This window comes from Kitasatospora phosalacinea (assembly GCF_030268885.1).
Taxonomy (GTDB): Bacteria; Actinomycetota; Actinomycetes; order Streptomycetales; family Streptomycetaceae; genus Kitasatospora; species Kitasatospora phosalacinea_C.
The window spans coordinates 1-55,981 of record NZ_BSSA01000021.1; the positions used below are offsets into that span (position 1 = coordinate 1).

53 protein-coding genes, 1 pseudogene and 3 riboswitches (1 of these 57 cut by a window edge) are annotated in these 55,981 nt (G+C 74.8%); of the genes and pseudogenes, 24 read left to right on the forward strand and 30 right to left on the reverse strand.

What is annotated here, in order from left to right:
* Together QSK52_RS26045 and rsmH are read right to left on the reverse strand one after the other, a co-directional pair.
* A pseudogene (locus QSK52_RS26045) lies at positions 1-187 on the reverse strand (cell division protein FtsL); the annotation flags it as partial.
* 125 nt (positions 188-312) lie between these two features.
* Complete coding sequence (gene rsmH, locus QSK52_RS26050) at positions 313-1,281, reverse strand: 16S rRNA (cytosine(1402)-N(4))-methyltransferase RsmH (protein WP_285738595.1); 969 nt, start codon at positions 1,279-1,281, stop codon at positions 313-315.
* Between the two features lie 726 nt (positions 1,282-2,007).
* Here rsmH and QSK52_RS26055 point away from each other — a divergent pair.
* Genes QSK52_RS26055 through QSK52_RS26065 form a run of 3 tightly spaced genes read left to right on the forward strand, consistent with a single transcriptional unit; the run spans position 2,008 to position 6,696 of the window.
* Positions 2,008-2,955, forward strand: a complete 948-nt coding sequence (locus QSK52_RS26055; RefSeq protein ID WP_285738712.1) for an AAA family ATPase — start codon at positions 2,008-2,010, stop codon at positions 2,953-2,955.
* A 1-nt stretch (position 2,956) separates the two neighbouring features.
* Complete coding sequence (locus QSK52_RS26060) at positions 2,957-4,282, forward strand: DUF58 domain-containing protein (RefSeq protein ID WP_285738596.1); 1,326 nt, start codon at positions 2,957-2,959, stop codon at positions 4,280-4,282.
* On the forward strand, positions 4,279-6,696 hold the full coding sequence (locus QSK52_RS26065) for a DUF3488 and transglutaminase-like domain-containing protein (RefSeq protein ID WP_285738597.1): 2,418 nt from the start codon (positions 4,279-4,281) through the stop codon (positions 6,694-6,696). The genes QSK52_RS26060 and QSK52_RS26065 overlap by 4 nt, the downstream gene beginning before the upstream one ends.
* A gap of 88 nt (positions 6,697-6,784) precedes the next feature.
* Here the strand turns inward: QSK52_RS26065 and QSK52_RS26070 are convergent, their stop codons facing one another.
* From QSK52_RS26070 to QSK52_RS26080, 3 genes are all read right to left on the reverse strand, one after another.
* Complete coding sequence (locus QSK52_RS26070; protein WP_033256829.1) at positions 6,785-7,162, reverse strand: DUF3040 domain-containing protein; 378 nt, start codon at positions 7,160-7,162, stop codon at positions 6,785-6,787.
* Positions 7,163-7,392: 230 nt separating this feature from the next.
* On the reverse strand, positions 7,393-8,145 hold the full coding sequence (locus QSK52_RS26075) for a methyltransferase domain-containing protein (protein ID WP_285738598.1): 753 nt from the start codon (positions 8,143-8,145) through the stop codon (positions 7,393-7,395).
* A 102-nt stretch (positions 8,146-8,247) separates the two neighbouring features.
* Complete coding sequence (locus QSK52_RS26080; protein ID WP_285738599.1) at positions 8,248-8,733, reverse strand: SAV_6107 family HEPN domain-containing protein; 486 nt, start codon at positions 8,731-8,733, stop codon at positions 8,248-8,250.
* 480 nt (positions 8,734-9,213) lie between these two features.
* Between QSK52_RS26080 and QSK52_RS26085 the strand changes: the two genes are divergently transcribed.
* The gene (locus tag QSK52_RS26085) at positions 9,214-9,822 is read left to right on the forward strand and encodes a DUF4126 domain-containing protein (RefSeq protein ID WP_285738600.1); all 609 of its coding nucleotides are present in this window, start codon (positions 9,214-9,216) and stop codon (positions 9,820-9,822) included.
* 57 nt (positions 9,823-9,879) lie between these two features.
* The gene (locus tag QSK52_RS26090) at positions 9,880-11,268 is read left to right on the forward strand and encodes a phytoene desaturase family protein (RefSeq protein WP_285738601.1); all 1,389 of its coding nucleotides are present in this window, start codon (positions 9,880-9,882) and stop codon (positions 11,266-11,268) included.
* Between the two features lie 7 nt (positions 11,269-11,275).
* On the opposite strand, the gene QSK52_RS26095 is transcribed toward QSK52_RS26090, so the two are convergent.
* Together QSK52_RS26095 and metF are read right to left on the reverse strand one after the other, a co-directional pair.
* On the reverse strand, positions 11,276-12,013 hold the full coding sequence (locus QSK52_RS26095; RefSeq protein WP_285738602.1) for a hypothetical protein: 738 nt from the start codon (positions 12,011-12,013) through the stop codon (positions 11,276-11,278).
* A gap of 128 nt (positions 12,014-12,141) precedes the next feature.
* Positions 12,142-13,056, reverse strand: coding sequence for a methylenetetrahydrofolate reductase [NAD(P)H] (gene metF / locus QSK52_RS26100; RefSeq protein WP_285738603.1), 915 nt, complete (start codon positions 13,054-13,056; stop codon positions 12,142-12,144).
* Positions 13,057-13,225: 169 nt separating this feature from the next.
* Between metF and QSK52_RS26105 the strand changes: the two genes are divergently transcribed.
* Positions 13,226-14,332, forward strand: coding sequence for a polyprenyl synthetase family protein (locus QSK52_RS26105; RefSeq protein WP_285738604.1), 1,107 nt, complete (start codon positions 13,226-13,228; stop codon positions 14,330-14,332).
* 9 nt (positions 14,333-14,341) lie between these two features.
* Here the strand turns inward: QSK52_RS26105 and QSK52_RS26110 are convergent, their stop codons facing one another.
* From QSK52_RS26110 to QSK52_RS26125, 4 genes are all read right to left on the reverse strand, one after another.
* A complete protein-coding gene (locus tag QSK52_RS26110) occupies positions 14,342-15,004 on the reverse strand; it encodes a VanZ family protein (protein WP_285738605.1) in 663 nt (220 codons plus the stop codon).
* 100 nt (positions 15,005-15,104) lie between these two features.
* Positions 15,105-15,755 (reverse strand): thiamine phosphate synthase, encoded by a 651-nt coding sequence (thiE, locus tag QSK52_RS26115; RefSeq protein ID WP_285738606.1) that lies wholly within the window; start codon positions 15,753-15,755, stop codon positions 15,105-15,107.
* Positions 15,752-16,117: an Rv2175c family DNA-binding protein gene (locus QSK52_RS26120; protein ID WP_285738607.1), complete on the reverse strand. Its 366-nt coding sequence runs from the start codon at positions 16,115-16,117 to the stop codon at positions 15,752-15,754. Before QSK52_RS26120 ends, thiE begins: the two co-directional genes overlap by 4 nt.
* A 21-nt stretch (positions 16,118-16,138) precedes the next feature.
* Entirely contained in the window at positions 16,139-17,344 is a 1,206-nt protein-coding gene (locus QSK52_RS26125) for an NAD(P)/FAD-dependent oxidoreductase (RefSeq protein WP_285738608.1), read from the reverse strand.
* A gap of 76 nt (positions 17,345-17,420) precedes the next feature.
* Positions 17,421-17,533, forward strand: a riboswitch (TPP riboswitch).
* On the opposite strand from QSK52_RS26125, the gene thiO reads away from it, so the two are divergent.
* From thiO to pknB, 5 genes are all read left to right on the forward strand, one after another.
* Positions 17,502-18,683, forward strand: coding sequence for a glycine oxidase ThiO (gene thiO / locus QSK52_RS26130; protein ID WP_435053365.1), 1,182 nt, complete (start codon positions 17,502-17,504; stop codon positions 18,681-18,683). Its footprint overlaps the riboswitch before it by 32 nt.
* A complete protein-coding gene (gene thiS, locus QSK52_RS26135; protein ID WP_285738610.1) occupies positions 18,680-18,889 on the forward strand; it encodes a sulfur carrier protein ThiS in 210 nt (69 codons plus the stop codon). Before thiO ends, thiS begins: the two co-directional genes overlap by 4 nt.
* 3 nt (positions 18,890-18,892) lie before the next feature.
* The gene (locus QSK52_RS26140; protein WP_033252346.1) at positions 18,893-19,684 is read left to right on the forward strand and encodes a thiazole synthase; all 792 of its coding nucleotides are present in this window, start codon (positions 18,893-18,895) and stop codon (positions 19,682-19,684) included.
* A gap of 89 nt (positions 19,685-19,773) precedes the next feature.
* Positions 19,774-20,094: a hypothetical protein gene (locus QSK52_RS26145; protein WP_285738611.1), complete on the forward strand. Its 321-nt coding sequence runs from the start codon at positions 19,774-19,776 to the stop codon at positions 20,092-20,094.
* Positions 20,095-20,149: 55 nt separating this feature from the next.
* Positions 20,150-21,886: a Stk1 family PASTA domain-containing Ser/Thr kinase gene (gene pknB / locus QSK52_RS26150; protein ID WP_285738713.1), complete on the forward strand. Its 1,737-nt coding sequence runs from the start codon at positions 20,150-20,152 to the stop codon at positions 21,884-21,886.
* Between the two features lie 17 nt (positions 21,887-21,903).
* Here the strand turns inward: pknB and QSK52_RS26155 are convergent, their stop codons facing one another.
* Positions 21,904-22,533 (reverse strand): sulfite oxidase-like oxidoreductase, encoded by a 630-nt coding sequence (locus QSK52_RS26155; protein ID WP_285738612.1) that lies wholly within the window; start codon positions 22,531-22,533, stop codon positions 21,904-21,906.
* Between the two features lie 299 nt (positions 22,534-22,832).
* Between QSK52_RS26155 and bfr the strand changes: the two genes are divergently transcribed.
* Complete coding sequence (gene bfr / locus QSK52_RS26160; RefSeq protein WP_030461011.1) at positions 22,833-23,315, forward strand: bacterioferritin; 483 nt, start codon at positions 22,833-22,835, stop codon at positions 23,313-23,315.
* A gap of 70 nt (positions 23,316-23,385) precedes the next feature.
* Here the strand turns inward: bfr and QSK52_RS26165 are convergent, their stop codons facing one another.
* Positions 23,386-23,640: a (2Fe-2S)-binding protein gene (locus tag QSK52_RS26165; RefSeq protein WP_285738613.1), complete on the reverse strand. Its 255-nt coding sequence runs from the start codon at positions 23,638-23,640 to the stop codon at positions 23,386-23,388.
* Between the two features lie 131 nt (positions 23,641-23,771).
* Positions 23,772-25,103 (reverse strand): class II 3-deoxy-7-phosphoheptulonate synthase, encoded by a 1,332-nt coding sequence (locus QSK52_RS26170; protein WP_285738614.1) that lies wholly within the window; start codon positions 25,101-25,103, stop codon positions 23,772-23,774.
* Between the two features lie 306 nt (positions 25,104-25,409).
* Here QSK52_RS26170 and QSK52_RS26175 point away from each other — a divergent pair, with 306 nt between their 5' ends.
* The 5 genes from QSK52_RS26175 to QSK52_RS26195 all read left to right on the forward strand — a co-directional run bounded on the left by QSK52_RS26175 (position 25,410) and on the right by QSK52_RS26195 (position 30,574).
* Positions 25,410-27,347, forward strand: coding sequence for a chorismate-binding protein (locus QSK52_RS26175; protein ID WP_285738615.1), 1,938 nt, complete (start codon positions 25,410-25,412; stop codon positions 27,345-27,347).
* A gap of 106 nt (positions 27,348-27,453) precedes the next feature.
* Complete coding sequence (locus tag QSK52_RS26180) at positions 27,454-27,804, forward strand: CU044_2847 family protein (RefSeq protein ID WP_285738616.1); 351 nt, start codon at positions 27,454-27,456, stop codon at positions 27,802-27,804.
* The gene (locus tag QSK52_RS26185) at positions 27,801-28,691 is read left to right on the forward strand and encodes a trypsin-like peptidase domain-containing protein (protein WP_285738617.1); all 891 of its coding nucleotides are present in this window, start codon (positions 27,801-27,803) and stop codon (positions 28,689-28,691) included. Before QSK52_RS26180 ends, QSK52_RS26185 begins: the two co-directional genes overlap by 4 nt.
* A 1-nt stretch (position 28,692) precedes the next feature.
* Positions 28,693-29,688 (forward strand): hypothetical protein, encoded by a 996-nt coding sequence (locus QSK52_RS26190; protein WP_285738618.1) that lies wholly within the window; start codon positions 28,693-28,695, stop codon positions 29,686-29,688.
* A gap of 10 nt (positions 29,689-29,698) precedes the next feature.
* The gene (locus QSK52_RS26195) at positions 29,699-30,574 is read left to right on the forward strand and encodes a transporter substrate-binding domain-containing protein (protein WP_285738619.1); all 876 of its coding nucleotides are present in this window, start codon (positions 29,699-29,701) and stop codon (positions 30,572-30,574) included.
* 13 nt (positions 30,575-30,587) lie between these two features.
* Here the strand turns inward: QSK52_RS26195 and QSK52_RS26200 are convergent, their stop codons facing one another.
* The 3 genes from QSK52_RS26200 to QSK52_RS26210 all read right to left on the reverse strand — a co-directional run bounded on the left by QSK52_RS26200 (position 30,588) and on the right by QSK52_RS26210 (position 33,286).
* Positions 30,588-31,259, reverse strand: a complete 672-nt coding sequence (locus QSK52_RS26200; RefSeq protein WP_285738620.1) for a response regulator — start codon at positions 31,257-31,259, stop codon at positions 30,588-30,590.
* Positions 31,249-32,361, reverse strand: coding sequence for a MacS family sensor histidine kinase (macS, locus tag QSK52_RS26205; protein WP_285738714.1), 1,113 nt, complete (start codon positions 32,359-32,361; stop codon positions 31,249-31,251). The genes QSK52_RS26200 and macS overlap by 11 nt, the downstream gene beginning before the upstream one ends.
* 124 nt (positions 32,362-32,485) lie before the next feature.
* On the reverse strand, positions 32,486-33,286 hold the full coding sequence (locus tag QSK52_RS26210) for a lysophospholipid acyltransferase family protein (protein ID WP_435053375.1): 801 nt from the start codon (positions 33,284-33,286) through the stop codon (positions 32,486-32,488).
* Positions 33,287-33,463: 177 nt separating this feature from the next.
* Here QSK52_RS26210 and QSK52_RS26215 point away from each other — a divergent pair, with 177 nt between their 5' ends.
* Together QSK52_RS26215 and QSK52_RS26220 are read left to right on the forward strand one after the other, a co-directional pair.
* On the forward strand, positions 33,464-34,243 hold the full coding sequence (locus tag QSK52_RS26215) for an alpha/beta hydrolase (RefSeq protein ID WP_285738622.1): 780 nt from the start codon (positions 33,464-33,466) through the stop codon (positions 34,241-34,243).
* Positions 34,244-34,253: 10 nt separating this feature from the next.
* Positions 34,254-34,889: a hypothetical protein gene (locus tag QSK52_RS26220; RefSeq protein ID WP_285738623.1), complete on the forward strand. Its 636-nt coding sequence runs from the start codon at positions 34,254-34,256 to the stop codon at positions 34,887-34,889.
* Positions 34,890-34,982: 93 nt separating this feature from the next.
* Here QSK52_RS26220 and QSK52_RS26225 read toward each other — a convergent pair whose 3' ends face one another.
* The 5 genes from QSK52_RS26225 to QSK52_RS26245 form a co-directional block, all read right to left on the reverse strand.
* Positions 34,983-35,744, reverse strand: coding sequence for an endonuclease/exonuclease/phosphatase family protein (locus tag QSK52_RS26225; protein WP_285738624.1), 762 nt, complete (start codon positions 35,742-35,744; stop codon positions 34,983-34,985).
* 145 nt (positions 35,745-35,889) lie between these two features.
* Positions 35,890-36,831, reverse strand: a complete 942-nt coding sequence (locus QSK52_RS26230) for an ROK family glucokinase (protein WP_285738625.1) — start codon at positions 36,829-36,831, stop codon at positions 35,890-35,892.
* 196 nt (positions 36,832-37,027) lie between these two features.
* Positions 37,028-37,345 (reverse strand): DUF5304 family protein, encoded by a 318-nt coding sequence (locus tag QSK52_RS26235; protein WP_285738626.1) that lies wholly within the window; start codon positions 37,343-37,345, stop codon positions 37,028-37,030.
* 27 nt (positions 37,346-37,372) lie between these two features.
* On the reverse strand, positions 37,373-38,539 hold the full coding sequence (locus QSK52_RS26240; protein WP_285738627.1) for an ArsA family ATPase: 1,167 nt from the start codon (positions 38,537-38,539) through the stop codon (positions 37,373-37,375).
* An 8-nt stretch (positions 38,540-38,547) separates the two neighbouring features.
* Positions 38,548-38,991 (reverse strand): SRPBCC family protein, encoded by a 444-nt coding sequence (locus QSK52_RS26245; RefSeq protein ID WP_285738628.1) that lies wholly within the window; start codon positions 38,989-38,991, stop codon positions 38,548-38,550.
* 248 nt (positions 38,992-39,239) lie between these two features.
* Between QSK52_RS26245 and QSK52_RS26250 the strand changes: the two genes are divergently transcribed.
* Positions 39,240-41,036: an AMP-dependent synthetase/ligase gene (locus QSK52_RS26250; RefSeq protein ID WP_285738629.1), complete on the forward strand. Its 1,797-nt coding sequence runs from the start codon at positions 39,240-39,242 to the stop codon at positions 41,034-41,036.
* A 107-nt stretch (positions 41,037-41,143) separates the two neighbouring features.
* Here the strand turns inward: QSK52_RS26250 and QSK52_RS26255 are convergent, their stop codons facing one another.
* Positions 41,144-42,286 carry a glycosyltransferase family 4 protein gene (locus QSK52_RS26255; RefSeq protein ID WP_285738630.1) on the reverse strand — a complete coding sequence of 381 codons (1,143 nt, stop codon included), beginning with the start codon at positions 42,284-42,286 and terminating at the stop codon, positions 41,144-41,146.
* A gap of 255 nt (positions 42,287-42,541) precedes the next feature.
* On the opposite strand from QSK52_RS26255, the gene QSK52_RS26260 reads away from it, so the two are divergent.
* Complete coding sequence (locus QSK52_RS26260) at positions 42,542-43,924, forward strand: glycosyltransferase 87 family protein (RefSeq protein ID WP_285738631.1); 1,383 nt, start codon at positions 42,542-42,544, stop codon at positions 43,922-43,924.
* Positions 43,925-43,995: 71 nt separating this feature from the next.
* A complete protein-coding gene (locus tag QSK52_RS26265) occupies positions 43,996-44,901 on the forward strand; it encodes a carbohydrate kinase family protein (RefSeq protein WP_285738632.1) in 906 nt (301 codons plus the stop codon).
* A gap of 1,304 nt (positions 44,902-46,205) precedes the next feature.
* Here the strand turns inward: QSK52_RS26265 and QSK52_RS26270 are convergent.
* The 5 genes from QSK52_RS26270 to QSK52_RS26290 form a co-directional block, all read right to left on the reverse strand.
* Positions 46,206-47,267: a C40 family peptidase gene (locus tag QSK52_RS26270; protein WP_285738633.1), complete on the reverse strand. Its 1,062-nt coding sequence runs from the start codon at positions 47,265-47,267 to the stop codon at positions 46,206-46,208.
* A gap of 208 nt (positions 47,268-47,475) precedes the next feature.
* The gene (locus QSK52_RS26275) at positions 47,476-48,546 is read right to left on the reverse strand and encodes a C40 family peptidase (RefSeq protein ID WP_285738634.1); all 1,071 of its coding nucleotides are present in this window, start codon (positions 48,544-48,546) and stop codon (positions 47,476-47,478) included.
* 10 nt (positions 48,547-48,556) lie between these two features.
* Positions 48,557-48,713, reverse strand: a riboswitch (cyclic di-AMP (ydaO/yuaA leader).
* A gap of 362 nt (positions 48,714-49,075) precedes the next feature.
* On the reverse strand, positions 49,076-50,113 hold the full coding sequence (locus QSK52_RS26280) for a C40 family peptidase (RefSeq protein ID WP_285738635.1): 1,038 nt from the start codon (positions 50,111-50,113) through the stop codon (positions 49,076-49,078).
* Positions 50,114-50,309: 196 nt separating this feature from the next.
* Positions 50,310-51,695, reverse strand: coding sequence for an NYN domain-containing protein (locus tag QSK52_RS26285; protein ID WP_435053368.1), 1,386 nt, complete (start codon positions 51,693-51,695; stop codon positions 50,310-50,312).
* 181 nt (positions 51,696-51,876) lie between these two features.
* Positions 51,877-52,143, reverse strand: a complete 267-nt coding sequence (locus QSK52_RS26290; protein WP_285738636.1) for a hypothetical protein — start codon at positions 52,141-52,143, stop codon at positions 51,877-51,879.
* A 151-nt stretch (positions 52,144-52,294) separates the two neighbouring features.
* Here QSK52_RS26290 and QSK52_RS26295 point away from each other — a divergent pair, with 151 nt between their 5' ends.
* Together QSK52_RS26295 and QSK52_RS26300 are read left to right on the forward strand one after the other, a co-directional pair.
* Positions 52,295-53,098 (forward strand): rhomboid family intramembrane serine protease, encoded by an 804-nt coding sequence (locus tag QSK52_RS26295; RefSeq protein ID WP_285738637.1) that lies wholly within the window; start codon positions 52,295-52,297, stop codon positions 53,096-53,098.
* Entirely contained in the window at positions 53,095-53,376 is a 282-nt protein-coding gene (locus QSK52_RS26300) for an Lrp/AsnC ligand binding domain-containing protein (protein ID WP_030460982.1), read from the forward strand. Before QSK52_RS26295 ends, QSK52_RS26300 begins: the two co-directional genes overlap by 4 nt.
* Before the next feature lie 3 nt (positions 53,377-53,379).
* Here QSK52_RS26300 and QSK52_RS26305 read toward each other — a convergent pair whose 3' ends face one another.
* The gene (locus tag QSK52_RS26305; RefSeq protein ID WP_285738638.1) at positions 53,380-54,741 is read right to left on the reverse strand and encodes an aminotransferase class V-fold PLP-dependent enzyme; all 1,362 of its coding nucleotides are present in this window, start codon (positions 54,739-54,741) and stop codon (positions 53,380-53,382) included.
* A 47-nt stretch (positions 54,742-54,788) separates the two neighbouring features.
* Positions 54,789-54,906: riboswitch (SAM riboswitch) on the reverse strand.
* A 323-nt stretch (positions 54,907-55,229) separates the two neighbouring features.
* Positions 55,230-55,981 carry the 3' portion of an anthranilate phosphoribosyltransferase gene (gene trpD / locus QSK52_RS26310; protein WP_285738639.1) on the reverse strand. The gene runs 322 nt beyond the window's last position, so the window shows 752 of its 1,074 coding nt (coding positions 323-1,074); the start codon falls outside the window, past its right edge — the gene reads right to left on this strand; its stop codon occupies positions 55,230-55,232.

Genomic DNA, 55,981 nt, shown 5'->3' on the forward strand with positions numbered 1-55,981 from the left:
GCGCGGACTGCTGGGCGATCTGCTGCTGCAGGGTCTGCTGCTGGTCGGTGGCCTCGGTGGTCTGCTTCTTGAGCCGGGCGAGGGTGAACGACCCTTCGTTCAGCGCGGTGTTGAGCATCAGCAGCCCGAGCAGCCCGGCCGACAGCAGGGCGACCACCAGCACCGCGAACGGGGTGCGCCCCCGCATCGAGCGCGCTCCGGGCCGGACGGTGATCCGCGCCCTGCCCCCCTGCCCGGGGACGTTCCCCCGGGTCCGCTCGCCGGCCACCGGCACCGCTCCACTCCCCTCGCTCCGCTGCTCCCGGCGGCTGGCTACCTCCGGGTCCGTCTGATCCTCTCCGCCACGCGCAACCGTACGGGCGCGGCGCGCCGGTTCTCCTCGATCTCCTCCTCGGTGGCCAGTTCGGCTCCGCGGGTGAGGAGCTTCAACCAGGGCTGGAGCTCCTCGGGGATCACCGGCAGGCCCGGTGGGGCGGTGGAGGTGGCACCGGCCTGGAAGTACTGCTTCACCAGGCGGTCCTCCAGCGACTGGTAGGACATCACCACGATCCGGCCGCCCACCGCGAGGGCGTCCAGCGCTCCGGGGATCGCCCGGTCCAGCACCTCCAGCTCGCCGTTGACCTCGATCCGCAGCGCCTGGAAGGTCCGCTTGGCCGGGTTGCCGCCGGTGCGCCGGGTGGCCGCCGGGATGGCGTTGCGCACCAACTCCACCAGACGCGCGCTGGTGGTGAACGGTTCCCGTTCGCGTTCGCGCAGCACCGCGGAGGCGATCTTCCCGGCGAACCGCTCCTCGCCGTAGACCTTGAGGATCCGGGCCAGGTCGCCGTGGCTGTAGGTGTTGAGCACCTCGGCGGCGGAGATGCCGCGGGTCTGGTCCATCCGCATGTCCAGCGGGGCGTCCTGGGCGTAGGCGAAGCCGCGGTCGGCCTCGTCCAGCTGCATCGAGGAGACGCCGAGGTCGAACAGCACGCCGTGCACCTCGGGAACGCCCAACTCGTCCAGGACGCGCGGGATCTCGTCGTACACGGCGTGCACCAGGGTGGCCCGGTCGCCGAACGGGGCGAGCCGCCGCGCGGAGAGCTCCAGGGCCTGCGGGTCGCGGTCGACGGCGATCAGGCGGACGTCCGGGAAGCGGGTCAGCAGGGCCTCGCTGTGGCCGCCCAGGCCCAGGGTGGCGTCCACCACGACGGCGCCGGGCGCCGAGATCGCCGGAGCGAGGGCGTCCAGGCAGCGCTCCAGCATCACCGGGACGTGCCGGGGGGCGGGGCTGTCGGTACTCATAGGGGGCGGGGCCCTTCCTCAGGTGCGGTGTGGCCGGGCCATTCTCGCGCACCGGGCGGGTCGGGCCGCACGCCGCCCGTGGTCCCCGCCCGCTCGCTCGGGGGAAGGAGCGACCGCCCGGCACCGGGGAAGGTGCGCCAGGTGGTCACGGAGCGGGAGGAGGCCGCGGGCTGCGTACGGGCGGGCCGACCCGGCGCGGAGAGCGGCCGCACCGCCCGGTTGCCGGGCGCCGTCCGCCGTGCTCCACTGCGCCTGCAGCCTATCGTCCGCGCTCCGGCAGTCAACGCCCCGCTCCGGCGCACCACCCGGGCGGCGGTATCGGTTTGCGCAGGTCGGGCCGGTGGGCGGGGGTCCGCGGGGCGGTGCGGGGGCGGTGGCGGGCGGGGCGCGGGACCGGGGCGGGCGCGCCGGGCGAACCGGGGCGAAGCCGTCCGAACGGGCCGGTCGGCGGACGGCGGCCGCACCGCCGCGCGGAATCCGCCGCCCCCGGAGGAAACCGCGGGGGCCGGGCCCTCGTCCCAAACCGGGACAGCCTTCGCGTCTCGCCCGGGCGGGTGACTTCTGGCCGTGCGACAGGGAAGAATGCGCCACGTATTCGGGGTGGGCCGGGCTCGAACCAGCCGCCCGGCGACTGTGCAACATGGGAGCTTACGGGTGACGACCATCAACGGACAGGGCACGGAGCAGCCGGAGTCGGGCCGCCACGACCGGCGGGAGGCGGTCGGGATGGCGGAGCTGGCGGCGGTGGTCGACCGGGTCCGGAAGTCCGTGGAAAGCGTGATCGAGGGCAAGCCGGAGGCCGTCCGGATCGCGCTCACGGTGCTCCTCGCCGAGGGCCACCTGCTGCTGGAGGACGTGCCGGGCGTCGGCAAGACCATGCTCGCCAAGGCGCTGGCCCGCTCGGTGGACTGCACGGTGCGCCGCATCCAGTTCACCCCGGACCTGCTGCCGTCCGACGTGACCGGCACCAACGTGTTCGACCAGCACCAGCGGGACTTCGAGTTCCGGCCCGGCGCGATCTTCGCGCAGATCGTGGTCGGCGACGAGATCAACCGGGCCTCGCCGAAGACCCAGTCCGCGCTGCTGGAGTCGATGGAGGAGCGCCAGGTCACCATCGACGGCACCACCCACGAACTGCCCTCGCCGTTCATGGTGATCGCCACCCAGAACCCGGTCGAGATGGAGGGCACCTACGCCCTGCCCGAGGCCCAGCGCGACCGCTTCATGGCCCGCATCTCGATCGGCTACCCCAGCGCCGAGGCCGAGTTCGCGATGCTCGACCTGCACTCGGCGGCCAACCCGCTGGACGACCTGCAGCCGGTCGCGCACGCCGCCGACCTGCTCAAGCTGATCGAGCTGGTGAAGACCGTGTACGTCGCCGACCCGGTCCGCCGGTACGCCGTCGACCTGGTCGCCGCCACCCGCACCAGCCCCGAGCTGCGGCTCGGCGCCTCCCCCCGGGCCACCCTGCACCTGGTCCGCGCGGCCCGCGCGCACGCCGCCCTGGAGGGCCGCGACTACGTGCTCCCGGACGACATCCAGGTGCTCGCCGCCCCCGTGCTGGCGCACCGCCTGCTGCCCACCTCGGAGACCCAGCTGAGCCGCCGCACGGTCGAGCAGGTCGTGCTCGACCTGGTGGCCCGACTCCCCATCCCGCGTCCGCAGGGCCGCTGAGGTGGCGCGCACCGCCCGTGCCTCCGGGGTGCGCGCCGCGCTGCGCGGGCTCACCACCCGGGGGCGCTCCTTCCTCGCGGCCGGGCTGACCGCCGCCGTCTGCGCGTTCGTGTTCGGCCAGGCCGCCCTGCTCCAGGTCGGCGTGCTGCTGGCGGTGCTGCCGCTGGCGGCCGCCGCGCTGCTGGTGCGCACCCGCTACCGGGTCGCCTCCGGCCGCCGGCTCAGCCCGCAGCGGGCCGCGGCCGGGCAGGAGGCCCGGGTGCACCTGCGGCTGGACAACGTCTCCCGGGTGCCCACCGGCCTGCTGCTGCTGGAGGACAAGGTCCCGTACGTGCTGGGCCCGCGCCCGCGCTTCGTGCTGGACCGGGTCGAGCCGCGCGGCTTCCGCGAGGTGTCCTACCGGGTCCGCTCCGACCTGCGCGGCCGCTACCCGCTGGGCCCGCTGCAGCTGCGGCTGTCCGACCCGTTCGGGATGTGCGAGCTGACCCGCGCGTTCAGCGCCGCCGACGTGCTGACCGTCGTCCCGCAGGTCCAGGACCTGCCGCCGGTGCGGCTGCCCGGCGAGTCCGCCGGGCAGGGCGACTCCAACAGCCACACCCTGGCGCTGGCCGGTGACGACGACGTCATCCCGCGCGAGTACCGGCACGGCGACGACCTGCGCCGGGTGCACTGGAAGTCCACCGCCCGGTACGGCGAGCTGATGGTGCGCCGGGAGGAGCAGCCGCTGCAGGCCCGCGCCACCGTGCTGCTGGACACCCGGGAGACCGCGCACCGCGGCTCGGGTCCGGCCTCCTCGTTCGAGTGGGCGGTCTCCTGCGCCGCCTCGGTCTCGGTCGACCTGGTGCAGCGCGGTTACCGCACCCGGCTGCTCACCGACACCGGCTTCTCGGTGCCCGACCCGGGGGCGAGCGGCGGCGCCAGTGCCGCCGAGTCCGTCGGCATGCTGCTGGACTCGCTGGCCGTGGTCGAGCACTCCGACGGCGGCACCCTGGCCCGCGCCGAGGAGGTGCTCCGGCTCGGCGGCGAGGGCCTGCTGGTCGCGGTCGTCGGCGAACTGGACGAGGAGCAGGTCGAGCGGCTGGCCCGGCTGCGCCGGCGCACCGGCGGCGCCGTCGTCCTGCTGCTGGACACCGGCACCTGGGCGGGCCTGCGGCACCTGCTGCCGGAGACCGGGGACGAGCAGCTGACCGCCCGGGTCACCCGGCTGCGCGAGTCCGGCTGGACCGTGCTGCCGGTGCGGGCCGGCGACTCGCTGCCCGCCCTGTGGCGGGCCGCGGACCGCACCCAGAACACCACCGTTCCCTACCGAGACGAGGTCGGCGCGTGACCACCCGGGCCAAGTTGACGCTCTGCGCGGCCCTGGCCACCGCCCTGGCGGCGCTGTGCCTGTCCCCGCTGTTCCAGGACTCCTTCGCGTTCGCCCCGCACGGGCTGCTGATGATCGCCGTCGCGGCCGGTGCCGGGGCCGGGCTGCGCGCCCTGCCGCTCCCCCGGGCCCTGGTGCCGCCGCTGCAGCTCCTCGTGGTGCTGTACGTGCTGCTGCTGACCACCGTGCAGTCCGCGATGACCGCGGGCCTGCTGCCCGGCCCGAAGGCGCTGGACGCGGTGTCCACGCTGCTGAGCAGCGGCGGCAGCGACATGCAGGAGTACGCGATCCCCGCCCCGGCCAGCGACGGCCTGCGGATGATCGTGGTCGGCTCGGTCGCCCTGGTCGCCGTGCTGGTCGACACCCTGGCGGTCACCTACCGCCGGGCCGCCGCCGCGGGCCTGCCGCTGCTGGCCCTGTACTCGGTGGCGGGCGGCCTGGCCGATTCGCCGGGCGGCATGTGGCTGTGGTTCCTGTTCGCGGCCGCGGGCTACCTGACCCTGCTCTACACCGAGGGCCAGGACCGGCTCACCCGCTGGGGCCGGGTCTTCCACGGCACCGGCCGCTCCGCCGTGGCCCTGTCCAACGGCGGCCGCCGGGTCGGCGTGATCGCGCTGGCCGCCGCCGTCCTGCTGCCGGTGCTCGCCCCCGCGGTCGGCACCGGCCTGTTCGACAAGGTGGGCAACCACGACGGCGGGGGCGCCGGCAACGGCAAGGGGACCGGCGGCGAGCAGTCGCTCAACCTGGTCGTCGCGCTCACCGCCAACCTGCGCTCCACCAGCGACACCGAGCTGCTGACCTTCTCCACCGACTCGCCCGACGCCGACCAGCTCTACCTGCGGGTCGCCGCGCTCAGCGAGTTCAACGGCCAGGAGTGGCTGACCGGGGACCAGGACCCGGAGCCGGTGCCCACCACCATGCCCGCCCCCGAGGGCCTCTCCCCGAACCTGCCGACCACCCCGGTCCGCACCAACATCACGGTCTCCGACCAGCTCAACACCACCTGGCTGCCGATGCCCTACCCGATGTCCTGGGTGGAGCTGCCGAACAACGCGAACTGGCGCTTCGACCCGGTCGGGCGCACCGTCAACGGCACCAACGGCCAGAAGAGCAAGGGCCTGCAGTACTCCGTCGGCTCGGTCACCGTCAACGCCACCCCCGCCCAACTGCGCGGCGCCGGCGCCGCCCCGGCCGACATCACCGACCGCTACCTGGGCCTGCCCGCCAACCTGCCGTCCGTGGTGGCCGAGACCGCCCGGGACGTCACCAAGGGCAAGACCACCCCGTACGACCAGGCCGTCGCCCTGCAGCAGTACTTCACCAGCGGCAGCTTCACCTACGACACCAAGATCGACGCGCGCACCGGGCCGGACGCCATCGCCAAGTTCCTCCAGGACAAGGAGGGCTTCTGCGTCCACTTCGCCGCCACCATGGCCGCGATGTCCCGCTCGCTGGGCATCCCCGCCCGGGTCGCGATCGGCTTCACCCCGGGCGCGGGCAACGGCACCGACCGGGTGGTGCGCAGCTCCAACTACCACGCCTGGCCCGAGCTGTACTTCAACGGCTACGGCTGGATGCGCTTCGAGCCCACCCCGAACCGGGGCAGCACCCCGCTGTACTCCGTGCAGCAGACCGCGCCCACCAGCGCGCCCAGCGCCGCCCCCAGCAGCGCCGCGCCGAGCGCGCAGCCCTCCGCCCAGCCGTCCGCCTCCAGCAGCTGCCCCCCGCAGCAGCACAAGATCGGCGACTGCGCGGACGAGAGCGTCGTGGTCGAGCACAGGACCGTCGGGACGCCCTGGTGGCGGACCTGGCCCGCGCTGGTCACCGGCCTCGCCGTCCTGCTGCTGCTCGCGGCGCTGGCCTTCCCGATGCTCTGGCGCACCAGGCTGCGTCGACGCCGCCTCGGCGCCGGACGCCACCTGCCCGGCGCGGGCGGGCCGCCGCTCACCGACGAGCAGGTGCTCGCCGCCTGGGCCGAGCTCGTCGACTCCGCGTGGGACCTGGGCATCCCGCCGGACGAGGCCCGCACCCCGCGCAGCGCCGTCCGGCGGCTCGCCGAGGACGCCCGCCTCGACGCCGACTCCGCGGCCGCCGCGGGCCGGGTCGCCCTCGCCACCGAGCGCGTCATGTACGCCCGCGCCTCCGACGCGCCCCCGCACCTGGGCGGCGACGTCCGCACCGCCCGCGAGGCGCTGCGGGTCCGTGCCACCCGCGCCCGGCGCCTGCGTGCGCTGCTGCTGCCCGCCTCCGCGGTGCGGCTGTGGTGGCGCGCCCAGGACCGCGCCGCGGCCCGCCGCGAGCGCACGGCCGAACGGGTGGCGGCGCTCCGCGCGGCCGTGACCCGGCCGTTCCGGCGGCGCCGGAAGGACGGCTGACCCGCCGGGGGCGCAAGCGAAAGGATCCGCCTCGGGGAGAGGGTCGCTCTCCCCGAGGCGGATCCTTCACGTTGCGTTCGGGTCGCTGCTACAGGCCGCTCTGCTCGTCGCGGCGCCGCTGCCAGCGCTGTTCCATTCGATCCACGACGCCGGACTTCCGGCGTGGCGCGGCCGCCTGCCGTGGTCCGTGTCCGGCCGGGCCGCGCCGCCACGCGGTGACCGCGAGGACCGCACAACCAAGCATCACCAGGAACCCCACCACACTGACCCAGATGACCTGCGCGACCAGGCCGCCCATGAGCAGCGCGATGCCTGCCACGAACCCCGCCACGGCCAGGTAGACCCGCCGACGGGTGTAGGTGTGCAGGCCGGTTCCCTCGAGCGCTGACGCGAACTTGGGATCTTCGGCGTACAGCGCTCGCTCCATCTGCTCGAGCAGTCGCTGCTCGTGCTCCGAGAGCGGCACGGAGTCCTCCTACTCGTCGGTCGCGGGGCGACCGGTCCGCCACCCCTGGCTCGGGCCTGTGTGGTCCATATGCCCCACGGGTCTGGCCGTCATGCTTACCGGCTTTACCCAGATCATACGGTCCACGGCCGCGGTTCGGCGTGGTCAATCAGGCGTGGCTCGGGCCACCTCGTCGGGGCCCGCACCCCCTGCAACGAGCGGAGGGCCCGCTTGGTGCCCCCCGCGGAGGGTCAGATCGCCTCGGCCAGCAGGTGGAGCTGGGTGGCCACGGCGTGGAAGGCGGGCTGCTCGGCGGCCGCGAGCTCCAGCTTGAGCAGGGCGTCCAGCGCACCGGGCTCGGTGTCGACCAGGACACCGGGGACGAGGTCGGCGAAGACCCGGATGCCGTGCACCGAGGTGACCCGCAGCCCGGCGGCGGCGGCCAGGGCGTCCAGCTGCTCGCCGGTGAAGCGGCGGGGCATCGGGTCGCCCGCGCCCCAGCGGCCGTCCGGGGCGTCCAGCGCGGTGCGGGCCTCGGTGAACTGGCCGGCCACCGCGCGGGCCAGCACCGCGCCGTTGCGGTTGGCGGCGAGCAGGCTGACCAGGCCGCCCTTGCCCAGGGTGCCGACCAGGTTGCCCAGCGCCTCCGCCGGGTCGTCGACGACCTCCAGGACGCCGTGGCACAGCACCGCGTCGACCGATCCGGCCGGGACGAGGTCGGGCAGCGTCTGCGCGTCGCCCTGGACGGCCCGGACCAGCTCGGTGACCCCGGCCTCGGCGGCCCGGCGCTCCAGCGCGAACAGCGCGTCGGGGCTCGGGTCGACCACGGTGACCCGGTGGCCGAGCCTGGCCACGGGCACGGCGAAGTTGCCCGTGCCGCCACCGGTGTCGACGACCTCCAGCACCGGCCGCCCGAGCTCGGCGGAACGCCGCTCCAGCGCCTCCCGCACCACCTCCCACACCACGGCGGTACGCAGCGCACTGCGGGGACGAGTCGGATACAAGGCGGCACCCCTCTTGGCAGGTCTTCCACGGCGGGAACGCCTCCACCTTATCCGCCGTGACCGGACGGCCGGGGTGCGCGCAGCGCCGGGCGACCGGGCCCCTCAGGGGTGCAGCGCCAGTATTCGCTCCACCATCCGCAGGTACAGGGCGGTGTTGCGGATCAGGTCGTCCGCGTCCCGCTCGCCGGCGGCGCCGGTGATGCCCGCCTCGGCGGCCGCCCGGCGGCGCGCCCCGGCCGCGAAGTAGGCGGCCCACTCGGCGAGTTCGGGGGCGACCTCGGGCAACAGCTCCCACGCGGGGCGGATCGCCTGGCGGCGGCGCGGGTGGCGCACCGGGCGGCCGCGGACGGCGAGCACTGCGGCGGTGGCGCGCAGCGCGGCGAGGTGGGCGGTGGCGTAGCGCTCCAGCGGGTCCTGTCGACTGCGGGCGTGCACCAGGGTGCGGTGCGCGTGCCGGAGCAGTTCGAGCGCGGCGGGCGGGGCGGAGCCCCGGCGCAGCACCGGGTGGACGTCGCTGCCGCGGGTGCTGGGCAGGACGGGCTGATCGACGGCAGGGCGGGCGACAGGCTCAGGACGACTGATGGTCATGGGTCTCCCCCGTTCACTCCGGACCTTGCCCGGACCGGCTGGTCCGCGCATGCATCCATCGTGAACGGGGGGTCTGACAACTCGGGGCCCCCGGCCCCGTCCCGTCGTCCCCCGCGGCCGGACCCCGGTTCCCCCCCAGGGGGAGGGGGCCGGGCTCCGCCGCCCCGTGTCGGCGGTGCCCGGCCCCCTCGTTCCGGCCGCTGGTCGCGCTCCGGGCCGTGGTACCGGCCGCCGTTCCCCCTGAGCGGCGGCCGGGCCCCGAGCGCTTCCGGGCGGCTCCGCCCGGCGGCGGCCTTCCCGGTGCGCACCACTCTGCCGTCACGCGGGGGCCGCCGGTATCCGTGCGGGTACTCAACCGGTCGTCTGAGTACGGATACTCAGGCGCCGCCGCCGCTCCGCCCTCCCCCGCCGCGCCCCCGGCCGGGTACGGTGTGCGCGTCCCGCCCGAGGGCCGGGCGGGAGGCGTCGAAGGGGGCCGCCGTGGGGGCCGTTCCGCTGATCTTCACCAGCGGCTGGGCGAGCGGGATCAACGCGTACGCCGTGGTGCTGCTGCTGGGCCTGTTCGGCCGGTACGGCGGGGCGGACTCGGTGCCGCCGGTGCTGGAGCGCACCGACGTGCTGCTGGCGGCCGGGGCGCTGTTCCTCTGCGAGGCCGTGCTGGACAAGATCCCGTACGTGGACACCGTCTGGGACGCCGTGCACACCGTGATCCGCCCGATCGCCGGGGCGACGGTCGGCGCGCTGCTGGCCGCGCACGACCCCGGCTCGCTGGGCGAGGTGGCCGCGGGCGCGGTCGGCGGGACGACGGCCCTGCTCAGCCACGGCGTCAAGGCGGGCCTGCGGATGGCCGTCAACACCTCCCCCGAACCGGCCTCCAACATCCTGCTCAGCCTGGCCGAGGACCTCTCGGTGGCCGGCCTGGTCACCCTGGCGATCTTCCACCCCTGGCTGGCCGCCTCCGCCGCGGCCGTGCTGCTGGCCCTCGGCGTGCTGGTGGTGTGGTTCGCGGTGACCCGGATCCGCCGCTTCTGGCTCCGCCGCCGGGAACGCCGCGCGGCCCGGCGGGCCGGGGTGGTGGCGACGGGCTAGGCGGGACGGCCGACCGGCGGGACGGCCGACCGGCGGGGGCGCATAGGATCTTCTGCCATGGCTCGGATCATCGTCGTCGGTGCAGGCATGGGCGGTCTGGCGGCCGCCTCCCGGTTGGCCACCCTCGGGCACCGGGTGACGGTGCTGGAGGCGGCCGCGACGCACGGCGGACAGGTGGGGGCGTACCGGCGGGAGGGGTTCGGGTTCGACACCGGGCCCGGGCTGCTCACGCTGCCCGCCGTCTACCGGGACTGGGCGCTGAAGACCGGGCGCGAGCCGCTGGAGCAGCTGGTCGGGCTGCGGCCGGTCGACCCGGAGAGCCGCCACCTGTTCCCGGACGGCACTGAACTGCTGCTGCCGAACGCCTCCCGGGGCGGGGTCGGCCAGGCGCTGGACGCGGCGTTCGGGGCGGGCACCGGGGCGCGCTGGGGCGAACTGGTCAACCGGGGCCGCACGGTGTGGGAGGCGACCCGCCGCCCGCTGCTGGAGGAGCCGCGTCCGGCGGTCGACCCGGCCGACCCGTACCCGGTGCCGCCGCGCCGCGGCCTGTCCCGGCTGCTGCCGCGCGGGCGGCACACCCTGGGCGACGTGGCCCGCGAGCTGGGCGGCGGCCCGGGCCCGGCGGCGCTGCTCGGCGAGTACGCGCTGCGCCACGGCCTGGACCCGCTGGACGCGCCCGCCTCGGCGACCGTACTGCCGTACATGGAGCAGTCGTTCGGCGTCTGGTACGTGGACGGCGGCCTGCGGGCGCTCGCCGACGCGGTGTTCGAGCGGTGCGGGAAGCGCGGGGTGGAGTTCCGCTTCGACACCCCCGTCCGGGCCCTGGAGCAGGACGGCGAGCGGGTGGTGGGCGTGCGCACGGACGAGGGGGTGCTGACGGCGGACGCGGTGCTCTCGGCGGTGCCCGGGTTGGGCGTCGCCGCTCCGGCCGGGCCCGCGCCGGGCCGGTTCACCGTGCTGCTCGCGCTGGACGGCGCCCGTCCGGCGGGCACCGCACACCGCACCGTGGTGCACGCCGCGGACGGGGCCGCCGAAGCCCGGGCGGTGTTCGCGGAGCGGACGCTGCCGACCCGGCCCACCGTACAGGTGCTGCGCCCGGACGACCCCGCGCTGGTGCCCGGCCCGGACGCGGAGGCCGCCGTGCTGACCGTCACCGTGCCCGGCGGACTCGCCCTCACCGACGCCCAGCAGGACGCCTACGCCGGGGAGTTGCTCGCCCACCTGGCCGCGTCCGGCCTCGACCTGCGCCCCCGGCTGCGCTGGCGGGAGACCCGGCTGACCGCCACCCTCCCGCCCCCCTCGCTGGCCGGCGGCCGCCTCGCCCAGGCCAACCGGCCCGGCCCGGCGGGCCTGTACCTGATCGGCGCGCACGCCCACCCCGGCGGCGGGCTGGCCCGGGTCGGGATGTCCGCCTCGATCACCGCCGGACTGCTCGGACCGGCCTGACGGGACGTCAGTACTGCTGCTGGTAGTACCAGTTCTGGTCCTGCTGCGGCTGTTGCTGCTGCGGGACGTAGGGCTGCTGGTACTGCTGCTGGGTGTAGGGGTCCTGGTAGACCGGCTGGCCGTACTGGTCGTAGCCGATCAGCTGCAACTGCGGCTGCTGGACGTACTGTTGCTGCTGCGGTTGCTGCGGGACGTACTGCTGCTGGTACCGGTAGCCGTGGTCGGACTGCTGCACGTAGCCGTACTGCGGCTGCTGCGGGACCTGGTGGGCGACCTGCTCCTCGGCGTACACGCCCGCGTCGAGCTGCTGGAACTCCTCGTACCCGGCGGACTGCTCGCCGTACGGGTCGTGCACCTCGTCCTCGACCGGGCCGACCTCGCCGACCGGCACCACCGGCTCCGCGACGGCCTCGGCGGCGGCCGCCCCACCGGTGGCCGCGGCCAGCAGCGGGACCTTCGCCAACGGCCCGGGCAGTCGGCCGTCGGCGCGGCGCAGCGACCAGCCCACCGGGCGGCCGCGCCGGACCGAGTTGGTCACCATCAGCTGGCCCAGCCCGAACCCGGCCGCACCCGCCACTATCACCGCCACCGAGGAGGACCGCATCCCGACGACCACCCCGAGGAAGCCCAGCAGCGCGAGCGCCCGCCAGTGCAGCGGGGCCCGGTTCTGCAGCAGCAGTTCGGCGGTCAGCCAGAGCGCGACCAGGGCCAACGCGCCGTAGAGGAGCAGGTACCCGATGCCCATCCCGCAACCTCCAGACGCCACCATCACCGCGCGGTTGCGGGCGACTGTACAGCCTCCGGGCGAACACCACCGCATCCCGGACCGCACCCGCACGACGGCCGCGCGCAGCGCCCCGCGGCGGCCCTCGCTCAGCGGGTGTGCAGGCCCAGGTTCTGGTAGATCTCCAGGGTCGAGGTGGAGTGGTTCAGCGTGATGAAGTGCAGCCCCGGGGCGCCCTCGGCGAGGAGGCGTTCGGCCATGGCGGTGGCGTGCTCCAGGCCCACGGCGCGGACGGCGGCCGGGTCGTCGACGACGGCCTCCAGCTTGCGGCGGAAGTCGTCCGGGAAGGCCGAGCCGGACAGCTGCGGGAAGCGCACGAGCTGGCGGCTGTTGGTGACCGGCATGATCTCCGGGATGATCGGCGTGTCGCAGCCCGCCGCGGCGACCCGGTCGCGCAGCCGCAGGTAGTCCTCGACCTCGAAGAACATCTGGGTGATCGCGTAGTCCGCGCCCGCCCGGCACTTGGCGACGAAGTGCCGGATGTCCTCGTCCCAGTTCTCGGAGCGCGGGTGCATCTGCGGGAACGCCGCGACGCCGACGCAGAAGTCGCCGATGCCCTTGATCAGTTCGACCAGTTCGGCGGCGTAGCTGACGCCCTCGGGGTGGCGGACCCACTCGCCCATCGGGTCGCCGGGCGGGTCGCCGCGGACCGCGAGCACGTTGCGCACGTTCTGGTCGGCGTACTGGCCGATGATGTTGCGCAGTTCCGCGACCGAGTGGTCGACGGCGGTGAGGTGGGCGACCGGGGTCAGGGTGGTCTCGGTGGCGATCCGGCCGACCAGGTCGACGGTGCGGCCGCGCGAGGAGCCGCCCGCGCCGTACGTCATGCAGACGAAGTTGGGTTCCAGGGATTCGACCCGGCGGATCGCGTCCCAGAGCTTGCGCTCGCCCTCGTCGTTGCGCGGCGGCATGAATTCGAAGGAGAAGGAGCGGTCGCCGGCCGCCAGCAGGTCGCGCACGGTCTGCGCGCGGTCGCTTCTGGTGGTGGGAATCCCGAGTGCCATGCAGGAAGGTTATCCGTCGGCGGCTCGGCGCGGACACACTCCGTCCACCCGCTGAGACGTCGTGTGGGATTTTCGGCCGAACGGTTCGGGGCGGCCGGGCGGCGGGTGGAGCGGGTCACCCCGGCGGGAGCGTTAATCTGACTGTCAGCCCCACGATCCGGAGTCTCAGGTGCCCTCCTCCATCCGCCTTCCCCGCAACCCCGTCGACGCGGAGGACGTGCGCGACCGCGTGAACCGCGCGCTCGGCGCGTTCATGGTCGAGCGGGCGGCGCTGCTCTCCGGCATCTCCGAGCAGCTCGGACCGGTCTCCGACGCGCTGCGCGACTTCCTGCTGGACGGCGGCAAGCGGCTGCGTCCCGCGTTCTGCTACTGGGGCTGGCGGGCCGCCGGGGGCGCCGCGGACGAGCCCGGCATCGAGCGGGCCGCCGCCGCGCTGGAGCTGCTGCAGGCCAGCGCCCTGGTGCACGACGACCTGATGGACCGCAGCGACACCCGCCGCGGCCTGCCCGCCGTCCACCGCCGCTTCGAGAACCTGCACCGGGCGGGCGGCTGGCGCGGCGACCGCGAGCAGTACGGGGCGTCCGCGGCGGTGCTGCTCGGCGACCTGCTGCTGATCTGGTGCGACGAGCTGTTCCAGCGCTCCGGGCTGCCCGCCGCGGCCGTGGCGGCCGCCAAGCCCGCCTTCGACCTGATGCGCACCGAGGTCATGCTCGGCCAGTACCTGGACGTGCTGGAGCCGGTCGCGGGCGACTCCACCGACGACGGGGCGGTCGACCGGGCCCGGACCGTGCTCCACTACAAGTCCGCGAAGTACACCATCGAGCGCCCGCTCCAGGTCGGCGCGCTGCTGGCCGGGGCCGCCCCCGGGCTGGTCGACGCCCTCGGGGGCTTCGGCCTGCCGCTGGGCGAGGCGTTCCAGCTCCGCGACGACCTGCTGGGCGTCTACGGCGACCCCGCCGTCACCGGCAAGCCCGCCGGGGACGACCTGCGCGAGGGCAAGCGCACCCTGCTGGTCGCGCACGCCATGCGCGGCCTCGGCCGGGCCGACGCCGCCCACCTCGACGCCCGGCTCGGCGCCCCCGGCCTCACCGCCGGGGAGATCGCCGAGCTCCGCGACCTGATCACCCTCAGCGGCGCCCCGGACCTGGTGGAGGCCCGGATCGACGCGCTGCTCGGCGAGGCGCTGGACGCCCTGGACGCGGCCCCGATCGCCGACGGGCCGACCCGCGGGGTGCTCCGGGCGCTGGCCGGGGCCGCGACGGTCCGCAAGTACTGACGGGGGGCCTCAGGCGGCCGGGCGGCGCCACCAGCGGCGCGAGGCCAGGGCGGCCAGCGCCGCCCCGCCCGCGTTCAGCAGCACGTCGTCCACCGAGGAGACCCGGTCCAGCCGCAGCACGTACTGGGCGGCCTCCACCAGCACCGAGCAGGCCGCGCCGAGCGCCAGCACCCGCCACACCGAGGCGAGCGCGGCGAACCGCACCGGGGCGAGGAAGCCCAGCACCGCGAACACCAGCATGTTGCCGACGATCTGGGCCACCGCGGTGGCGGGCGGCCCGGCGCCGACGATCTCGGCGATGTCGTGCAGCGGCACCAGGGTCACCCGGCGGCGCGGGCCGCCCGGGTCGACGCCCGGCAGCAGGATCATCCGCACCCAGGGCAGCGTCCCGTACACCATGCCGACCTCGGCCAGCGCCGAACGCCGGGCCCACCCGGGCTCGACCCCGGCGGCCCGGCGGCGCCCGGCCAGTGCCCGCACCGCCAGCGCGGCCACCGGCAGGGCGGCCACGGTCAGGAACACGATGCCGTTGGCCGTGCCGACCCAGCCGTGCCACCCGGCGTGGTGCAGGGGCCGCTGGGCGAGGAAGGCGACGGCCGCCGCCGCGAGCAGCGCGGGGGCCAGCAGCAGGGCCCGGCGGGTGCGGCGGGCGGGCGGGGCGGTGTGGTCCATGCCTGCACGGAGTGCGGAGGGGCGCCGCGCGGTTCCCGGGCGGGGGCGGCCCCGGCCCTCCCCGCCCCGGGCGGGGCGCAGGGGGCGGGGGCCGGGGGCCTCAGGGACGGAGGCGGGCGGCCAGGGCCGCGGCGGCGGCGCCCGGGTCCTCGGCGGCGGTGAGGGCGCGGACGACGACGATGCGGGTGGCGCCCGCGTCCAGGACCTGCTGGAGGTTGTCCTGGTCGATGCCGCCGATGGCGAACCAGGGGCGCTCGGGGCGCTGCGCGGCGGCGTAGCGGACCAGGTCGAGGCCGGGGGCGTGGCGGCCGGGCTTGGTGGGGGTGGGCCAGACCGGGCCGGTGCAGAAGTAGTCGACGCCGGGTTCGGTGAGGGCGGTGTCGACCTCGCTCTCGGCGTGGCAGGAGCGGCCGATCAGCACGTCCTCGCCGAGGATGCGGCGGGCGACGGCGACCGGCAGGTCGTCCTGGCCCAGGTGCAGCACGTCGGGGCGGGCGCCGTACGCGACGTCGGCGCGGTCGTTGACGGCGAGGAGCCTGCCGTGGCGGCGGGCCGCGTCGGCGAAGACCTCCAGGTGCTCCAGTTCCTGCTTGGCCTCCAGGGCCTTGTCGCGGAGCTGGACGACGTCGACGCCGCCCGCGAGCACCGCGTCCAGGAACTCGGGCAGGTCGCCCTGTTCGCGGCGGGCGTCGGTGCAGAGGTAGAGCCGGGCGTCGGCCAGCCGCTGCCGGGCGGTGGGCGCGGCCGTCACAGGGCCATGGCCTGGGCGCGGCGCTTGACCTCGGTGGCGCGGTTCTCGCGCAGGGCCTGGATCGGGGTGCCGGGCAGGGAGTCGTCCTCGGTGAACATCCACTCCAGGATCTCCTCGTCGGAGAAGCCGGAGTCGCGCAGCACGGTGAGGGTGCCGACCAGGTGCTTGACCGGGCCGTCGTCGGCGACGAAGTCGGCGGGGACCTGCAGGGAGTTGTTCTCGCCGCGGCGGACCGCCAGCAGGGTGCGGTTCTTCACCATGGCGCGGACCTCGGTGATCACCACGCCCCAGCGCTCGGAGATGTCGGGCAGGTACAGCCACGCGGGGACCAGGGCGTCAATCTTGGGATCAATCTCGCTCACGGTCCCCAGCCTACCGAGCCGCTACCGGGTCGCCGCCTTCAACGGGACGGCGGGGTCGGCGGCCCGGGCCGGGTCGAGGGCGCCGCCGCGTTCGACCAGGCGGCGGCCCTGGGCCAGGTCGCGCGGCCGGTCGACGGCGAGCAGCGCGACCAGGGCGCCGTCGCGCAGCCACAGCACCGTCCAGTCGGGGTCGGACGGGGAGCCGCGCCACAGCAGGTGGTCGGCCCCGGCGTGCCGCCCGGCGTACTGGACCGTGCGGCCGAACTGCTCGGACCAGAAGTACGGGACGGGGTCGTACGGGGCGTCGAGGGTGCCGAGCAGGGAGGCGGCGACGGCGGCGCCGGAGTGCAGGGCGTGGTCCCAGTGCTGGACGGCGAGGCGGGCGCCGGAGCGGGCGGAGGGGTAGGAGGTGCAGTCGCCGGCCGCCCAGACGCCGGGCAGGGCGGTGCGCAGCCGGTCGTCGACCGGGACCGTGCCGTCGGGGTCGAGGGCGAGCGGGCCGCCCACCAGCCAGTCGGTGGCGGGGCGGCCGCCGATGCCGACCACGACCTCGTCGGCGGGCAGGTGGGTGCCGTCGGCGAGCAGCACGCCGTCCTCGTCGGCGCCGGTGACGGCGGCGCCGCAGCGCAGGTCGACGCCCGCGGCGGCGTACCAGTCGGCCATCAGGGCGCCGAGCTCGGCGGGCAGGGCGCCGGCCAGCGGGGTGGCGGCGGCCTCCAGGACGGTGACCTCGCAGCCGAGCTGCCGGGCGACGGTGGCGGTCTCGGCGCCGATCCAGCCCGCGCCGACCAGCGCGATCCGGCGGCCGGGGGTGAGCGCGGCGCGCAGCGCGTGGGCGTCGTCGACGGTGCGCAGGGTGCGGGCGCCGGGCAGGTGGGGCAGCGTGCGCGGTTCGGCGCCGGTGGCCACCACCAGGGCGTCGTACGGGAGTTCGCCGCGGTCGGTGTGCAGCAGGCCGGGCTCCAGGCCGGTGGCGCGGCGGCCGGTGAGCAGGTCGACGCCGAGCCCGTGCCAGTCGATCTCGAAGGCGGTGGCGTCGGCCTTGCCGAGCAGGACGTCCTTGGAGAGCGGGGGGCGGTCGTACGGGAGGTGGAGTTCCGCGCCGACCAGCGCGAGCGGCCCCCGCCAGCCGCCCTGGCGCAGGTTCAGGGCGGTCTGGGCGCCCGCCATGCCCGCTCCGACCACGACGACCCGGTCCGTTGCCCTCAGCTCAGCCACGCCGTCCACCCTAGCCGGGCGCGGACGGTGTCCACGCTGCGTACGCGCCTTCTGGCCCGGCTCGGCCCGGCGTTATGGTGGGGGTACTTCACCTCACGGGAGCCCGGTGCACCGGGCTGAGAGGCGGGCTACGGCGGCCCGCGACCGTCCGAACCTGATCCGGGTCATGCCGGCGAAGGGAGAATCAGCGGCTGTGGCACCTTCCCACGCGCCCGACGTCCTGGTGGTCGGCGGGGGCATCATCGGGCTGGGCGTGGCCTGGCGGACCGCGCAGCGCGGCCTGTCGGTCGCGGTGGTCGACCCGCGGCCGGGCGGCGGTGCGGCGCAGGTCGCCGCGGGCATGCTCGCGCCGGTCACCGAACTGCAGTACGGCGAGGAGCCGTTGCTGCGCCTGGGCATGGCGTCGAACGAGCGGTACGCCGCCTTCGCCACCGAGCTGACCGACGCCACCGGGCTGGACACCGGCTACCGGCGCACCGGCACGCTGGCCGTCGCGCTGGACTCCGACGACCGGGCCGAGCTGCGCGAACTGCACGCCTTCCACGGCCGCCTGGGCCTGGCCTCCGAGTGGCTGACCGGCCGCGAGTGCCGCCGCCTGGAGCCGATGCTGGCCCCGGGCGTGCGCGGCGGGCTGCACGTCGCCGAGGACCACCAGGTGGACGGCCGTCGGCTGGCCGCCGCGCTGGTCGCCGCCTGCGAGCGGGCGGGCGTGGCGCTGCACCGGGCGGAGGCCGCCGAACTGCTGGTCGCGGACGGGCGGGCGGCGGGCGTGCGGCTGTCGACCGGCGAGCGGCTGACGGCGGGTCGCACGGTGCTGGCCGCCGGTTCGCGCAGCCACCTGCTGCCGGGCCTGCCGGACGGGGTGCTGCCCGCGATCCGTCCGGTCAAGGGCCAGGTGCTGCGGCTGCGGATGCCCACCGCGCACGGGCCGTTCCTGTCCCGCAACGTGCGGGCGGTGGTGCGCGGGCAGCACCTGTACCTGGTGCCGCGGGCCGACGGCGAGCTGGTGGTCGGCGCGACCACCGAGGAGCTCGGCCACGACACCACCGTCACCGCGGGCGGCGTCTACGAGCTGCTCCGGGACGCGCACGAACTCGTGCCCGGCATCACCGAGTTGCCGCTGGTGGAGACCGGCGCGGGCCTGCGCCCGGGCTCCCCCGACAACGCGCCGCTGCTGGGCCCGACCGCGCTGGACGGCCTGGTCGCCGCCACCGGCCACTACCGCAACGGCGTGCTGCTCACCCCGGTCACCGCCGACCTGCTCGCCGCCTACCTGGCCGACGGCGAACTCCCGCCGCTGGCAACCGACTTCACCCCCGACCGCTTCGCCCCGAAGGCCGCCGCATGAACACCATCGCCCTGACCGTCAACGGCGAGCCGCGCACGCTGCCCGCCACCACCACGCTGGACGCGCTGGTGGCCGAGGTGTCGGCCGCCAACACCGGCGTCGCCGCTGCCGTCAACGAGACCGTGGTGCCCCGCAGTTCGTGGCCCGCCACCCCGCTCGGCGCGGGCGACCGGGTCGAGATCCTCACCGCCGTCCAGGGAGGCTGAACCATGGCGGACGACGCACTCGTCATCGGCGGCACCACCTTCCACTCCCGGCTGGTCATGGGCACCGGAGGCGCGCCCAGCCTGGAGGTGCTGGAGCAGGCCCTGCAGGCCTCCGGCACCGAGCTGACCACGGTCGCGATGCGCCGGGTCAACACCGCCACCCAGGGCTCGGTGCTGGAGGTGCTGGCCCGCAACGGCATCCGGGTGCTGCCGAACACCGCGGGCTGCTACACCGCGGGCGAGGCCGTGCTGACCGCCCGGCTGGCCCGCGAGGCGCTCGGCACCGACTGGGTGAAGCTGGAGGTGATCGCCGACGAGCGGACGCTGCTGCCCGACCCGATCGAGCTGCTGGACGCCGCCGAGACACTGGTCGACGACGGCTTCACCGTGCTGCCGTACACCAACGACGACCCGGTGCTGGCCCGCAAGCTGGAGGACGTCGGCTGCGCGGCGATCATGCCGCTGGGCTCGCCGATCGGCTCCGGCCTGGGCATCCGCAACCCGCACAACTTCCAGCTGATCGTGGAGGCCGCGAACGTCCCGGTGGTGCTGGACGCGGGCGCGGGCACCGCGAGCGACGTCGCGCTGGCGATGGAACTCGGCTGCTCCGCCGTCATGCTGGCCTCCGCGGTGACCCGCGCCCAGGAGCCGGTGCTGATGGCGGAGGCGATGCGCAAGGCCGTCGAGGCCGGGCGGCTCGCCCACCGGGCCGGCCGGATCCCGCGCCGCTACTACGCCGAGGCGTCCTCCCCCACCGCGGGCCTGGCCGACACGCGCGAGCGCCCGGCGTTCTGAGCCCCGCTCCGGGGCGCCGCCCGCCGCGTGTCCCGGTTCGGGAACGGTTCGCCCGGCGACCGTGCCCGGACCGCGGGCGGGCTGCCACCATGGCAGCACCGTACGGGAACCGGGGGGATCTCATGGTGGGGGCGGGCGGCCGCGAGGCGGACGTGCTGGGCGCGGTGCTGACCTGCGGGCCGGTGGTGCTGGTCGACGGCCTGCTGCTGGTCTCCGCCGGACCGCTGGTGCTGCTGCCGCTGGTGCCGGTGCTGATCGGCGCCGCGATCGGCGCGGGCACCGCCCCGATGGGTTCGCCGGTCTCGGTGCGGCTGTGCCGGGCGGGGATCGGCGCCCTGGTCGTGCACCTCCTGCTGGCGCTCCTGCTGCTGGTGCTGCTCCGGCTGTACCCGCCGCGCATCCCCTGGTGACCGGCCCGCCGACGGGCCCCCGCCGACACCGAACCCCTAGACTCCTCGGGTGGACATGACCCTCGACGACCCCCTGCACGGCGTGCTGCTCGACGGCCGCTACCGGGTCGAGCAGCGGATCGCGGTCGGCGGCATGTCGACCGTCTACCGGGGCACCGACACCCGGCTGGACCGGACCGTGGCGCTGAAGGTGATGCACCCCTCGCTGGCGGGGGACGCCGACTTCACCGCCCGTTTCATCCGCGAGGCCAAGGCGGTGGCCCGGCTCGCGCACCCCAACGTGGTCAACGTGCTGGACCAGGGCGCCGATCCGCGGGCCGTGTTCATGGCGATGGAGTACGTGCCCGGCCGCAACCTGCGCGACGTGCTGCGCGACCGCGGGGCGCTGTCGGTGCGGGCCGCGCTGGACGTGCTGGAGCCGGTGCTGGCGGCGCTCGGCGCGGCGCACCGGGCCGGTCTGGTGCACCGGGACGTCAAGCCGGAGAACGTGCTGATCACCGACAACGGCCTGGTGAAGGTCGCCGACTTCGGCCTGGTCCGGATCCTCCCGGAGGCCGGGGTCACCGCCGCGTCCACCACCGAGACCGGCCAACTGATGGGCACCGTCTCGTACTTGGCGCCGGAGCAGATCCGCCAGGAGACCACCGACCAGCGGGTGGACGTCTACGCGGCGGGCATCCTGCTGTACGAGATGCTGACCGGCGCCAAGCCGCACACCGGGGAGAACGCCGCCCAGGTGATGTACCGGCACCTGCACGAGGACGTCCCGCCGCCCTCGCTGACCGCCCCCGCGGTGGGCCCGGAGCTGGACGCGATAGTGGCGGCGGCGACCGCCCGCGACCCGCAGGCCCGGCCGTGGGACGCGGTGGAGCTGCTGGCCTCGGTGCAGCGGGCCCGCCGTTCGCTGCCCGCCGCGCAGCTGGACGCGGAGCCGCCCGCCTCGACCCGGCCCACCCCGCGCTACGGCCCGGGCGAGGCCACCGCGGTGATCGAGAAGGTCCCGGCGCTGGACCGCACCAGCGTGCTGGAGGTCCCGCCGGAGCTGCTGCCGCCGGTGCGCCCGGTGGTGAACGACGACCCGCCGCGCGGCCGGCCCGGCCGGGCCCTGCGCTCGGGCTTCGGCCGCCGCCCGCTGGTCTGGTCGGCGGTGCTGGCGGTGGTGCTGCTGCTGGTCGGCGGCGTCACGTACGCGCTCTCCAGCGCGGTGTACGCGACGGTGCCGAGCGTGCTGGGGCAGAACCGGGAGCAGGCGGCGGCGACGCTGGACCGCGCGGGCCTGCACGGGACGTTCAGCGAGCAGTTCAGCGAGTCGGTGCAGGCCGGGCAGGTGCTCTCCACCGACCCGGGCGTGGGCACCAGGGTCCGCAAGAGCGACGCGGTGAAGGTGGTGCTCTCGCGCGGCCCGGAGCGGGTGCAGGTGCCGGACGTCTCGGGCCGCCCGCAGGCGGACGCCGTCAAGGCGCTGGGCGAGGCCCGGCTGACCGCGGGCACCAGCGACGAGGAGTTCAGCGACACCGTGCCGAAGGGCTCGGTGATCTCCACCTCCCCGTCGGCCGGCAGCAGGCTGGCGCCGAACGCGCCGGTGGCGCTGACCGTCTCCAAGGGCATGCACCCGGTGCCGGACGTCCGGAACCTGGGCAAGGAGGAGGCCGCGCAGGCCCTCCGGGACGCCGGGTTCGTGCCGGAGGTCGCCGGGCTGTTCCCGATCGGCAAGGTCACCGGCCAGTCGCCCGCCGCGGGCACCCCAGCCAAGCAGGGCAGCACCGTGACGATCACCGTCAGCCTGTTCTGAGGCCCGGGCCCGCGGCCTCAGCGCAGCGGGCCGTCCCCGGGCTGCTCCTGGTAGGTGTAGCGCTGCTCGCGCCACGGGTCGGCGAGGTTGTGGTAGCCGCGCTCCTCCCAGAAGCCGCGCCGGTCGGCCCGCATGTACTCGACGGCGCGCACCCACTTGGGGCCCTTCCAGGCGTACAGGTGGGGCACCACCAGGCGGACCGGGAAGCCGTGTTCGAGGGTGAGCGGGCGGCCGTCGTGGTGGGTGGCGAAGACGGTCGCCGGGTCGGCGAAGTCGGCGAGCCGCAGGTTGGCGCTGTAGCCGTACTCGGCCCAGACCATCACGTGGGTGGCCGACGGGTCGGGCGGGACGAGGTCGAGGACGGTCTTCGCGGCGACGCCGGTCCACTCGTTGCCGAGCATCGAGAACTTGGTGACGCAGTGGAGGTCGCCGCGGACGGTGGTCTTGGGCAGGGCGTGGAAGGCGGTGAAGTCCCAGCTGGTCTTCTCCGCGTCGGCGGTGGCCCCGAACACCTGGAAGTCCCAGCTCTGCGGCTTGAACCGGGGCACCGGCCCGTAGTGCAGGACCGGCCAGCCGCGCTGCGGCCGCTGCCCCGGGGGGAGCCTCGGGTCAGTCGGCGGCGGCTGTTCCGGTTCGTGCTGACCCATGCCTCCATGGTGACAGACGGCGGGCGCCGAACCGCACGCGCCCCCGCCGCGCGCCCCCGGCGGAATCCGCCGCGGCGGTGGGGGGAAGCGCGGGGGGGAATCCGCGCAGCCGTTCGGGTGAGATACCCCCGATCGGCCCAATCCGTTCGGCATCACCCCAGGTCAGGGCGGTGCAGAACGGGAAAGAATGTCGACCGCGGCGCCGACTGTGAGCGTGAACTTACTGGAAGTGCGCCCGTTCGGCTGCCACGATGCGGGACATCCGGAGACCGACCGGAATGCGCACAGGAAGGCAGGCCATGCAGGGCGACCCCGAGGTCATCGAGTTCCTCAACGAGCAGTTGACCGCCGAACTCACCGCCATCAACCAGTACTTCCTGCACGCGAAGATGCAGGAGAACTTCGGCTGGACCAAGCTCGCCAAGTACACCCGGCACGAGTCCTTCGACGAGATGAAGCACGCCGAGGTGCTGACCGACCGGATCCTCTTCCTGGACGGCCTGCCGAACTACCAGCGGCTGTTCCACGTCCGGATCGGGCAGACGGTCAAGGAGATGTTCGAGGCCGACCGGCAGGTCGAGGTCGAGGCGATCGACCGGCTGCGCCGCGGGATCGTGGTGATGCGGGCCAAGAACGACGTCACCTCGGCGAACATCTTCGAGTCCATCCTCGCCGACGAGGAGCACCACATCGACTACCTGGACACCCAGCTGGAGCTGCTGGACAAGCTCGGCGAGGCGCTCTACATCGCGCAGCTGATCGAGCAGCCCGAGAGCAGCTGAGCCCCCGGCGCGGCCGGGCCGCGGGCGGTCGAGCGGGCCGGGCCGCGGGCGGTCGAGCGGGCCGGACGGGTCAGGCGGCCCGGGGGGCGGTGACCGCGGGAGCGGCGGCGGCCGGGTCGGCCAGGCCGAGGCGCTCGGCCAGCCGGGCGGTCGGGCAGGGGCGGGCGCCGTGCTCGCCGAGCAGCGCCTGGATGCGCCGCACGCAGGAGCCGCAGTCGGTGCCGGCCTTGCAGCCCTGGGCTATCTGGCGGGGGGTGCTGGCCCCCTCGTCGATCTTCTGCTTGACCTGGGCCTCGGTGACCGCGTGGCACATGCACACGTACATGTGCGGCCCCTTCCACGATTGGTGCGGTTTACTGAGCCTTACCTTACCTGGTGCTCCGGGTGCGAAAAAGGCCCCTCCGTTCCGGATCGCCCGGAAGCGGAGGGGCCTTCGTCACACCTACCGCGGGTGCCTCAGTGGCTGCGGTACATCTCGGCGACCAGGAACGCCAGGTCCAGCGACTGGCTGCGGTTGAGCCGCGGGTCGCAGGCCGTCTCGTAGCGCTGGTGCAGGTCGTCGACCAGCACCTCGTCGCCGCCGCCGACGCACTCGGTGACGTCGTCGCCGGTCAGCTCCACGTGGATGCCGCCCGGGTGGGTGCCGAGCGCGCGGTGCACCTCGAAGAAGCCCCGGACCTCGTCCAGCACGTCGTCGAACTTGCGGGTCTTGTGGCCGCTGGAGGCCTCGAAGGTGTTGCCGTGCATGGGGTCGGTGATCCACACGACCTGGGCGCCGGAGGCGGTGACCTTCTCCACCAGGGTGGGCAGGTGGTCGCGGATCTTGCCCGCGCCCATCCGGGTGATGAAGGTGAGCCGACCGGGCTCGCGCTCCGGGTCGAGGCGGTCGATCAGGGTCAGCGCGTCGTCGACCGTGGTGGTCGGGCCGAGCTTGACGCCGATCGGGTTGCGGATCCTGGACGCGAACTCGATGTGCGCGTGGTCCAGCTGCCGGGTGCGCTCGCCGATCCACACCATGTGGCCGGAGACGTCGTACAGCTCGCCGGTGCGCGAGTCGGTGCGGGTCAGCGCCGTCTCGTAGTCCAGGATCAGCGCCTCGTGCGAGGAGAAGAACTCGACCGTCTTGAACTCCTCCGGGGCCACCCCGCAGGCGTTCATGAAGGCCAGCGCCTGGTCGATCTCCCGGGCCAGCTGCTCGTAGCGCTGCCCCGCCGGGGAGTTGCGCACGAAGTCCTGGTTCCAGGCGTGCACCTGGCGCAGGTCGGCGTAACCGCCGGTGGTGAAGGCGCGCACCAGGTTGAGCGTCGCCGCGGAGGCGTTGTACATCCGCTTGAGGCGCTCCGGGTCCGGGATCCGGGCCTCGGCGGTGAACTCGAAGCCGTTCACCGAGTCGCCGCGGTAGGTCGGCAGGGTCACGCCGTCGCGGGTCTCGGTGCTCTTCGAGCGGGGCTTGGAGTACTGGCCGGCGATCCGGCCGACCTTGACCACCGGGACGGACGCGGCGTACGTGAGCACGGCGGCCATCTGGAGCAGGGTCTTCAGCTTGTTGCGGATGTGGTCGGCCGACACGGCGTCGAACGCCTCGGCACAGTCTCCGCCCTGAAGCAGGAACGCCTCACCACGCGCGACGGCCGCGAGCCGGGCGCGCAGCTGGTCGCACTCGCCGGCGAAGACGAGGGGCGGATAGGAGGCGAGCTCGGCAAGGGTCTTGCGCAGAGCCTCTTGGTCCGGCCATTCAGGCTGCTGCGCCGCGGGCAGGGACTGCCAGGAGTGGTTAGTCACGGTCACAGGGCAAGGCTACGGGGTGGGACGAGCGGTGTGGGGATGCCGCCCGGTGGGTGAGACAGCTCGTGGACATCCCGCCGAACCCTCCCCCCGCCGCCCGCCGGTGGGCTAAGGTCGGCTCCGTGACCGCGACGCACCCCTTCTCCTGGTGGTGGGCCAGCCCGTTGGGCGGCCCACGGATCGCGCGTCCCTAGCGACGAACGACGGCCGCCCTCCGGGGCGGCCGTCGGCGTGTGTGTGCAGCGTCACGGCCTCCCGGAGGCGGCGGAACCCCCCGCAGAGCAACCTCCCGGAAGGAACACCGCTGCCGTGACCACCACCGCCGCAGACCTGCTCGCCCGGCTCACCGCCCCCGGCGCCCCGGCCTTCGCCCTGCTGCACCGCCGCGCGCCCCGGCTCGCCCCGGACACCGTCGAACTGCTGGTCGGCGAGGTCTCCGACCACGCGTCGCTGGCCGACCTGCCCGTCCCGGTCGGCGCCCCGGACGGCGGCCCCCGGCACGACCTGCTGGCCCTCGTCCCGTACGCGCAGATCCGCGAACGCGGCTTCGCCGCCCGGCAGGACGGCACCCCGCTGCGGGCGCTGTCGGTCGCCGAGCAGTACGCGCTGCCGCTGGCCGGGGTGCTGGCCGCGCTGCCCGACGCCCCGGTGGAGCTGCGCGGCGGGGAGTTCGACATCGACGACGAGGAGTACGCGGAGATCGTCCGCCGGGTGATCCGGGACGAGATCGGGCGCGGCGAGGGCGCCAACTTCGTGATCCGGCGCGACTTCCGGGCCGAACTGGCCGGGTACTCCACCGCCACCGCGCTGACCCTGTTCCGGCGGCTGCTGGAGCACGAGCGCGGCGCGTACTGGACCTTCCTGGTGCACACCGGCGACCGGGTGCTGGTCGGCGCCTCCCCCGAGGTCCACGTCCGGCAGTCCGGCGGCACCGTGGTGATGAACCCGATCTCCGGCACCTACCGCTACCCGGCGACCGGCCCGACCGCCGAGTCGCTGCTGGAGTTCCTGCGCGACCCCAAGGAGCTGGAGGAGCTCACCATGGTGGTCGACGAGGAGCTGAAGATGATGTGCGCGGTCGGCGACCTCGGCGGGCAGGTGCTCGGCCCGCGCCTGAAGGAGATGTCGCACCTCGCGCACACCGAGTACGAACTGCGCGGCCGCACCTCGCTGGACGTCCGCGAGGTGCTGCGGGAGACCATGTTCGCCGCCACCGTCACCGGCAGCCCGGTGCAGAACGCCACCCGGGTGATCGACCGGTACGAGCGCGGCGGGCGCGGCTACTACTCCGGCGCGCTCGCCCTGATCGGCCGGTCCGCCAGCGGCGGCCAGCAGTTGGACTCGCCGATCTGCATCCGGGCCGCCGACATCGACCCCGCCGACGGCTCGCTGGTCGTCCGGGTCGGCGCCACCCTGGTGCGGCACTCCGACCCGCACTCCGAGGTCGCCGAGACGCACGCCAAGGCCGCCGGGGTGCTCTCCGCGATCGGCGCCTGCCCGGCCCGCTCCGCCAGGGAGAGCGCCGCCCGGCCCCGGCTCGGCGAGGACCACCGGGTGCAGGCCGCCCTCGACTCCCGGCGGGCCGGGCTGGCCCCGTTCTGGCTGCGGATGCAGCAGCCCGCCGCGCCGCTGCCCGGCACCGACGCCCTGATGGTGGACGGCGAGGACACCTTCACCGCGATGCTGGCCCACCTGCTGCGCTCGCTCGGCCACACCGTCAGCGTGCTCCGCTACGACGCCCCCGGGCTGCGCGAGCGGGTCGCCGCGCACCCCGGCCCGCTGGTGCTCGGCCCCGGGCCCGGCGACCCGGCCGACCCGGCCGACCCGAAGATGGCGCTGCTGCGCCCGGTGGTCGCCGACGCACTGGCCGCCGCCCGCTCCGGGGCGCGCACCGCGCCGCTGCTCGCGGTCTGCCTCAGCCACCAACTGCTCTCCGCGCAGCTCGGGTTGGAGCTGGCCCGCAAGGCGGTGCCGTACCAGGGCGCCCAGGAGACGATCGACCTGTTCGGCACCCGCCGCACCGTCGGCTTCTACAACACCTTCACCGCCCGCTGCGACGCGGCCACCGCCGGGCGGCTGGCCGCCGAGGGCGTCGAACTCGCCCGGGACGCCCGCACCGGCGACGTGCACGCCCTGCGCGGGCCCGGCTTCGCCGGGGTGCAGTTCCACCCGGAGTCGGTGCTCACCCGGGAGGGGGTGGAGATCGTCTCCGGGCTGCTGCGCGCCCCCGCGGCCGTGCGCGGCTGAATCCGGCGGCCCGGTCCCGCCGTCCCGCCCCCGGCGGAAAGGTCTGGATCTCCCCCGAACTGACTGATATTCATATCCTGCCTATCGGTCATGAGTTGGGGGATGCATGACGAACGCTGCCGAGCCCGGAACCGTCGAGATCGCCCTGGACGACGGCACCGTCCTGCACGCCGCCCTGCGCCCGGGCCCCGGCCGCCAGGCGGGGGACGCGGGGGCGGTCTCCGCGGCGGTCACCCACAGCCTCGGGGAAGTCCGGCGCGCGGTGCGCGCGGTCGGGCGCTGGGCGCGCGAGACGGCCCGGCAGGCGGGCGACCCGGACGAGTTCGAGGTCGAGTTCGGCCTCAACCTGGGAGTGAAGTCCGGCCGCCTGATCGGCGTCCTCGCGGAGGCCTCCGGCCAGGCCGGCCTGGTCGTCCGGCTGAGCTGGAAACGGCCGGACGAGCGCGACGCCGAGTGAGCCCGGACAGCGCGGCGGTGCTGCTCGCCGACCCGGCCGGGGCGTTCCTGGGCAGCGGCTTCCACCTCGGCGCGGGGCTGCTGGTCAGCTGCGCGCACGTGGTGCACGGCCACCCGGACCTCACCGCCGCCGCCCGGCCCGGCGCGGCCGCCCACCCGGTGCGCGGCGTCCGGCTCTTCCCGCCCGGCCCGGTGCCCGGCGCGGCCGCCTACCCGCGGCCGGACCTCGCCCTGCTCACCGCGCCCGGCCTGGCCGACGCCCCGGCCGTTCCGCTCGCCGAGCACGACCCGGCGGGCGGCGCGGCCGTCCTGGTGCACGGCTTCGCGGTGAACCCGGTCACCGGCGAGGTCGGCCCGGAGTCGGCCCGGCTGACCGTCGCGGGCCCCTCCGGCCTCGGGCTGCGCGTCCAACTGGGCTGGATCCAGCCCGGGTTGAGCGGCAGCATGGCGCTCGACGGGCACGGCCGGGTGGTCGGCGTGGTCAAGGCCACCGCGGACGGCGGCGACCCGGTGGGCGGCTGGCTGACCCCGCTGTCGGAGCTGCTGCCGCTGCTGCCGCCGACCGCCGCGCCCGCGGCGCCCCGGGCGGCGGTGACGGCGGGCGGGGTGGCCCGGCTGCTGGCCGAACCGGCCCCGCTGCAGGACCCGGCGGTGCGGCTGGAGCTGGTGCAGGCCGTCAACGAGCGGCTCGGCCCCGGCGAGGAGGTCAGGGTCGCCTACCACGCGCTCGCCGCCCTGCACCTGCGCGCCCTCGCCGCCTGCTGCCTGCAGCACCGCCGCCCGGAGCGCGCCCTGCGCGCCCTGCTGGCCGGGGCCCGCGAACTGTGCGGCCCGCACCGGGCGCTGGACGAGCTGGCGGCCCTGCTGGGCCTCGAAGCGGAGGACTGAGATGGACCGCTGCACCTGGGAGACCCGGCAGCTGCTCCAGCGCATCCTGGCCGGGTGGTTCGAACTGGCTTCGGTGCTGCCGGAGTTGGAGCAGCACCTGGCCGAGACCACCGGCTACCCCGTCCAGGTGCAGCCCCGCCCGCTGTCGGTGTCCGCCGCCCGGATCGCCAAGTTCCTGGCCGAGGACCACCGGCAGCCCGCCGCCGCGATCGGCCACCTGCACGACTGGCTGGTCGGCGTGCAGGGCAACCAGTTGCGCGGCGACTGGGTCGCCTTCCTCGCCCTGGTGCAGAACGCGCCCGGGCTGGCCGTCGACCAGCGGGCCGAACTCGTCGCCATCGCCGACGTGCTGTGCTTCCCGCCGGTGCCCCCGCTGCGCACCGACGGCCGCCGCCTGGTCGAGATGGCCACCCACGCCCGGGTGATCGGCAGCCCCTCCCTGCTGCTGGAGGAACTCGCCCTCAAGGAACCGCACCTGGCGCAGCACGCCCGCGAGGCCGTGGAACGCGTCCGCACCGGCCCGCCGCCGCTGCCCCCGACCGATCCGCGGGAGGGCCCGCGGGAGCGGCCGCCGGGCGAGCGCGGCCGGGCGCGGACGGCGGCCGCCCTGGCCCTGCTCGCCGCCGCCGGGCTGGCCGCGGCGCTGCTGTGGCCCGACGGCCCGCCGCCGCTGCCCGCGCGGAGCACGGTGTGGCACGAGCCCGAGGTCCGACCCGGCAACGTCAGCACCGCGGAGGTGGACGTCCCCGCGGGCGCCACCCGGTTGAAGACCCGCCTGCTGCTGTCCGACGTCAACCCGGACAGCGGCAGCTGCACCGGCCTGACCGCCCGGCTCGGCATCGACCAGCACGGCAGCAGCGGCTGGCAGGCCCCCGGCACCGAGGTCACCCTCCCGGTGCCCGCCGGCCTGACCCACCTGAGCCTGAACCTGCAGCTGAGCGAGACCCAGGGCTGCGTCCAGAAGGTCGACATCCAACGCGTCGAGTTCACCCGCTAGGAGGACCACCGTGCCCGACCCGCACTCCGCCCGCCTGGCCGTCGGCCTGCTGCTGCTCGTCACCGCCGCGTCCGGCTGCTCCGGCGACGAGCCGAAGCCGTTCGAGAGCCTGCCGGTCAAGGTCGGCTTCAAGACCGACCGCCCCGGCATGTCCGAGTTCACCGACAAGGGCGTGTACGACGGCTTCGAGCCGCACCTGACCATGAAGGTGCTCGGCTCCCGCAAGATCGAGTACACCTCGCTGACGGTGACCACCACCAACTGGGAGGACGCCCTCACCGACGGCAAGGCCAACCACAACAAGGTCGACCTGGTGGTCGCCGACATCTCCGAGCGCGACAGCCTCAAGCAGGACTACGACCTGGCCGGGCCCTACCTGCAGACCCCGCTGGGCGTCCTGCTGAAGGCCGGCGACACCCGGACGGTCGCCAAGTCCGACGACCTCAAGCCGCTGCGGGTCTGCGTCACCCCCGGCACCACCGCCGAGGCCCAGCTCCGGGACATCGGCCCGCGGGTCACCGTCACCGGCACCAACCTCAAGGAGTGCCTGGCCCGGGTCGACGACGACACCGCCGACGCCGTGCTCTCCGACTACCTGGTGCTGCAGGGCGTCGCCGCCAACTCCGGCAGCGGCGGCACCCGCGCCTACCGGGTCGCCCGGGACGCCCACATCGGCAAGACCCAGTTCCTGATGATGGTGCTGCCCAAGGGCCACCGGAAGGCCTGCGAGCTGCTCCGCGAGGCCATCAACGACTACCTGCAGGACCCGGACTGGATGAACGCCCTGCGCAGCTCCTTCTCCTTCGGCCCCGACTTCACCGACAAGGAGCTGCGCGACACCTTCAAGCCGGTCACCACCTCCGCGGGCGACCGCTGCTCGGCCTGAACCCCCGGGCGGGTCAGCCCAGTTCCTCGTCCAGGCCCTGCTCGATCGCGTACCGGACCAGCTCGACCCGGTTGTGCAGCTGCAGCTTGCCCAGGGTGTTCTGGACGTGGTTCTGCACGGTGCGGTGCGAGAGCACCAGGCGGTCGGCGATCTGCCGGTAGGACAGGCCCTTGGCGACCAGCCGCAGCACCTCGGTCTCCCGCGGGGTCAGCTGCGGGGCGGCCGGTGCGGCGGGGGTGCCGGGCTCGGCCGCCAGCCGGCGGAACTCGCCGAGCACCAGGCCCGCCAGGCCCGGGGTGAACACCGGGTCGCCGACCGCGGTGCGGCGCACCGCGTCGAGCAGCTCCTCGCGGCCCGCCGACTTCACCAGGTAGCCGGTCGCCCCGGACTTCACCGCCTCCAGCACGTCCGCGTGCTCGCCGCTCGCCGAGAGCACCAGCACCCGCACCGCCGGATCGGCCTCCACCACCCGGCGGCACACCTCCGCGCCGGACAGCGACGGCAGGTTGAGGTCCAGCACCACCACCTGCGGGGTGCTGGCCCGGGCCCGGCGGACCGCCTCCTCGCCGTCCCCCGCGGTGGCGACCACCGCGAACCCGGCCTCCGCCAGGTCCCGGGCCACCCCCTCGCGCCACATCGGGTGGTCGTCCACCACCATCACGCGCACCGGCTGCTCAGTCGTCATGCCCGCTCCTCGGCCACCGCAGTTCCACCTCGACGCCCTCCCCGGGCACCGAGTACAGCTCGGCGCTGCCGCCGAGGTCCAGCATCCGGCCGCGGATCGACTGCGCGACCCCGAGCCGGCCGTCGCGCTGCGCCTGGGCCAGCCGCCCCGGCGGGAAGCCCGGGCCGTCGTCGCGCACCGACACCGTCACCGCGTCCGGCTCGTCCTCGACCAGGATCCACGCCCGGGCCGACTCCCCCGCGTGCCGCCGGACGTTGTCCAGCGCCGCCGCCACCGCGGCGGCCAGCTCGGCCGCCGCCCCGGCGGGCATCAGGACGGGCGTGGCGGGCGCGGAGACGGTGATCCGCTCGTCCGCGTGCCGGGAGAGCAGCGGACGCAGGTCCCGCTCGCCGTCCGCCCGTTCCTCCTCGGCGGGCCGCCCGCCGGTCATCAGGGCCCGCAGCGCGCGTTCCTGCTCGCCGGCCAGCCGTCCCAGCTCGGCGGCGTCGCCCTGCTGGCGGTGCACCAGGGCGAGCACCTGCAGCACCCCGTCGTGGATGTCCCGGGAGAGCCGCTCGCGCTCCCGGGTCGCGGCCTCCACCTGCAGCGCCCGGGTGAGCACCGCCTCGCTGGCCCGGGCCAGTTCGATCACGTAGCCGATGGCGCAGCCCGCGAGCAGCAGCAGCACGATGTTGTGCAGGTTGTCGGGGCTGACCCCGCCGTGCCCGAGGATGTTGGCCGCCCCGATCACCGCCCCGGCGAACGCGGCCGCCCGCCAGCCGCCCTTGCCCGCGAAGCCGAGCACCGTCCCGGCCGCCCAGATCGTCGGCAGGGTCGGCGCGCCGCCGTGGATCCGCGCCGGGGTGTCGATGATCCCGCTCATCACGATGCCGGTCACCGCGGCCGTCAGGTCCGTCCCCAGCACCGGCCAGGTGCACCGCTGCGGCCCGGCGAACGCCCGGGTCGAGGCCAGCGTCCACAGGCTCAGCGCGCCCAGGTAGATCCAGCCGGAGACCGGGTGCAGGAACTGGTGGTACGAGGTGAGGTACCGCAGCACCGCGTACGCCAGCGCGAGCACCCGGAAGTACCCCATGGCGCGCCACAGCGGCAGCTCCACCGACATCCCGCCGGCCACCACCGCCGCCGCCACCCCGGCGGGCGCCGTCGGCACCACCGTGGGCACCGCCTTCGGCGCGACGACGGGCCTGTGGTCCCCCATCACCCGGTGCTCCCCCCGTGACGGCCCGTCAGGCCCCGGCGTCCTTCTCGGCGTCCCCGGCCTGCTCGGCCTTCCCCTGCGCCTCGGCCTTCCCCGCCTCGGCCTCGGCCTTCTCGGCCTTCTGCTGCGCCTTGCGGTCGGCGTCCGCGGCCTTCTTCTCCTCGGCGAGCTGCCGCTTGGCGGCGGTCGCGTAGATGTCCACGTACTCCTGGCCGGACAGCCGCATGATCTCGTACATCACCTCGTCGGTGACCGAGCGCAGGATGAACCGGTCGTTCTCCATGCCCTGGTAGCGGGAGAAGTCCAGCGGGCGGCCGATCCGGATGCCGGGCCGGACGCCGAAGTTGGGCATCACCTGGCCGGGCGGCTGCACCTTCTCGGTGTCGATCATCGCGACCGGGATCACCGGCGCGCCGGTGGCCAGCGCGACCCGGGCCAGGCCGCCGACCTTGCCGCGGTAGAGCTTGCCGTCGGGCGAGCGGGTGCCCTCCGGGTAGACGCCGAAGATCTCGCCCCGCTCGACCACCGCGATGCCGCTGCGGATCGCCGCCTCGCCGGCCCCGCGGGCGCCCGAGCGGTCCACCGGCAGCTGGCCGACGCCCTTGAAGAACGCGGCGGTCAGCCGGCCCTTGATGCCGGGCGTGGTGAAGTACTCGGCCTTCGCGATGAAGGTCACCCGGCGCTTGAGCAGCGCGGGCAGGAAGAACGAGTCGGAGAACGAGAGGTGGTTGCTGGCGAGGATCGCCGGACCCTCGTCCGGAATGTTCTCCTCGCCCTCCATCCACGGCCGGAAGAAGATCCGCAGCAGCGGGGCGACGATCATCTTCATCAGTCGGTAGAACAACCGGGGCCTCCTGTGGTGCGGACCGGACGATCCTAATGCCCCCGCCTGCCGCCCGGTGCACCGGCGAACCGTCCGTCCCCGCACCGGGCCCCTGTACGGGGCATCCCGCCCGTGGGACCATCGAGCCACCCTCACCCCGCCCGCCCCCTCCAGGAGTCCTGCATGCCGCTGCTTCCGGGAGCCGAGCCGTACCGCCGAGCGGGCGGTCCGGTCGGTGTGCTGCTGATCCACGGTTTCACCGGTTCCCCGCAGTCCATGCGCCCGTGGGCCGAACACCTCGCCGACGCCGGACTGACCGTCTCCGTCCCGCTGCTGCCCGGCCACGGCACCCGCTGGCAGGACCTGCAGCACACCCGCTGGGAGGACTGGTACGCCACCGCCGAGGCCGCCTTCGAGGAACTCGCCGCCACCTGCCGGCAGGTCTTCGTCTGCGCGCTCTCGATGGGCGGCTCGCTGGCCCTGAAGCTGGCCGCGCAGCACGGCGACCGGATCTCCGGACTGGTGCTCGTCAACCCCTCGGTGCGTTCCGACAACCCCGCGACGGTGCTTCTTCCGCTGCTGCGCCACCTGCTCCCCTCCCTCCCCGGCGTGGCCGGGGACATCGCCCTCCCCGGCGCCGCCGAGGTCGGCTACGACCGCGTCCCGCTGCACGCCGCCTGGTCACTGGCCCGGCTGTGGGAGGCGGCCCGGGCGGGAATGCCGTCGGTGACCCAACCCGTTCTGCTGTTGCACAGTCCGCAGGACCACGTGGTCTCGCCGCGCAACTCGGCGCTGGTGCTCGCCCGGATATCCTCGACCGATGTGACGGAGCTGCTGCTCGAGCGCAGCTTCCACGTGGCCACGCTGGACCACGACGCCGGTCTGATCTTCGGGGCGAGCCTCGACTTCGTCCGGCGGCTGGCCCCGGCAGCGGCGGTCGATGCCGGAACCCACTCGGGCTGAAAGGCCGAACGTGAACGAGACCAGCAAGGCGAACGACGACGAGGACCTGCCCCGCGAGGAGGCCGAGACCGCCGGGTCGGGCGCCGCGGCCGCCGGGTCGGAGACCGCCGCGCCCGCGCCCGCCGCGCGGGGGTGGCGTCCGGCCGCGGGCAGCCAGGCCGAGCAGGACGAGATCTTCGCCGCGCTGGTGGCCCAGTTCGACGACCCGGTGGACCTCACCGACCCGGCCTGGCCCGAGGTGGAGAACCTGCGGGCGCAGAACGAGCGGGAGGGCGGGCGGCGGGGGCCGACCGCGCCCACCACGACCAACGGGGGCCTGGGCGACTTCACCCCGCGGCCGGTGCCCCGGCCGGGCGACGGGCCGCGCGACTACACCCCGGCCGAGGACGAGGACGAGGGCCACTTCGTGCCCCCGGAGCCGCCGCCGCTGCCCGAGGCCGAGGTCACCGCCAAGTTCGCCTGGCTGGCCGTCCTCGGCGGCCCCGCGCTGCTGCTGTTCGACGCCGTGGTCTGGCACGAGGTCTCCGGCTGGCCCGCCTGGGTCGGCCTGCTGTCCTTCCTGGGCGGCTTCGGCACCCTGGTCGCCCGGATGAAGGACCGCGACGAGGACGAGCCGGAGGACCCGCACGGCGGCGCCGTGGTCTGAACGGCCCTGCCGCGCCCGTGGTCCGAACGGCCCTGCCGCGCCCGGGGGTCGGCGGCCGCTCGGGCCGCGTCCGCCCGCCCCCGGGCGGGCCGTTCACTCCGGCGGGGGGATCCGCAGCGTGGCGAGCACCGGCAGGTGGTCGGTGGCCGCCCGCAGGTCCGCCTCCGAGACGCCCGGCAGCGGGTACGGCACCCCGCAGCCCAGCACCTCGACGTCCGGCGTGGCGAACACCCCGTCGATCCGCTGGTAGGGCCGCTTCGGCACCGAGGTGTACGTCCCGCCCCAGGGCGCCTTGGCGTGCGCGTCGGTCAGCTCCGCCGCGAGCCCCCGCCAACCCGGGCCCTCCGGGGGCTCGTTGAAGTCCCCGGCGATCACCCCCGGTTCGCCCGGCCGCAGTTGGCCCCGCAGCAGCTCGAACTGCCGTAGCCGCTCGGCCGGTTCGAGGCTGAGGTGGCAGCTGGTCACCGAGAACGGGCGGCTCCCGCCGATCCGCAGCAGTGCGCTCGCGAAGCCGCGCGCGTGCAGCCCGCGGGTCTTCGGCAGCAGGACGTCCCGGAGTTCCAGCAGGTCCACCCGCAGGTTGCCCAGCAGCAGCGGCCCCGCAGCCACCCGCCCGCCCCCGGCCAGGATGACCGTCCCGGTCCTGTGCGCCAGCCAGGCGGCCGCCTTCTCGGTCTTCCAGTACCGCGGCGACTCCTGCACGCACACCACGTCCGGCTCGCAGGCCCGGATCACCCGGGCCACCGCGGCCCGGTCGTCCCGCAGCGACCGCACGTTGTACGTCAGCACCCGTACCCGCCGTGCACCGTCCGGCTCCGCCCCGGACGACGCCAACGCAACCTCTGTGTCCGTCATTTGACCGACAGTAACAGCCTCCGCCGCACCGCAGGCGGGGGCGCGAGGAACTGCGCGCACCGGGCGGCGGACGCCGACGAGGCCGCGACGGGGGCAGTGCTGCGCCACCCGTCGCGGCCTCGCGGTGCGTCCAGCCGCGCGTGGGTCAGGTGCGCGCCAGGTCCGCCGCGCCCGCGATGCCCGCGGCCGAACCCATCGACGCCAGCACCACGTTGGCGCGGGGCCGGGCCGGGCCGCCGGTCAGGTACTTCTCGAAGCTGGCCGCGACCGGGTCCAGCAGCAGGCTGCCGGAGTCGGAGACGCCGCCGCCCAGGACGAAGACGCCCGGGTCGAACAGCGCGGCGAGGTCGGCCATGCCGCGGCCGAGCCAGTCGGCGAGCTCCGCGTAGCAGGAGAGCGCCAGCGCGTCGCCCTCCTCGGCGGCCTCGGTGATGTGGATGCCGCGGATGGTCTCGGCGACGCCGTCGTTGAGTTCGAGCATCCGCTTGCCCGCGATCGGGTCGGCGGCGGCGCGCTCGCGGCCGTAGCGGCGCAGGGCGCGCCCGGAGCCGTACTGCTCCCAGCAGCCGTGGCCGCCGCAGCCGCAGGGCAGGCCGTCGGGCACCATGTTGAGGTGGCCGATCTCGCCGGCCACGCCGAACCGGCCGCGGTGCAGCCGGCCGTCGAGGACGATGCCGCCACCGATGCCGGTGCCGACGGTGATCAGGATCATGTCCTCGTACTCGGCGGCGGCGCCGAACCGGAACTCGGCCCAGGCGGCGCAGTTGGCGTCGTTCTCGACGACGGTCTGCAGGCCGGTGAGTTCCTCGACGCGCTGCTTGAGGGGCTCGTTCTCCCAGGCGATGTTGGGCGCCATCAGGACGGTGGAGCGGTCCCGGTTGACGAACCCGGGGGCACCCACGCCGACCGCGTTGACGTCGGGGTACTGCTCCTTCAACTCCCGTACGCCCTGGGCGATGGCATCGACCGCCCACTGGGGGTCGGCCGGGGTCGGCACCCGGGTCTTGGCCAGAATCTCGCCGGACTCGTCGACCACGCCTGCTGCGATCTTGGTACCGCCGACGTCCACGCCGATGGTCAGAGCCATGTGTCCCTCAGCTATTCACTCGTTCCCGCTCAGCGGAACCGTACCCGCTGAGGGGTACCCACGTATACAGTCAGGCGTACATTATTCGAAGGCAATTCCCGGCCGATTGGTCATGGTGCCTTCAGAAGTCATACCAACGGTACCGTTCAGTAGCTGGTCGTGACCGTAGCGTGACGTCGCCGTTCGACCGGATTAACTACTTGTCGGACGCCTCCGCGACCCCGTCCAGGTCCACCCGCTCGGCCTCGGCGTGTTGGGGCGCGGACCAGCGCCGTTCGTGTCCGGCGACGGCGGCCCGGTAGGCGGCCAGCAGCTCCCCGCCCGCGGCGGCGAGGTGGCCGTACACCTCGGGGTTGGACTCGCGCAGCCGGCCGCCGACCTCCACGGCCTTGCCGCCCAGCGCGGCGGCGAACCTCCGCACCTCCTCCACCAGCGGCGCGAACTCCGCCGCCCCGCCCGGCCGTTCCGACCGCTCCTGCCGGCCCTGCTCGTCCTGCTGCTCTTCGGTGCTCACCGCACCACTCCTCTCCATCGGTACGGGCTACCCGCGCGGCCAGAGCGCCGGGTCGGGGGCGAACCGCACCGACAGCACCCCGTCCGCCAGTCCGGCCCCGCTGACCGTGCAACGGCGCAGCGCGGACGGGAGTGCCAGGACCCGCCGGTAACCTCCGACGCCGAGCACGAGTTCGTCGCCGCGGCGCAGCAGTTCGAGCTCGCCGCGGTCGGCGCCGGGCAGCGGCAGGTGCCAGAGCAGGAGGTTCTCGGCGGCGAGCCGGTCCTCGATCCGGGGGTCGGCGGGGGTGGGCGGGTGCGGGGCGCCCGCGGCGTAGAGCCGCTCGGCGAGCTCCTCCAGGCCGCCGTCCGGCTGCCGGGCGACCAGCACCGGCACCCCGCCCACCTGCTCGGCGAGGGCGGCGAGTTGGTCGTCCTGCCGGGCGGCCGCGGCGGCCAGCCAGGGGTCGGGCGAGCCGGCCGCGGCGGCGGGCAGCGCGCCGTGCGCGACCACGGCGTCCAGCGGGAGGCCGTGCAGGGCGAGCCCGGCCCTGATCCGGGCCAGCGCGCGGGGGGCGGGGCGGGCGGCGTCCAGGACGAGGCGGACGGTGGTGCCGGGGGCGGTGATCGCGGCGGCGGCCTCGGCGAGCGCGGCGGAGGCGGCGGCCCGGGCCTCGAACAGCCTGTCGGTGGGCATCGGGACGCCCGCCAGGTTGGCCAGCAGCGGGCGCAGCGCGCGGGCGGCCTGGCGCTGCTCGGGCAGCAACCGGGCGAGGTAGCGCTCCAGTTGGGCGGGCAGGGCGAGGGTGGCGACCAGTTCGGCGGGCGGCGGGGCGGCGACCACCAGCACCTCGGCCTTGGCCCGGGGCAGCGCCCGCAGCAGGGCGAGGGCGCGGGTGCCGGGCAGCGGGGCGAGCTCCTCGGGGTCGAGCGGCTGGGCGCCGATCAGGTCGAGGGCGGGGGCCAGCCGGTCGCGGTAGCCGTCGAGGGCGGTCCGGAAGGCGGCCTGCTCGTCGATCCGGGCGACGGCCAGGTGCCGCTCCAGCTCGACGGGTTCGGGGCCGAGCCGGGCGCCCAGCAGGTCGTCGACGGCGCGGTGCGGGTCGTCGGCGGCGAGCAGCAGGGTGTCGCTGCCCCGCCGGGCGTGGTGCAGGGCGGTGGCGGCGGCGATCCGGCCGGCTTCCGGGCCGCTGACCAGTACGGTGCGGGTGGCCACGGGCCCGGTCAGCCCTCGACGCGCTTCTTCAGCCCGGCCAGCGCCCGGTCGATGATGACCTTCTCGGCCTTGCGCTTGATCATGCCGAGCATCGGGATCTTGACGTCCACGGCCAGCTGGTAGGTGACCTCGGTGCCCTTCGCCGGCCCCTTGCCCGCCGGGGCGAGCGCGTACGAGCCGTCCAGGGCGCGCAGCATCTGGCTGCTGACCAGGGTCCAGCTGACCTCGCGGTCGCCGTCCCAGGTGTAGGCGAGGGTGTGCTCGTCGCGGATGGCCCCGGCGTCCAGCAGCAGGCGCACCTTGGCGGCGCGGCCGTCGGGGCCGGTCTCCAGGACGTCGACCTCCTTGACCTCGCCGGTCCACTGCGGGTACGCGGCGAAGTCGGCGATCACCGCCATGACCTCGGCCGGGGTGGCGTCGATGACAATGCTCGACCTGGTGTGCTCCGCCATTGCGGCCTCCGCGATCTCCCTGTGCTGCTGTGCGCCCAGCAGAGGCTATCGCGGGCGGGAGCACGCGTTTCCCGCGCGGGCACCTACCGGCGGGTCACCTGCGTCCTGCCGTAGGGTGCGAATCGGTCCACCCGCACGCCCGACCTGCGGTGTGACGATCGGAACACCGGGGTCGACCCCTCTGGTCGAACGCACCTACCCGGCAGTAACGTCCAGTCGTCCCGCAGCGTCGCAGACGAGGAGCAGTCTTGCTCGACGAGTTCAGCCTTCCGGCCCGCTACCAGGTACCGAGCGACGGCAACCTCGCCGACCTGGTCCACCAGAACGCGGAGCGGCACCCGGGCGTCGCTGTGCTCAGCCGCAAGGCCGCCGGGCAGTGGCAGGACCTCACCGCCGCCCAGTTCCTCGCCGAGGTGCACGCCGTCGCCAAGGGCCTGGTCGCCAGCGGCATCGGCCCCGGCGACCGGGTCGCCGTGATGTCCCGCACCCGCTACGAGTGGACGCTGCTCGACTTCGCGATCTGGACCGCGGGCGCGATCACCGTCCCCGTGTACGAGACCTCCTCCGCCGAGCAGGTCCGGTGGATCCTCGGCGACTCCGGCGCGCTCGCCGTGGTCACCGAGACCGACCAGCACGCCGCCGTGGTCGAGGAGGTCCGCGGCGAACTGCCCGACCTCGAGCACGCCTGGCAGATCGAGCGGGGCGGCGTCGCCGCCCTCACCGCGGCCGGCACCGGCGTGGACGACGCCGTGATCGCCGAACGCCGCGTCCTGGCCGGGCCGGACTCGGTCGCCACCATCGTCTACACCTCCGGCACCACCGGCCGCCCCAAGGGCTGCCAGCTCACCCACGGCAACTTCCTCGCCGAACTGGGCAACGTCACCGCCCGGATGCCCGAGCTGTTCCGCACCGGCGAGTCCTCCGTCCTGCTGTTCCTGCCGCTGGCCCACGTGCTCGGCCGGATCGCCGAGATCGCCGCGGCCGTCGCCCCGGTCAAGCTCGGCCACGTCTCCGACATCAAGAACGTCACCGAGGAACTCGGCTCCTTCAAGCCGACCCTGATCCTCGGCGTCCCCCGGGTCTTCGAGAAGGTCTACAACACGGCCCGCGCCAAGGCCCAGGCCGACGGCAAGGGCGGGATCTTCGACCGCGCCGCCGACACCGCCGTCGCCTACAGCCGCGCCCTCGACGCCGGCGGCCCCTCGCTCGGCCTGCGGATCCGCCACGCGGTCTTCGACAGGCTCGTCTACGGCAAGCTCCGGGCCGCCCTCGGCGGCCGCTGCCGCTACGCCATCTCCGGCGGCGCCCCGCTCGGCGAACGGCTCGGCCACTTCTACCGCGGCATCGGCTTCGTCGTCCTGGAGGGCTACGGCCTCACCGAGTCCTGCGCCGCCACCGCCTTCAACCCCCACGACAGGCCCAAGATCGGCACCGTCGGCCAGCCCCTGCCCGGCTCCGCCGTCCGGATCGCCGAGGACGGCGAGGTCCTGCTCAAGGGCCCGCAGGTCTTCACCGGCTACTGGAACAACCCGGCCGCCACCGCCGACGCCCTGCGCGACGGCTGGTTCGCCACCGGCGACCTCGGCACCCTCGACGACGAGGGCTACCTCACCATCACCGGCCGCAAGAAGGAGATCATCGTCACCGCGGGCGGCAAGAACGTCGCCCCCGCCGTGATCGAGGACCGCATCCGCGCCCACGCGATCATCGGCGAGGTCATGGTGGTCGGCGACCGCAAGCCCTTCATCGCCTGCCTGGTCACCGTCGACGACGAGTTCTTCCCGCGCTGGAAGGCCCTCAACGGCAAGCCCGCCGACGCGACGGTCGAACAGCTCCGCGAGGACCCCGACCTGCTCGCCGCCGTCCAGGCCGCGATCGACGACGGCAACCAGGCCGTCTCGCACGCCGAGGCCGTCAAGAAGTTCCACCTGCTGACCACCACCTTCACCGAGGCCGGCGGCCACCTCACCCCCTCCCTCAAGCTCAAGCGCAACGTCGTCCTGAAGGACTTCGCCGCCGAGATCGAGGGCCTCTACACCAAGTAGTCGCGCACCCCGACAGGGGCGCGGGGAACTGCGCGACCGACCACCCGCCCACCGCAGGGTCGCGGCACCGGACGAACCCCGTCCCGCGCCGCGGCCCCGGAACGGGTCTACCGCTCCTGCAGCAGCCCCGTCAGCCGCTCCGCGAGCATGTCCCACCGCCAGGCCTCGTGCACCCACTTGCGCCCGGCCTCGCCCATCTCGCGCCGCAGCCCCTCGTCCCCGAGCAGCCGCACCAGCCGCTCCGCGAGCAGCTCCTCCCCGCCCGTCCCCGGCACCACGTACCCCGTCTCGCCCTCGCGGACCGCGTCCGGCGCCCCGCCGGAGTCCCCGGCGACGACCGGCAGTCCGGTGGCGGAGGCCTCCAGGTAGACGATGCCGAGGCCCTCGACGTCCAGTCCGCCGCGGCGGGTGCGGCAGGGCATCGCGAAGACGTCCCCGGCCCCGTAGTGGGCGGGCAGCTCCTCCCAGGGGACGGCACCGGTGAAGACCACCGAGGAGCGCACGCCGACCGTGTCGACGAGCTTCTCCAACTCGGCCCGGTGGGGCCCGCCCCCGACGATCAGCAGCACCGCGTCGGGCTGGGCGGCCAGCACCCGCGGCAGGGCCCGGATCAGCGTGTCCTGCCCCTTGCGCGGCACCAGCCGCGACACGCACACCACCACCGGCCGCCCGCTGAGCCCGAGCCGGGCCCGCACCGCGTCGCCGCCGGAGTCCGGCCGGAAGGTGGACTCGTCGACGCCGGGCGGGAGTTGGACCATCCGCCGGGCGGCGTCCGGCCCGACGGCGCGGGCGATCCGGGAGCGGGTGTACTCGCCGAGGTAGGTGAGCACGTCCGTCCCGGCCCCGATCCGGCGCAGCAGCTGGGCGGAGAGGGGCAGTTGGGCCCAGGCGGCCTCGTGGCCGTGGGTCATGCCGAGCAGCCGCTCGGCCCCGGCCCGGCGCAGGGCGGGGGCCATCAGGCCGAGCGGGGCGGCCGCGCCGAACCAGACGGAGGTGCAGCCCTCGGCGCGGAGGATCTCGGCGGCCCGCCGGGTGGTCCGCGGGGTCGGGAGCATCATCCTGGTGCGGTCGCGGACCACCCGGAAGGGCTGCCGGGCGTCGAACTCGGCGACCTCCCGGCCGTCCTTCCAGGTGGAGGCGTACACCACCACCGAGTCGGCGGGCTGCCGGACGGCCATGCTGTGGACGAACGCCTGGATGCCGCCGGGCCGGGGCGGGAAGTCGTTGGTGACGATGAGGGTCTTGTGCATGCCGCGGCTCGCTCGGTCGGGGGGTGCTCGGACTACCTGTGAGTGGTCCGTACGATAGGTCACCGTGTCCGTTCACCGGGAACGCGGCCGGTCGCCGACCGGGCCGGACGGTGGCCCTCCGGGGCGGTCCGGACACGGTTCGGTGAAGGTTGGGGGCGCCGTCGCAACCGTTGGGGCGGGGCGGCTGTCCTTAACCGGTGAGGCCCTCGACGTGTCCGGTGCCCCGGCGTGCGTGCGACGACCCGAAGGAGCGCAGTGGAGTCAGCCCAGGCCGAGAAGGCCGGTGGCGCGGAGCCGTCGGTGCCGTCGGCGCCGCCGTCGTCCCGGGCCGGCGCCGGTGCCGCGACCAGCCGCCGTCCGCTGTGGGCGCTGGCCGCCGGCTGGGTGGCGACCCGGACGCTGATCGTCCTGATGGTCGCCGGCGTGCTGCGGATCGCCGACACCGACGTGACCACCGACATCTCGGTGATCTACCACAGCTGGTACGAGGTGCTGCGCACCGGCACGTTCCCGCTGGACGACGTGACCTGGCAGTACCCGCCGGGCGCGGCGCTGGTGATCCTGGCGCCGGGACTGCTGCCCTGGTCGTACCTGGTCTCGTTCTTCGTGATCTGCGGCGTGGTGGACGCGGCCGCGATGGCGCTGCTGATGCGCGCGGGCAGCCGCCGGGGCCGCAGCTACCTGGGCGGCTGGTACTGGGTGGTGGGCGTGCCGCTGCTCGGGCCGACGGTGTACTGCCGGTACGACATCATCGTGACCGCGCTGGCGGTGGCGGGCCTGCTGGTGATGATGCGCCGCCCGGCGCTCAGCGGGGTGCTGCTGGGCCTGGGCGGGATGGTGAAGGTGTGGCCGCTGCTGGCGCTGATCGGTTCGCCGCGCGGTCGGCGGACCAGGCGGGCGTGGACCTCGGCGGTGGCGTCCGCGGCGGCGCTGGGCTTCCTGCTGACGGCGGGGATGAACGGGGCGTTCGAGTTCCTGAAGTTCCAGTCGGAGCGCGGCATCGAGATCGAGTCGGTGGGCGCGCTGCCGCTGCACTTCGCGAAGCTGGCGGGGGCCTGGAACGGCACCGTGACGATGAACTACGGCTCGGTGGAGTTCCTGGGCCCGTGGGTGCCGGTGATCACCAAGGTGATGATGGGGCTGTCGGTGGCGGGCTTCGGCTGGCTGCTGGTGTGGCGGCTGCGGGCGGCCCGCTGGACGTCGGCGACCACCTTCGACGCGGCGCTGTGCGCGCTGCTGGTCTTCACCGCGACCAGCCGGGTGATCTCCCCGCAGTACATGATCTGGGTGGTCGGCCTGTCGGCGGTGTGCCTGACGGTGCGCGGCAGCAGCCAGCGTCCGGTGGCGGTGCTGGTGCTGGTCACGGCGGTGCTGACCACCATGGAGTTCCCGGTCATGTTCGGTGCGGTGAACCGCAGCGAGCTGGGCGGCGTGCTGGTGCTGACCGCCCGCAACCTGCTGCTGGTGGTGACCACGGTGGTCTCGGCGCACCGGCTGTGGCGCTCCACCCGGCGGCGGGAGGCGCTGACCACGGTGGTGCTGCCGGCCGAGCAGGTCGCCCCGTCGTACCCGGTGCGTCCGGGCATCGCCTACGAGCAGGACCTGCTGGACGACCTGACCCCGGCGGACCGTGCCTGATCCGGCAAGCCTTTCCTGCAACTTTCTGAAAGCCCTTGCAGGGCGGGGTTCCGGCCTGCCACCATCGCCGGATGATCGACTACGACATCCTGATCGTCGGCGGCGTCGGCGTGGACACCATCGTGCGGGTGGACCGGCTGGAGGTCCCGCCCGGCCGCGACTCGATCGGCGTCCCCCCGGTGCTGGACTACCCGGCGCACACCGGCAACGGCGTGGCCCTGGCCTGCCTGGCGCTCGGCCTGCGCACCAAGTTCGCCGACTTCCTCGGCGACGACCCGCAGGGCGCCCTGGTGCTGGCCGAGTACGCCCGCCGCGGCCTGGACTTCAGCCACCTGCCCGCCCCCGCGGGCACCCCGCGCAGCGTCAACCTGGTCGACCGGGACGGCCTGCGGTTCTCCTTCTACGACGGCCGCCACCCGGCGGACGCCCGGCTGCCGCGCGAGTTCTGGCTGCCGCTGCTGGAGCGCTCCGCGCACGTCCACCTGTCGATCACGGGCGTCAACCGGGACATGTACCCGGACATCGAGCGCCTGGGCCGCAGCAGCTCCACCGACCTGCACGCCTGGGACGGCGTCAACGAGCACCACCTGCACTACGCGCTCCGCTCGGACGTGGTGTTCCTCTCCGCCGCGGGCCTGGCGAACCGCCCGGAGGCGGCGATGCGCGCGGTGCTGGCGCAGGGCCGGGCCGAGCTGGTGGTGGCCACCGCGGGCGCGGACGGCGCCTTCCTGCTGACCCGCGGGGACGACGCGCCCCGGCACTTCCCGACCGTCGACCCGGGCGCGCCGGTGGTGGACAGCAACGGCGCGGGCGACGCCTTCGTCGCCGGGTTCCTGCACCGGCGGCTGGCGGGCCGCCCGGTGGAGGAGTGCATGCGGGCCGGGGCGGTCGCCGGGGCGTACACCTGCACCGTCGCGGGCACCCACACCGCGTTCCTGGACGCCGCGGGCCTGGAGCGGGCGCTCGGCGGCTCCTGAGCGCCCGGTTCACTCCCGGAGCCTGGCCACCTCGGTGATCCAGGTCTTGGTGAACTCCGTCACGCCGATCCCGAGCTGGGCCCTCATCGCGCGCTCCAGCCCGCCCTCGCCGAAGGCCCCGACGGTGCGGTAGAGCGCCACCAGCCGGTCCTGCCCGTAGCGGCGGGCGATCAGGTCGCAGGCCATCCAGGCCAGCTCGTACGCCTGGGCGATGCCCGCCGCCCCGGCCGTGAACGCCTCGTCGGCGGGCAGCGCGGCGGGCGTCCGCCCGGCCTGGACGTCCTTGGCGAGCTCGGGGGCGATCTGCCGGGCGGTGCGCCCGGTGCCCAGGTAGCCGGTGTAGTCGGCGACGCCCTCGGAGAGCCACAGCGGCGTCCAGGACCTGGTGTCGGCCCGGGTGGCGACGTGGGTGGCCTCGTGGGTGACGACCACCCGGCGGCCGAGCTCGCTGAGCTGCCGGTAGGCGTCGGGGTTGACCACGATCCGGTCGGCGGGGGTGTGCACGGGGGCGCCGCCGACCGCCAGGGTGACCGCGGCTATGCCCTGGTAGGCGTCCGCGGAGACATCCATCCGGCGGGCGAACTGCTGCTCGGTGAGCGGCAGTTCGAGCAGCAGCCGGGCCCCGGACGGGCCCCAGACCGCCTCCACCGCGGGCATCGCGCGGTCGGCGAGCTCGGCCAGCGCGGTCAGCTCGGCGCCGTCGCCGAGGCCGAGCACCAGGCTGTGCCTGCCCTCCACCGTCCGGACGGTGCCCAGGTCCCAGGGCGCGGCGGCGCCGGTCGGCGTCTCCCGGGCCACCCGCCACCCGGCCGGCTCGCGCACCAGCTCGACCTGCCGCTCCAGCAGCGCCGGGTAGTCGTCCACGCCGCCGAGCCGGTAGCCGAGCTCGACGCCGACGGTGAACCGGTCCGCGTCGGCGGGCGGCTCGACGAAGCCGGTCAGCCGCAGCGCGTACTCGGTGAGGCGCAGCCCGGCGGTGCGGGTCAGCAGGTCGCGGTCGGCCTCCTCGGAGCCCGCCGCGGAGACGGCGAGCAGCCCGGCGGTGTCCCGCGCGGCGACGGCCCGGCCGCGCCGGGCGAGCAGCTGCTCGACGGTCTCCCGCAGCCCGGGGGCCGCCGGGCGGCCGCCGGGCGCGGGCCCGGCCGCGGGGGCCGGGCGGGCGGGCGCGGCCTGGGGCAGCGACAGCTGGGCGGCCCCGGCGGCGGCCAGCAGCAGGGCGGCGCGCCGGGACAGCGGGGCACCGGCCCGCGGCGGCGGCCCGGCGGCCGGCGGCAGGTCGGTGACCAGGGGTTCGTCGACGAGGCTCAGACCCGCACCACCGTGTTGACCGGCATCGCGCTGACGCTCTCGTAGCGGACCCGGGCGCCGGGGTAGGGCGCGTGCACGACGACGCCCCCGCCGGCGTACATGCCGACGTGGTGCCTGTCGTTGTAGAAGATCACCAGGTCTCCGGGCCGGGCGTCGGCGAGGCTCACCCGCCGGCCGGCCGAAGCCTGCGCCTGCGAGGTCCGCGGCAGGGTCACTCCGGCCTGCCGCCACGACCAGTACATCAGACCGGAGCAGTCGAAGGTGCCGGGGCCGGTGGATCCGTAGACGTAGGGGGAGCCGATCTTGGAGATCGCGGCGGCCAGCGCGGCGGCGGCCCGGTCGGAGGAGGGCGGCTGGTTGCCCAGGTCGATCCGGTCGGTGCCGCGGGTGGCGCGCTGCCTGGCCTCCCGGGCGTCGTCGGCGACCATCCTGGCCCGCTCGGCGGGGGCGAGGCCGTTCAGCAGCTGCTGCGCCCTGGCCAGCCGTTCGCGGACCTCCTCCTTGGCGGCGGCCAGCTGCTGCCGGGCCTGTTCCAGCTCGGCGAGCTTGGCCCCGGCCTCGTGCCGCCGCTCGTCGAGCCGCCGCTGGTGCTCGGCGAGCTCGCGCAGGCGGTCGCCCTGCCGGACGGTGGCCTGTTCGAGCGAGCGGGCGCCGGACAGGTACCCGGCCGGGTCCTGGTCGAACATCAGGCGGACGGTGGGGTCCAGGCCCTGGCTGCGGTACTGGGCGGCGGCGACGGCGGCCAGGTCGCCGCGCATCCGGTTGAGCTCCTCCTGCCCGGCGGCGACCTGGTCCTGCAGGGAGCCGGCCTCGGCCTGCAGCCGCTTCTGCTGCTCCTGGGCGGCGTTGTACTTCTCCGAGGCCCGCTCGGCCTCCTCGTAGAGCTGGTCGACCTGCTGCTTGACCTCGCTGCGGTTCGCCGGGTCGGCCGGGCTGAGCGGGGCGGCGGCGGCCCCGCCCACGGTCAGTCCGAGCGCGCTGGTGGCCGCGGCGGTGAGCGCCAGGGCCCGGGCGAGGCGCTGGACGCCGGGCAGTGGGGTGCGACGGTGCACGGACACGTGCGACGGCTCCGTTCTGCGGCCGGCCTCCGCCGCCGTCCGCGGTCGGACGGCCGTCCTCGCGGGGGCCCGGGGGCAGAGGTTAGCGAGTCGGATCGATCCAGTCCAAACCCTGACAGCACCGAATATTTGACCGCGAATCGGACAGTCGGACGAGAGCGGCCCGGCACCCCGTGCGGGGTACCGGGCCGGGGGCTCGGACGGGCCGTCAGATCCGGACGATCCGGTTGATCGGCATGGCCGTCGCCGACTCGTAGCGGACCTGCGCGCCGGTGTGCGGGGCGTGGATGATCTGCCCGTTGCCGACGTACATGCCGACGTGGTGCTGGTCGCCGTAGTAGATGATCAGGTCGCCCGGTCGGGCGTTGGCGATGTCGGTGCCCAGGCTGGTGCCCGCCCCGGCCTGCGCCTGCGAGGTGCGCGGGATGGACACCCCGGCCTGCTTGTAGGCCCACTGCATCAGGCCGGAGCAGTCGAAGGTGGACGGCCCGGCCGCGCCGTACGAGTACCAGCTGCCCAGCTTGGAGACCGCCGCGCCGACCGCGTTGCCCGCGAAGTTGGAGGACGCCGGGGCGTTCAGCTCCACCCGGACGGTGTCGCGGGAGGCCCGCTGCGCGGTCTCGGCCTTCGCCTTGGCGTCCGCGGCGGCCTTGGCCTCGGCGGCGGCGAGCTGCTCGCGCTCCTGCTGGGTCAGCGTGTTGAGCAGGTCCTGCGCCTTGGCCAGCTTCGCCTTGACCTCCTCCTTGTCCGCCTGCAGGGACTTGGTGGTGGCGTCCAGCTCGGCGAGCTTGGCCTCCGCCTCCTTGCGCTGGGCGTCGAGCTTGGCCTGCTCGTCCTTGAAGGTCCTGAGCAGGTCGGCCTGGGTGGAGCCGACCGCGTTCATGGTGCCGGCCTGGCCGAGGAAGGCGTCCGGGCTGCTGGAGAGCATCAGCTGCATGGTCTGCGGCATGTTGCCGGTGCGGTACTGCTCGGCGGCGATGCCGGCCAGGCCCTCCTGGGCGGTGGTCACCTGGTCCTGCTGCCGGGCGAGCTGGTCCTGCAGTTGGCCGACCTGCTTCTGCAGCTCCTGCTGCTTCTCGACGGAGGCGTTGAGCGCCTCGGTCTTGACCTCGGCCTCTTCGTTGAGCTGGTCGACCTGCTGCTTGACCTGGTCCTTGGTCGGCGCGGGGTCGGCGTGCGCCCCGCCCTGGGCGGACAGCGCCACGGCAGCGGCGGCGGTGGCAGTGAGAATCGAGACCCGGGCACGGCCGACGGGCTTGGGACGGCGATGGGACGCCACGAAGGCGGACTCCTTCTTCCTCACACCGCCTACCGGGTGAGCTGACGGGTTCGGGCCGGAAGAGATGCCCTACGGCGCCTCACCGACCGCGCGCGGCGGTCGACCTGGCGCCGATTCACCCCGGGGGAACGTGGTTCCCCGGCTCCGTTCGACAGCACCCCCGCAGGGGTATCCCCGTCAGCAGACCCGGTGTTGACGGTCTGCCCGCTGCGTCACGGACTCGGCGGCGACCTCCGCCGCCGCCCCCCTTGGGCGATCGACTCTGCGGTGGTCGAGGCAAGACCCTAGTAACCGATCCGTGATCCGTTCAAATCCTTGTCGGAAAAAAATCTGATTCTGAATCACATCCCCCGGTAAATCTGACCGAACGTGATCAATTCATTACACGGAGCGTAGTAATTCTCATCATGTGGTCGAGAAACACCACGCCCGGACGTGTCGCAGATCACAGGGGGATCTCGACCCGGCCGGGCGTGTCACGATGCGTCAGTTGTCGCCCCGTGGGGCGTTTGTCCGGTTCGTCGGGCGGTCAGACCCGGCGGATGGTGGAGATCGGCAGGGTGTCGACCTTCATCGTCTTCACCACGTCACCGGTGCGCGGCGCGTGCACCACCAGACCGTTGCCGATGTACATGCCGACGTGGTGCCGGTCGCTGTAGTAGACGACCAGGTCGCCCGGCTGCGCGTTGTGCCAGTCGGTGCCCACGTTCACGCCGTAGCTGCCCTGCGACTGCGAGGTGCGCGGCAGCGAGACGCCCGCCTGCTTGTACGCCCACACCATCAGGCCCGAGCAGTCGAAGGTGCTCGCCCCGGTGGCGCCCCAGACGTACGGCGAGCCCTGCTTGCCGAGCGCGGCCGCCACGGCGGTCGCCGCGTAGCCGCTGGCCTGCGGCAGCGTGCTCGGGTCCACCCGGGAGGAGCTGCGCGAGGCGCTGCCGCCGCCGCCCTGCAGGATCGCGGCCCGGTCGGCGGCGCTCAGCTTGGCGAGCAGCTTCTGCGCCTCGGCGAGCTTGCTGTTCACGTCGTTCTTGGCGTCGTTGAGCGCCTGGGTCTGGCTGTCCAGCTCGCTGAGGACCTGCGCGGCCTCCTGCTTCTGCTGGTCCAGGCGGCGCTGCTGGTCCTTGAGCGACTTCAGCGTGTCGGCCTGGGTGCTGGCGGCCTGGTCGAAGGAGGACGCCTTGGTGAGGTACTGGTCCGGGTTGGAGGAGAGCATCAGCTGCATCGACGGGTCGACGCCGCCCTGCCGGTACTGGTCGGCGGCCACCGCCGAGAGCCCGGAGGCCAGCTCGGTCAACTGCTCCTGGCCGCGGGCCACCTGGTCCTGCAGGTCGGCGGCCTGCTTGCGCAGCTGGTCGGCCCGCTCCTTGGCGCCGTTGTACTTCTCGGCCGCCTGCTCCTGCTCCTCCAGCAGCTTGTCGACCTGCGCCTTGACCTCGTCCTTGTTCGGCTGGGCCGGGGCGGCGTGCGCGCTGGCCTGGGCCGTCAGGGCGACCGCGGTCGCGGCGGCGGCGGTGAACACGGAGATCCGCGCACGGCTCGGCTGCTTGGGACGGCGGTGGGAGGCCAAGGGGGTGCTCCTTCTTCCTGCTGGACTCACCCCAACGAGTGACAGTCCGGAATATAGGTTTGACGCCAGACCCTAGTGAAGTCCCCACCCCCGCGTCCACTCCCGGGGGGCTTCCGGCCCACCCCGCACGACCCCCTTCACCGGACCGTCACACTCCGGTCGCCCGGCGGCCCGCTGACCCGGCCTCAGCCCCCGCTCAGCTGCGTGCCAGCCGGTTGAGCAGCAGCACCGAGGCCACCGGCCGGGCCCCCGCCTTGCGCACCCCGTCCGCGACCTCCCGGTCCGCGGAGACCACCACCACCGGCCGCCCCTGCGGCTCGGCCCGCACCAGGCGGCGGATCAGCTCGTCCGCGGTCTCCCCGGTGCGGCTGAACCGCACCCGCACGCCGCGCGGCGGGGCCATGATCACCGGCACGTCCAGGTCCTGGCCGTCGAACACGCAGGTCACCTCGGCCTGGGTCCGCTGGGCCAGCATCGCCAGGCCGCCCAGCAGTCTCAACCGCTGCTGCTCCAGCGGCAGTTGGGGGTAGCCGGTCTTGGTGACGTTGTAGCCGTCCACCACCAGGTGCACCTGCGGGATGGCCAGCAGCTGGTCCAGCAGCGCCGGGTCGTCCTCGGCCAGGCCGCGCCGGGCCACGTCGTGCGGCGAGGCCGAACCGGGCTCCACCGCCTCCACCAGGTCGGCCGGGCGCAGCGCCGTCACCGGCAGCGCCAGCTCCCGCTGCAGGCCCTGGGCCGACTGCAGCACGGTGTCCAGCAGCAGGCGCAGCCGCATGTCCTCCACGCTGCGGCCCTCGCGGGCGGTGCGCCGCCCGCTCTCCACCGCGGCCTCCAGCTCGGCCACCCGGTGCCGCAGCCGCCGGGCCTCGCTCTCGGCGGCGCTGCGCTCGGCGGCCGCGGTGGCCCGGGCCGCCTCCAGCTCCCCCAGCAGGCGGCGGCTCTCGGCCTGCGCCCGCCGGGTGTCCGCCTCCAGCGAGCGGACCTTCTTGCGCAGCGACTCCGCCTCCTTGCGGACGCCCTCGGCCTCGGCCCGGTGCCGCTCCAGCTCGCCGCGGGCCGCGGCCCGGGCCTCCGCCAGCTCCTCCTGGAGCTTCTCGGCGAGCCGGACGGCCTCGGCGGCGGCCCCCTCGGCGTCGACCCGCTCGGCCTCCTCCCCCGCCTCCTCCACCAGCCGGGGCCAGCCGGACGGGCGGACCAGGTAGGCGGCGGCCGCGACGTCCATCGGGTCGGCGGCGGCCGGGACGGTGCCCGCCTCCAGCGCCTGCACCAGGTCGGGCTGGCCCAGCCGCAGCCGCTCGGCTATCCGGACCCGGAACGCCGGGTCGGACTCCAGGGCGGCGGCCAGCGCGGTCGCCGCGTACTTGGCCCGCCGGGCGGGGGTGAACTTGGCGTACGGGCGCAGCGAGGCGGGCAGTTCGCCCGGCGCGATGCCGCCGAGCGCGTCCGAGGCGATGCCGACCACCCGTCGGCGCACGCCCTCGGGCAGGGGGCGGCCGGTCGTCCCCGGGTCGCCCGGCACGTCCGGGGCCGGGGCGGGCGCGGTCCCGTCCGTGCCCGCGGGCGCGTTCGCTGCCTCCGCCACTGTCCTCGGCTCCGATCCTGGTCCGGGCGGGGCCCTCCCGGCGGGTGCCGGGCGGGGCGCTGGTGTCCGCCGCTGCTGCAATTGTCCCGTCTACCGTGCCGCACCGACAGCACCCCGCCGACGAGTCCGCCCCGCGCCCCCGTCCGGGGCGGACGGGGGCGCGGGGCGGTCGGGTGCTGCCTCAGCCCTGCTGGCCGTCGCCCTCCGCGGGCTCCTCGGCGCCCGGCCGGGCCACCAGCTCGACCTGGTCGACGGCGTTGCACCAGCGGCAGCGCACCGACTCGATGGTCTCGGACAGCACCTGGGTCTCCTCGACCTTGGACTCGCCCGAGAGGTCGAAGTGCAGGAAGTCGGTCACCCGGGACGAACGGGTGACGTCGAAGCGGGTCAGGTTGCCGCACAGGGTGCAGCGCCAGCGGGTCTCGGCGGTCGGCGCGGCAATGCTCATCAGTGTGGTCCCTCTCGGCTGGTCCCGGTTCCGGGCCTCCAGCCTATTGCCTGCGGACGGACGGACGGATCACCGGTCCACAGCCCGGACGCTCACCCGGCCGGAGCAGCGCCCGGTGTCGCGGGTGCGCCCCCGAGGAATGCTGACCGGCATGGTGCTCTCCGCCCCCGCCCGGGCCGGTTCGCCGGCGGCCGGGCGGGCCGCCGGCACCCCGGTCGCCACGTACCTGTTGATCGCCCTGGCCGCGCTGGTCATGTTGGTCGGCCCGGCCGGCCTGAACCCGCTGTACGGCAGCGGCGACGCCCGCGCCTGCGCCGAGCAGCGCTACGAGCACCGCTGGGGCGCCGTCCCGGCCGAGTTGCTGGGCGGCCGCCCCCTGACGGCCGCCCAGCTGTCGGTGCTCCCCCCGGCGGCGCCCGGCTGCGTGCTTCCGGCCACCCCCGGCAAGATCCCCGAACTCTCGGTGCTGACCGCGCTGTTCGTCCACGCGGGCTGGCTGCACCTGCTCGGCAACCTGCTGTTCCTGTTCGTCTTCGGCCCGGCCGTGGAGGCCCGGCTGGGCCGGGTCCGCTTCCTGATCGGCTACCTGGGGATCGGCTGCCTGGCCACCTACGGCTACGCACTGGCCGAGGCGGGCACCCCGGACGCGGTGCGGGCGCTGGTCGGCGCGTCCGGCGCGATCGCCGGGGTGCTGGGCGCGTACCTGCGGCTGCACCCGAGGGGCCGGGTGACCGCGCTGGTGCCGCTGCTGCTGTTCCTGCCGCTGCGCTTCCCGGCCTGGCTGGTGCTCGGCCTGTGGTTCGTCCTGCAGTTCTGGTCGGTCACCTCCGGCGGCGACGGGGTGGCCTACCTGGTGCACGTGATCGGCTTCGTGACGGGCTGGCTGTTCGCGTGGGCCGCCCGTCCGGCGGGCGATACCCTGGGCGGACCTTCTCGAACAGGAGTTGCCCAGTGATCACCGCGATCGTCCTCATCAACACCGACGTCGACCGGATCCCCGAGATCGCCGAGGCGATCGCCGCGATCGAGGGCGTCAGCGAGGTCTACTCCGTCACCGGCACCTACGACCTGGTCGCGATGGTCCGGGTGCGCAACCACGAGGACCTGGCCGAGGTGATCCCCGGCCGCCTCAACAAGGTCCCGGGCGTCACCAACACCGAGACCCACATCGCCTTCCGCACCTACTCGCAGCACGACCTGGAGGCCGCGTTCTCGCTCGGCCTGGACGGCTGAGCCTCAGCGCTGCCGGGTGTCGGCGACGCAGCGGCCGCCCTCGTTGCGGTAGCTCCACTTCGCGCCGTCGCTGACCAGCTCCCGCACCGCGGTGAGGAACCGGTCCAGGTGCTCGACGGGGGTCCCGGCGCCGAAGCTGACCCGGATCGCGTTCAGGCTGCGCTCCCCCGGCAGCGACGGCTCCGGCGCCCCGCACTCGCTCGGCGCCGCCTCCTCGCCACCCAGCAGGGTCCGCACCAGCGGGTGCGCGCAGAACAGCCCGTCCCGCACCCCGATGCCGTACTCGGCGGACAGCGCGGCCGAGAAGTGCGAGCTGTTCCAGCCGCGCACCACGAAGGACACCACGCCGACCCGGTCGGAGCCCTCGCCGAACAGGCTCAGCACCCGCACCTCGGGGATCGCCGCCAGGCCCTCGGTCAGCTTCGCCACCAGCGCCCGCTCCCGGGCCTCCAGCGCCTCGAAGCCCGCCTCGTCCAGCGCCCGGCAGGCCGAGGCGATCGCGTACGCGCCGATCACGTTCGGCGAACCGGCCTCGTGCCGGGCCGGGCCGGTGTGCCACTCCACCGCGACCGAGCCGTCCAGCTCGCGGGCCACCGTCCGGCTCGCCCCGCCGCCGGCCAGGTACGGCTCGGCCGCGTCCAGCCAGTCCGAGCGGCCCGCCAGCACCCCGGCGCCGAACGGCGCGTACAGCTTGTGGCCGGAGAACGCCACCCAGTCGACGTCCAACTCCCGCACCGAGACCCGGTGGTGGGGCGCCAGCTGGGCCGCGTCCAGCACCACCCGGGCGCCGTGGCGGTGGGCGACCGCGGTCAGCTCCTTCACCGGCCACAGCTCGCCGGTCACGTTCGACGCGCCGGTCACGCAGAACAGCTTCGGCCCCTCGGCCGCGCCCAGCAGCGCCTCCTCCAGCGCCGACACCGCCTCCTCGTGCGAACGCGGCGCCCGCAGGTAGCTGACCGTCAGGCCCTCGCGGCGCCACGGCAGCAGCGAGGCGTGGTGCTCGGTCTCGAACGCGAACACCTCGGTCCCGGCCGGGAGCGCCCCCGCCAGCAGGTTCAGCGAGTCGGTGGTCGCCCGGGTGAACACCACCTGGTCGCCGTCCCGCAGGTCCAGGAACCCGGCGACGGTCCGCCGGCTCTGCTCGAACAGGTCCGTCGACAGCTGCGACAGGTACCCGGCCCCGCGGTGCACCGACCCGTAGTACGGCGCGTACGCCGCGACGTCGTCCCACACCCGCTTCAGCGCCGGGGCGCTCGCCGCGTAGTCCAGCGCCGCGTACCCGACCTTCACCCCGGACGCCAGCGGAACCTCGACGTCCCCGCCCAGCACCGCCAGCGGCTCGCAGATCTCGGTGGCAACAGACATGGGTGCACTCCTCCACGGGGTCAGGACCCCGGAGGTGCGACACCGGAAGTCCGCGCTTGCCACGCGGACCTGTCGCCGCGCAGCCCGGTCCTCACCCAGGGCACCCCGCCACGGACGGAGGGTTGCCGGACAGCCAGCTGGGGCTTCGCGCTGTCACTCATGACCTGGCGAAGAGATTACACGAACCCGGCCCCGTCTCAACCCCCGTCCACATCCCGGAACACCCTTCGGCAGACGAGCACGCGCATTCAGGGGCTCGGGGAACGGCTCGGTCCGTGCTGCTGACGAGCCCCGTCAGGGGCTCGGGGAACGGCGAGTCCGAGCTGCTGCCGGCCGGAGCCCACCGGAGTGTCCGTGCTGCTTCGGGCCGTAGGAACAGAACCCGAAGCCACCGCACGCACCGGCAGTGCACCGCCGGCAGCCCCGAGCCCGCCGTTCCCCGGGCCCCTGAATGCGCGCCCTCCGGGCCCCTGGAGGTGCCTGCGCCGCTACGCCTGCGTGGCCTCCGCCCAGCGCTTCAGCAGCTCCTCCGCCGCACCGGAGTCGATCGCCGCCGCCGTCCGCACCATCGCCGCCGCGATCTGCTCGGTGAGCGGCGCGTCCGTCAGCTCCAGCGCGACCAGCGCGGCCGCGCTGTTGAGCAGGACGGCGTCCCGCACCGCCCCGCGCTCGCCGCCCAGCACCCGGCGGGCGACCTCCGCGTTGTACTCGGGGTCGGCGCCGCGCAGCGCCTCGATCCCGACCAGCTCGATGCCGACCTCGCGCGGGTCGAACCGGGCCTCGGTGACCCCGCCGTCCCGGATGACCCACACGTTCGAGGTGGTGGTGACGGTCAGCTCGTCGAGCCCGTCGTCCCCCCGGAAGACCAGTCCCTGGGCGCCGCGCCGGGCCAGGACCCCGGCGATCAGCCCGGCGAGGCGGGTGTCGAAGCAGCCGATGGCGTGCGAGGTGACCCGGGCCGGGTTGGTGAGCGGGCCGAGGATGTTGAAGACCGTGGGGACGGCCAGCTCGGCACGCGCCTGGGCGGTGTGGCGCATCGAGGGGTGGAACTTCGCGGCGAAGCAGAAGGTCAGGCCGACCTCCTCGGCCACCGCCGCGACCCGCTCCGCGGAGAGCTCCAGGTTGACCCCGAGCCGGCCGAGCACGTCCGAGGAGCCGGAGGCCGAGGAGGAGGCCCGGTTGCCGTGCTTGACGACCTTCGCCCCGGCCGCGGCGGCGACCACCGCGGACATGGTGGAGA

Excerpts from the sequence above, each read along its gene's own strand:
- rsmH (WP_285738595.1), bottom strand. The coding sequence starts at position 1,281 with ATGAGTACCGACAGCCCCGCCCCCCGGCACGTCCCGGTGATGCTGGAG.
- QSK52_RS26055 (WP_285738712.1), top strand. The coding sequence starts at position 2,008 with ATGGCGGAGCTGGCGGCGGTGGTCGACCGGGTCCGGAAGTCCGTGGAA.
- QSK52_RS26080 (WP_285738599.1), bottom strand. The coding sequence starts at position 8,733 with ATGACCATCAGTCGTCCTGAGCCTGTCGCCCGCCCTGCCGTCGATCAG.
- QSK52_RS26090 (WP_285738601.1), top strand. The coding sequence starts at position 9,880 with ATGGCTCGGATCATCGTCGTCGGTGCAGGCATGGGCGGTCTGGCGGCC.
- QSK52_RS26095 (WP_285738602.1), bottom strand. The coding sequence starts at position 12,013 with ATGGGCATCGGGTACCTGCTCCTCTACGGCGCGTTGGCCCTGGTCGCG.
- metF (WP_285738603.1), bottom strand. The coding sequence starts at position 13,056 with ATGGCACTCGGGATTCCCACCACCAGAAGCGACCGCGCGCAGACCGTG.
- QSK52_RS26110 (WP_285738605.1), bottom strand. The coding sequence starts at position 15,004 with ATGGACCACACCGCCCCGCCCGCCCGCCGCACCCGCCGGGCCCTGCTG.
- thiO (WP_435053365.1), top strand. The coding sequence starts at position 17,502 with ATGCCGGCGAAGGGAGAATCAGCGGCTGTGGCACCTTCCCACGCGCCC.
- thiS (WP_285738610.1), top strand. The coding sequence starts at position 18,680 with ATGAACACCATCGCCCTGACCGTCAACGGCGAGCCGCGCACGCTGCCC.
- QSK52_RS26140 (WP_033252346.1), top strand. The coding sequence starts at position 18,893 with ATGGCGGACGACGCACTCGTCATCGGCGGCACCACCTTCCACTCCCGG.
- QSK52_RS26145 (WP_285738611.1), top strand. The coding sequence starts at position 19,774 with ATGGCAGCACCGTACGGGAACCGGGGGGATCTCATGGTGGGGGCGGGC.
- pknB (WP_285738713.1), top strand. The coding sequence starts at position 20,150 with ATGACCCTCGACGACCCCCTGCACGGCGTGCTGCTCGACGGCCGCTAC.
- QSK52_RS26155 (WP_285738612.1), bottom strand. The coding sequence starts at position 22,533 with ATGGGTCAGCACGAACCGGAACAGCCGCCGCCGACTGACCCGAGGCTC.
- bfr (WP_030461011.1), top strand. The coding sequence starts at position 22,833 with ATGCAGGGCGACCCCGAGGTCATCGAGTTCCTCAACGAGCAGTTGACC.
- QSK52_RS26165 (WP_285738613.1), bottom strand. The coding sequence starts at position 23,640 with ATGTACGTGTGCATGTGCCACGCGGTCACCGAGGCCCAGGTCAAGCAG.
- QSK52_RS26180 (WP_285738616.1), top strand. The coding sequence starts at position 27,454 with ATGACGAACGCTGCCGAGCCCGGAACCGTCGAGATCGCCCTGGACGAC.
- QSK52_RS26190 (WP_285738618.1), top strand. The coding sequence starts at position 28,693 with ATGGACCGCTGCACCTGGGAGACCCGGCAGCTGCTCCAGCGCATCCTG.
- QSK52_RS26200 (WP_285738620.1), bottom strand. The coding sequence starts at position 31,259 with ATGACGACTGAGCAGCCGGTGCGCGTGATGGTGGTGGACGACCACCCG.
- macS (WP_285738714.1), bottom strand. The coding sequence starts at position 32,361 with ATGTCGGTGGAGCTGCCGCTGTGGCGCGCCATGGGGTACTTCCGGGTG.
- QSK52_RS26210 (WP_435053375.1), bottom strand. The coding sequence starts at position 33,286 with ATGAAGATGATCGTCGCCCCGCTGCTGCGGATCTTCTTCCGGCCGTGG.
- QSK52_RS26215 (WP_285738622.1), top strand. The coding sequence starts at position 33,464 with ATGCCGCTGCTTCCGGGAGCCGAGCCGTACCGCCGAGCGGGCGGTCCG.
- QSK52_RS26225 (WP_285738624.1), bottom strand. The coding sequence starts at position 35,744 with ATGACGGACACAGAGGTTGCGTTGGCGTCGTCCGGGGCGGAGCCGGAC.
- QSK52_RS26230 (WP_285738625.1), bottom strand. The coding sequence starts at position 36,831 with ATGGCTCTGACCATCGGCGTGGACGTCGGCGGTACCAAGATCGCAGCA.
- QSK52_RS26245 (WP_285738628.1), bottom strand. The coding sequence starts at position 38,991 with ATGGCGGAGCACACCAGGTCGAGCATTGTCATCGACGCCACCCCGGCC.
- QSK52_RS26255 (WP_285738630.1), bottom strand. The coding sequence starts at position 42,286 with ATGCACAAGACCCTCATCGTCACCAACGACTTCCCGCCCCGGCCCGGC.
- QSK52_RS26265 (WP_285738632.1), top strand. The coding sequence starts at position 43,996 with ATGATCGACTACGACATCCTGATCGTCGGCGGCGTCGGCGTGGACACC.
- QSK52_RS26290 (WP_285738636.1), bottom strand. The coding sequence starts at position 52,143 with ATGAGCATTGCCGCGCCGACCGCCGAGACCCGCTGGCGCTGCACCCTG.
- QSK52_RS26295 (WP_285738637.1), top strand. The coding sequence starts at position 52,295 with ATGGTGCTCTCCGCCCCCGCCCGGGCCGGTTCGCCGGCGGCCGGGCGG.
- QSK52_RS26305 (WP_285738638.1), bottom strand. The coding sequence starts at position 54,741 with ATGTCTGTTGCCACCGAGATCTGCGAGCCGCTGGCGGTGCTGGGCGGG.